General features: G+C 58.8%; 53 protein-coding genes and 2 riboswitches (2 of these 55 cut by a window edge). Of the genes, 28 read left to right on the top strand and 25 right to left on the bottom strand.

Going from position 1 to position 57,671, the window contains the following annotated elements; genetic code table 11:
• From JMN36_RS09155 to JMN36_RS09165, 3 genes are all read left to right on the top strand, one after another.
• Positions 1-312: the 3' portion of an ATP-binding cassette domain-containing protein gene (locus tag JMN36_RS09155; RefSeq protein WP_221924288.1), read on the top strand. It extends 852 nt beyond the left edge of the window; the window shows 312 of its 1,164 coding nt (coding positions 853-1,164); its start codon lies off the left edge, out of view; it ends in the stop codon at positions 310-312.
• Positions 313-317: 5 nt separating this feature from the next.
• On the top strand, positions 318-1,577 hold the full coding sequence (purT, locus tag JMN36_RS09160) for a formate-dependent phosphoribosylglycinamide formyltransferase (protein WP_221924289.1): 1,260 nt from the start codon (positions 318-320) through the stop codon (positions 1,575-1,577).
• 190 nt (positions 1,578-1,767) lie between these two features.
• A complete protein-coding gene (locus JMN36_RS09165) occupies positions 1,768-1,983 on the top strand; it encodes a hypothetical protein (RefSeq protein ID WP_221924290.1) in 216 nt (71 codons plus the stop codon).
• Between the two features lie 6 nt (positions 1,984-1,989).
• Here JMN36_RS09165 and JMN36_RS09170 read toward each other — a convergent pair whose 3' ends face one another.
• The gene (locus tag JMN36_RS09170) at positions 1,990-2,514 is read right to left on the bottom strand and encodes a hypothetical protein (protein WP_221924291.1); all 525 of its coding nucleotides are present in this window, start codon (positions 2,512-2,514) and stop codon (positions 1,990-1,992) included.
• Positions 2,515-2,859: 345 nt separating this feature from the next.
• Positions 2,860-2,967, top strand: a riboswitch (TPP riboswitch).
• Here JMN36_RS09170 and thiO point away from each other — a divergent pair.
• The 7 genes from thiO (at position 2,959) to JMN36_RS09205 (ending at position 10,837) form a co-directional block, all read left to right on the top strand.
• A complete protein-coding gene (gene thiO, locus JMN36_RS09175) occupies positions 2,959-4,203 on the top strand; it encodes a glycine oxidase ThiO (protein ID WP_221924292.1) in 1,245 nt (414 codons plus the stop codon). (Overlaps the previous riboswitch by 9 nt.)
• A gap of 121 nt (positions 4,204-4,324) precedes the next feature.
• The gene (thiS, locus tag JMN36_RS09180; protein ID WP_221924293.1) at positions 4,325-4,630 is read left to right on the top strand and encodes a sulfur carrier protein ThiS; all 306 of its coding nucleotides are present in this window, start codon (positions 4,325-4,327) and stop codon (positions 4,628-4,630) included.
• Positions 4,631-4,633: 3 nt separating this feature from the next.
• Entirely contained in the window at positions 4,634-5,506 is an 873-nt protein-coding gene (locus JMN36_RS09185) for a thiazole synthase (RefSeq protein ID WP_269091335.1), read from the top strand.
• Positions 5,493-6,767 (top strand): ThiF family adenylyltransferase, encoded by a 1,275-nt coding sequence (locus tag JMN36_RS09190; RefSeq protein ID WP_221924294.1) that lies wholly within the window; start codon positions 5,493-5,495, stop codon positions 6,765-6,767. Before JMN36_RS09185 ends, JMN36_RS09190 begins: the two co-directional genes overlap by 14 nt.
• Before the next feature lie 189 nt (positions 6,768-6,956).
• Positions 6,957-8,336, top strand: coding sequence for an alpha-amylase family protein (locus tag JMN36_RS09195; protein WP_236881885.1), 1,380 nt, complete (start codon positions 6,957-6,959; stop codon positions 8,334-8,336).
• Positions 8,337-8,444: 108 nt separating this feature from the next.
• Positions 8,445-9,146, top strand: coding sequence for an ATP-binding cassette domain-containing protein (locus JMN36_RS09200; protein WP_204087485.1), 702 nt, complete (start codon positions 8,445-8,447; stop codon positions 9,144-9,146).
• 1,112 nt (positions 9,147-10,258) lie between these two features.
• Positions 10,259-10,837 (top strand): hypothetical protein, encoded by a 579-nt coding sequence (locus JMN36_RS09205; RefSeq protein WP_204087484.1) that lies wholly within the window; start codon positions 10,259-10,261, stop codon positions 10,835-10,837.
• Positions 10,838-10,909: 72 nt separating this feature from the next.
• Here the strand turns inward: JMN36_RS09205 and JMN36_RS09210 are convergent, their stop codons facing one another.
• The 6 genes from JMN36_RS09210 to JMN36_RS09235 all read right to left on the bottom strand — a co-directional run bounded on the left by JMN36_RS09210 (position 10,910) and on the right by JMN36_RS09235 (position 17,519).
• Positions 10,910-11,575, bottom strand: a complete 666-nt coding sequence (locus tag JMN36_RS09210) for a thiamine phosphate synthase (protein WP_204087483.1) — start codon at positions 11,573-11,575, stop codon at positions 10,910-10,912.
• A gap of 115 nt (positions 11,576-11,690) precedes the next feature.
• Positions 11,691-13,589 carry a phosphomethylpyrimidine synthase ThiC gene (gene thiC, locus JMN36_RS09215; protein WP_204087482.1) on the bottom strand — a complete coding sequence of 633 codons (1,899 nt, stop codon included), beginning with the start codon at positions 13,587-13,589 and terminating at the stop codon, positions 11,691-11,693.
• Positions 13,588-13,696: riboswitch (TPP riboswitch) on the bottom strand. Its footprint overlaps the gene before it by 2 nt.
• Positions 13,697-13,784: 88 nt before the next feature.
• Complete coding sequence (locus tag JMN36_RS09220) at positions 13,785-14,414, bottom strand: response regulator transcription factor (protein WP_221924295.1); 630 nt, start codon at positions 14,412-14,414, stop codon at positions 13,785-13,787.
• Complete coding sequence (locus JMN36_RS09225; protein WP_204087480.1) at positions 14,411-15,604, bottom strand: sensor histidine kinase; 1,194 nt, start codon at positions 15,602-15,604, stop codon at positions 14,411-14,413. Before JMN36_RS09225 ends, JMN36_RS09220 begins: the two co-directional genes overlap by 4 nt.
• Before the next feature lie 54 nt (positions 15,605-15,658).
• Positions 15,659-16,495, bottom strand: coding sequence for an ABC transporter permease (locus JMN36_RS09230; RefSeq protein ID WP_204087479.1), 837 nt, complete (start codon positions 16,493-16,495; stop codon positions 15,659-15,661).
• Positions 16,496-16,535: 40 nt separating this feature from the next.
• On the bottom strand, positions 16,536-17,519 hold the full coding sequence (locus JMN36_RS09235; protein ID WP_204087478.1) for an ABC transporter ATP-binding protein: 984 nt from the start codon (positions 17,517-17,519) through the stop codon (positions 16,536-16,538).
• A gap of 147 nt (positions 17,520-17,666) precedes the next feature.
• On the opposite strand from JMN36_RS09235, the gene thiD reads away from it, so the two are divergent.
• Positions 17,667-18,809, top strand: a complete 1,143-nt coding sequence (thiD, locus tag JMN36_RS09240) for a bifunctional hydroxymethylpyrimidine kinase/phosphomethylpyrimidine kinase (protein ID WP_204087477.1) — start codon at positions 17,667-17,669, stop codon at positions 18,807-18,809.
• Positions 18,810-18,863: 54 nt separating this feature from the next.
• Here thiD and JMN36_RS09245 read toward each other — a convergent pair whose 3' ends face one another.
• The 4 genes from JMN36_RS09245 to JMN36_RS09260 form a co-directional block, all read right to left on the bottom strand.
• Positions 18,864-19,358 carry a DinB family protein gene (locus tag JMN36_RS09245; RefSeq protein WP_204087476.1) on the bottom strand — a complete coding sequence of 165 codons (495 nt, stop codon included), beginning with the start codon at positions 19,356-19,358 and terminating at the stop codon, positions 18,864-18,866.
• Positions 19,359-19,496: 138 nt separating this feature from the next.
• Complete coding sequence (locus JMN36_RS09250) at positions 19,497-19,973, bottom strand: GNAT family N-acetyltransferase (RefSeq protein ID WP_236881884.1); 477 nt, start codon at positions 19,971-19,973, stop codon at positions 19,497-19,499.
• Positions 19,973-20,944, bottom strand: coding sequence for a lactate/malate family dehydrogenase (locus JMN36_RS09255; protein ID WP_221924296.1), 972 nt, complete (start codon positions 20,942-20,944; stop codon positions 19,973-19,975). The genes JMN36_RS09250 and JMN36_RS09255 overlap by 1 nt, the downstream gene beginning before the upstream one ends.
• A 141-nt stretch (positions 20,945-21,085) precedes the next feature.
• A complete protein-coding gene (locus JMN36_RS09260; protein ID WP_221924297.1) occupies positions 21,086-22,888 on the bottom strand; it encodes an APC family permease in 1,803 nt (600 codons plus the stop codon).
• Between the two features lie 523 nt (positions 22,889-23,411).
• On the opposite strand from JMN36_RS09260, the gene JMN36_RS09265 reads away from it, so the two are divergent.
• From JMN36_RS09265 to JMN36_RS09295, 7 genes are all read left to right on the top strand, one after another.
• Positions 23,412-24,452, top strand: coding sequence for a sulfite exporter TauE/SafE family protein (locus JMN36_RS09265; protein WP_221924298.1), 1,041 nt, complete (start codon positions 23,412-23,414; stop codon positions 24,450-24,452).
• A 476-nt stretch (positions 24,453-24,928) separates the two neighbouring features.
• The gene (locus tag JMN36_RS09270) at positions 24,929-26,722 is read left to right on the top strand and encodes a nitrite/sulfite reductase (RefSeq protein WP_236881883.1); all 1,794 of its coding nucleotides are present in this window, start codon (positions 24,929-24,931) and stop codon (positions 26,720-26,722) included.
• Positions 26,719-27,027, top strand: coding sequence for a hypothetical protein (locus JMN36_RS09275; RefSeq protein WP_236881882.1), 309 nt, complete (start codon positions 26,719-26,721; stop codon positions 27,025-27,027). Before JMN36_RS09270 ends, JMN36_RS09275 begins: the two co-directional genes overlap by 4 nt.
• 104 nt (positions 27,028-27,131) lie before the next feature.
• Positions 27,132-28,025 carry a phosphoadenylyl-sulfate reductase gene (locus tag JMN36_RS09280; RefSeq protein WP_221924299.1) on the top strand — a complete coding sequence of 298 codons (894 nt, stop codon included), beginning with the start codon at positions 27,132-27,134 and terminating at the stop codon, positions 28,023-28,025.
• Positions 28,026-28,132: 107 nt separating this feature from the next.
• Positions 28,133-29,059 carry a sulfate adenylyltransferase subunit CysD gene (gene cysD / locus JMN36_RS09285; RefSeq protein WP_221924300.1) on the top strand — a complete coding sequence of 309 codons (927 nt, stop codon included), beginning with the start codon at positions 28,133-28,135 and terminating at the stop codon, positions 29,057-29,059.
• On the top strand, positions 29,059-30,474 hold the full coding sequence (locus JMN36_RS09290) for a sulfate adenylyltransferase subunit 1 (protein WP_221924301.1): 1,416 nt from the start codon (positions 29,059-29,061) through the stop codon (positions 30,472-30,474). Before cysD ends, JMN36_RS09290 begins: the two co-directional genes overlap by 1 nt.
• An 80-nt stretch (positions 30,475-30,554) precedes the next feature.
• On the top strand, positions 30,555-31,562 hold the full coding sequence (locus tag JMN36_RS09295; RefSeq protein WP_221924302.1) for a sirohydrochlorin chelatase: 1,008 nt from the start codon (positions 30,555-30,557) through the stop codon (positions 31,560-31,562).
• 356 nt (positions 31,563-31,918) lie between these two features.
• On the opposite strand, the gene JMN36_RS09300 is transcribed toward JMN36_RS09295, so the two are convergent.
• Positions 31,919-33,289 (bottom strand): FAD-dependent oxidoreductase, encoded by a 1,371-nt coding sequence (locus tag JMN36_RS09300; protein WP_221924303.1) that lies wholly within the window; start codon positions 33,287-33,289, stop codon positions 31,919-31,921.
• Positions 33,290-33,337: 48 nt separating this feature from the next.
• Here JMN36_RS09300 and JMN36_RS09305 point away from each other — a divergent pair, with 48 nt between their 5' ends.
• The 3 genes from JMN36_RS09305 (at position 33,338) to JMN36_RS09315 (ending at position 36,627) form a co-directional block, all read left to right on the top strand.
• Positions 33,338-33,487 (top strand): hypothetical protein, encoded by a 150-nt coding sequence (locus JMN36_RS09305; protein ID WP_221924304.1) that lies wholly within the window; start codon positions 33,338-33,340, stop codon positions 33,485-33,487.
• 299 nt (positions 33,488-33,786) lie between these two features.
• A complete protein-coding gene (gene pta / locus JMN36_RS09310) occupies positions 33,787-35,322 on the top strand; it encodes a phosphate acetyltransferase (RefSeq protein ID WP_221924305.1) in 1,536 nt (511 codons plus the stop codon).
• 21 nt (positions 35,323-35,343) lie between these two features.
• Positions 35,344-36,627, top strand: a complete 1,284-nt coding sequence (locus JMN36_RS09315; RefSeq protein WP_236881881.1) for an acetate kinase — start codon at positions 35,344-35,346, stop codon at positions 36,625-36,627.
• A 100-nt stretch (positions 36,628-36,727) separates the two neighbouring features.
• On the opposite strand, the gene JMN36_RS09320 is transcribed toward JMN36_RS09315, so the two are convergent.
• The 5 genes from JMN36_RS09320 to JMN36_RS09340 form a co-directional block, all read right to left on the bottom strand.
• Positions 36,728-36,943: a hypothetical protein gene (locus JMN36_RS09320; RefSeq protein ID WP_221924306.1), complete on the bottom strand. Its 216-nt coding sequence runs from the start codon at positions 36,941-36,943 to the stop codon at positions 36,728-36,730.
• A 196-nt stretch (positions 36,944-37,139) separates the two neighbouring features.
• Complete coding sequence (locus JMN36_RS09325; RefSeq protein WP_221924307.1) at positions 37,140-37,958, bottom strand: L,D-transpeptidase; 819 nt, start codon at positions 37,956-37,958, stop codon at positions 37,140-37,142.
• Between the two features lie 149 nt (positions 37,959-38,107).
• On the bottom strand, positions 38,108-40,627 hold the full coding sequence (locus JMN36_RS09330) for a serine/threonine protein kinase (RefSeq protein ID WP_221924308.1): 2,520 nt from the start codon (positions 40,625-40,627) through the stop codon (positions 38,108-38,110).
• Positions 40,624-41,736 (bottom strand): glutamate ABC transporter substrate-binding protein, encoded by a 1,113-nt coding sequence (locus JMN36_RS09335; protein WP_221924309.1) that lies wholly within the window; start codon positions 41,734-41,736, stop codon positions 40,624-40,626. The genes JMN36_RS09330 and JMN36_RS09335 overlap by 4 nt, the downstream gene beginning before the upstream one ends.
• Positions 41,733-43,205, bottom strand: a complete 1,473-nt coding sequence (locus JMN36_RS09340) for a Ycf66 family protein (protein WP_221924310.1) — start codon at positions 43,203-43,205, stop codon at positions 41,733-41,735. The genes JMN36_RS09335 and JMN36_RS09340 overlap by 4 nt, the downstream gene beginning before the upstream one ends.
• Before the next feature lie 231 nt (positions 43,206-43,436).
• On the opposite strand from JMN36_RS09340, the gene JMN36_RS09345 reads away from it, so the two are divergent.
• Positions 43,437-44,372, top strand: a complete 936-nt coding sequence (locus JMN36_RS09345) for an ABC transporter ATP-binding protein (RefSeq protein WP_221924311.1) — start codon at positions 43,437-43,439, stop codon at positions 44,370-44,372.
• A complete protein-coding gene (locus JMN36_RS09350; RefSeq protein ID WP_221924312.1) occupies positions 44,372-45,151 on the top strand; it encodes an ABC transporter permease in 780 nt (259 codons plus the stop codon). The genes JMN36_RS09345 and JMN36_RS09350 overlap by 1 nt, the downstream gene beginning before the upstream one ends.
• Positions 45,152-45,156: 5 nt before the next feature.
• Here the strand turns inward: JMN36_RS09350 and JMN36_RS09355 are convergent, their stop codons facing one another.
• The 4 genes from JMN36_RS09355 to JMN36_RS09370 all read right to left on the bottom strand — a co-directional run bounded on the left by JMN36_RS09355 (position 45,157) and on the right by JMN36_RS09370 (position 48,467).
• The gene (locus tag JMN36_RS09355; RefSeq protein ID WP_236881879.1) at positions 45,157-45,768 is read right to left on the bottom strand and encodes a MarR family winged helix-turn-helix transcriptional regulator; all 612 of its coding nucleotides are present in this window, start codon (positions 45,766-45,768) and stop codon (positions 45,157-45,159) included.
• A gap of 78 nt (positions 45,769-45,846) precedes the next feature.
• Positions 45,847-46,635: an exodeoxyribonuclease III gene (locus JMN36_RS09360; RefSeq protein WP_221924313.1), complete on the bottom strand. Its 789-nt coding sequence runs from the start codon at positions 46,633-46,635 to the stop codon at positions 45,847-45,849.
• Positions 46,636-46,645: 10 nt separating this feature from the next.
• Positions 46,646-47,803, bottom strand: a complete 1,158-nt coding sequence (locus tag JMN36_RS09365; protein WP_221924314.1) for an N-acetylglutamate synthase, CG3035 family — start codon at positions 47,801-47,803, stop codon at positions 46,646-46,648.
• A gap of 31 nt (positions 47,804-47,834) precedes the next feature.
• A complete protein-coding gene (locus JMN36_RS09370; protein ID WP_221924315.1) occupies positions 47,835-48,467 on the bottom strand; it encodes a peptide deformylase in 633 nt (210 codons plus the stop codon).
• Between the two features lie 114 nt (positions 48,468-48,581).
• Between JMN36_RS09370 and JMN36_RS10930 the strand changes: the two genes are divergently transcribed.
• The 3 genes from JMN36_RS10930 to JMN36_RS09385 all read left to right on the top strand — a co-directional run bounded on the left by JMN36_RS10930 (position 48,582) and on the right by JMN36_RS09385 (position 51,749).
• On the top strand, positions 48,582-49,004 hold the full coding sequence (locus JMN36_RS10930; RefSeq protein WP_236883100.1) for a DUF3263 domain-containing protein: 423 nt from the start codon (positions 48,582-48,584) through the stop codon (positions 49,002-49,004).
• Between the two features lie 157 nt (positions 49,005-49,161).
• Positions 49,162-50,430 carry a LytR C-terminal domain-containing protein gene (locus JMN36_RS11030; RefSeq protein ID WP_221924316.1) on the top strand — a complete coding sequence of 423 codons (1,269 nt, stop codon included), beginning with the start codon at positions 49,162-49,164 and terminating at the stop codon, positions 50,428-50,430.
• A 98-nt stretch (positions 50,431-50,528) separates the two neighbouring features.
• Entirely contained in the window at positions 50,529-51,749 is a 1,221-nt protein-coding gene (locus tag JMN36_RS09385; RefSeq protein ID WP_221924317.1) for a glutamate--cysteine ligase, read from the top strand.
• A 49-nt stretch (positions 51,750-51,798) separates the two neighbouring features.
• Here the strand turns inward: JMN36_RS09385 and JMN36_RS09390 are convergent, their stop codons facing one another.
• The 3 genes from JMN36_RS09390 to JMN36_RS09400 all read right to left on the bottom strand — a co-directional run bounded on the left by JMN36_RS09390 (position 51,799) and on the right by JMN36_RS09400 (position 54,498).
• Complete coding sequence (locus JMN36_RS09390) at positions 51,799-52,506, bottom strand: 2-isopropylmalate synthase (protein WP_221924318.1); 708 nt, start codon at positions 52,504-52,506, stop codon at positions 51,799-51,801.
• A 178-nt stretch (positions 52,507-52,684) separates the two neighbouring features.
• On the bottom strand, positions 52,685-52,837 hold the full coding sequence (locus JMN36_RS09395) for a hypothetical protein (RefSeq protein WP_221924319.1): 153 nt from the start codon (positions 52,835-52,837) through the stop codon (positions 52,685-52,687).
• Positions 52,838-53,055: 218 nt separating this feature from the next.
• A complete protein-coding gene (locus JMN36_RS09400) occupies positions 53,056-54,498 on the bottom strand; it encodes a dipeptidase (RefSeq protein WP_236881876.1) in 1,443 nt (480 codons plus the stop codon).
• Between the two features lie 258 nt (positions 54,499-54,756).
• On the opposite strand from JMN36_RS09400, the gene groL reads away from it, so the two are divergent.
• Both groL and ppk2 read left to right on the top strand, forming a co-directional pair.
• Complete coding sequence (gene groL / locus JMN36_RS09405; protein WP_204087449.1) at positions 54,757-56,400, top strand: chaperonin GroEL; 1,644 nt, start codon at positions 54,757-54,759, stop codon at positions 56,398-56,400.
• A 274-nt stretch (positions 56,401-56,674) separates the two neighbouring features.
• Complete coding sequence (ppk2, locus tag JMN36_RS09410) at positions 56,675-57,634, top strand: polyphosphate kinase 2 (protein ID WP_012732278.1); 960 nt, start codon at positions 56,675-56,677, stop codon at positions 57,632-57,634.
• Between the two features lie 24 nt (positions 57,635-57,658).
• Here the strand turns inward: ppk2 and JMN36_RS09415 are convergent, their stop codons facing one another.
• Positions 57,659-57,671: the 3' end of an AMP-binding protein gene (locus JMN36_RS09415; protein WP_204087448.1), read on the bottom strand. The gene runs 1,865 nt beyond the window's last position; the window shows 13 of its 1,878 coding nt (coding positions 1,866-1,878); the start codon falls outside the window, past its right edge — the gene reads right to left on this strand; it ends in the stop codon at positions 57,659-57,661.

Consider the following 57,671-nt stretch of genomic DNA (forward strand, 5'->3'; position numbering starts at 1 on the left):
GAGTATTGCGGGCTGGACGATGTCGCGGGCGTCCACCCGCTGGACGTAGCGTCGTCGGCAAGAAGAATTGTGTCGGTGGCCTGCGCGCTGGCCCGCGGCCCGGAGTTCCTTTTCCTGGACGAGCCCACGGTTGGCCTGGACGTTTACGGGTATCGCACGTTGGAGCGCATCATGCGCGGATTCGTCGCCGGTGAGATCCATGATGTGCTGCGTGCCCACGGCGGCAGCACATTAGGCGAACCTAAATCCGTGGTGTGGACGTGCCACAACGGGCCATATTCCCAGCTTTCTGACTATCGGCTGGTACTCTGACCAGCGTGTACACACCAGATGCAATCGGAACGCCCTTATCCCCCAGCGCGACCAAGGTCATGTTGCTTGGTTCGGGGGAGTTGGGCAAAGAGGTCGCAATAGCTTTCCAGCGTTTGGGGGTGGAAGTTCACGCGGTCGATCGGTATGACGGTGCGCCTGCTCATCACGTGGCGCAGTTCCATTATGTCATTGATATGACTGACCCGGACGCCATTAAAAACCTTGTCGACGACGTTCGCCCGGATTTTATTGTGCCGGAGATTGAAGCGATCGCGACGGATGCGTTGCGCGATTTGGAGGCGGATTACACGGTAATTCCTACGGCTGAGGCAACGCGTGTAACGATGAATCGCGAGGAAGTTCGCCGTGTGGCGGGGGAAGATCTTGGCTTGCCGACGAGCGGTTATGCATTTGCGTCGACGCGCGATGAGTTCGATGATGCCGTAGATGCGATGGGTTTCCCCTGTGTGGTGAAGCCGGTGATGAGTTCGTCCGGCAAGGGGCAGAGCGTGCTCAACGGGCCGGAGGACCTGGACGAGGCGTGGGATTACGCGATGAGCGGCGCCCGCGTAAACCAGGCGCGCGTGATCGTCGAGCAGTTTGTTGATTTCGATTATGAGATCACGCTGTTGACGGTGCGTGCGGTGGACCCGTCGACGGGGAAGGTGGCCACGTGGTTCTGCGAGCCGGTGGGGCATCGTCAGCATTCCGGCGATTATGTGGAGTCCTGGCAGCCTGCGCCGATGAGCGACGCGGCCGCGGAGAATGCGCGGTCCATCGCGGCGCGCGTGACGAACGCCCTGGGCGGGCGTGGCGTTTTCGGCGTCGAGTTGTTCGTCAAGGGCGATGATGTGTACTTCTCCGAGGTCAGCCCGCGCCCGCATGATACGGGCATGGTGACGATGGGGACTCAGCGCCTGTCGGAGTTTGAGCTGCATGCTCGGGCGATTTTGGGATTGCCTGTCGACGTCACGCTGGTGTCGCCGGGTGCGTCGGCCGTGATTTACGGTGGCGTGAGGGGCGACGGCGTGGCCTTCTCGGGTGTTAAGGAGGCCCTGGCTGTGCCGGAGACTGATCTGCGCCTGTTCGGCAAGCCGGAGGCTTTTCCTCACCGACGGATGGGCGTTGTGACCGCAACTGCCGAGGATATTGAGACGGCGCGGTCGCGGGCGACGCAAGCGGCATCCACGGTGCATCCTTTCGTGCCTGAGGCCGAGGATGGCTGGGGCGATAGCCCGCGCGGAGCTGAGGACCGTGGGGAATAAGCTAGCGAAAACTGAGCTGCAGCCGGCCATGAGCGAGTGGCTTAGTAAGCGGCTGGCCTAGCTTTTGACGAGCCCGCCGTCGGCACATTCCTCCGGGTTGTTACATCTTTGTTACGGTCCCAAAGTTTATTGTCGCGACAAATCTATATCTATAGAGTGGACCTAACGTAAATAACAAGGAGGGATTCCGGTGGGCGAGAAGCTTCGGCAGTTCTTTGGTGTCCCCAGTTTGAGTGCGTTTTTTACCATCGTCATCGGTTTCGTGATTGTGGCATTCCTCATGGCGACGGTCTTGGAAGGCAAAAGTGCGATTTTTAAAGTCATAGTTTTTGTAGCTCTTATCCTGGTGATTCGTGGTGTGGGGGCGCTAGTCCGGTATTTCCAGAAAAATCGAGAGCAAGGGTAACGATTGCTACTCCACCAGAATCTTGCACCCCTGGGATCCTCCATTTTCGTGTTTAATTGTTACGTCGATATAGCTGATATTGGCATTGAGAACGCCGGTGTTAAAAATTGGTCCCTCACCTGTTGTTCCTGCTGAGAAGCCGCTGCCCGTCTGTTTTATATTATTTCCATTAGTGTCGTAAAACTTCATCGCCACCTGATCACCGGGGAGGCCGTGGTAGTGCGTCTCCGCTGTGTTCTTCTCGTGATTGATATCGATGACTTCGGGGTTGCATGTCCCATCACTATTAACAAAATGCCCGCTGGAAGGCTGTGTCGAATTTGAGGGTGTAGGGCTCGAACTATCGGAGTGTGACTCTTCGCTTGGGGATTGCCCTGCGTCTGCCGTTGAAATAGCGCTTTCCGCATTCTCTGTATTCGATGAATCTGACGACGAAGAGCATCCGCTGAGCATAGTTGCAGCGGTAACAGCGATGAATAAAGAAATTAATGAACCACGTTGATACGAAGAAAGTTTCTTTATGTACATCATTTCATCACCATTCTCACGTTGACTGATATTGCGACGTGTTTTCTTCAGTCCCTCCGAAAAGCCCCACCATCAACCCGGAGCGTTATCGAAAGATAAGAAATGAGGAGGTTCGGCTACCACCAAGACTACCCAGATTTGTTTCACTATTCTGATAAGCATTGTGCAGGTTATGTCCTACCGGCAGCGTATGCACCGATCAGGATATGATCGCCACCCCCCGAACCGTTGAGTCTCATCTACAAACTCGCGACCTTCCACCGGGGAATATAATCGGGTGACGTGGATACACACGCGGTATCCGCCGAAGACACATAAGCAGCAACCATAGAAAACTGAACATCGACACCGTCGACCTACGGGAGCCCAGTGATGTGGGCTGAGAGGGCGGGCATCGCCGCCGACCGTAAACCTGATGCGGATAATGCCGCCGGAGGGAAGGAGCCTATGTCCCGGCACATCACTATTATCGGCGCTGGTCTTGTGGGGCTGGCCACCGCGTTTGAACTGACTGAACTCGATCCGGAGTGCTCGGTATCGATTCTCGATCCTGCTCCGCTGTCGGGGGCGAGCCACCACGCCGCAGGCATGTTAGCCCCGGCCGCAGAGATGCAATATCAGCAGGATGCGTTGGTCCCCCTCATGCGTCAATCCGCGCTGTGGTACCCGAGTCTGGTCCGGCGAGTCGCCCTCGCCGCTCATTCCGACCCCGACGACCCCTACGTGACCGGTTTCCGTCGGGACGGAACCTACGTCGTCGCCGCTGATTCGGCCGATCGGGTGCACCTTGCCGAGACGCGAGATTTCCAGGAATCGTTCGGCATGAAGGCCACCCAGGTGACGGTTCGTCAGCTGAGGAAAGCGGAGCCGGCGCTCAGCCCGAATCTGTCCGGTGCCGTGCATATCCCGGGTGATCACCAGATCGATCCGCGCGTGTTCGGTGACCTCATTATCGGTGCGCTGAAGAATCGTGGCGTGGAGATCGTGAAGAGATCGGCCACTCCTTTCGACGTGAATCCCGACGACGTCACCATCGTCGCTAATGGTCTTGGCGCGCCCGAGTTCTTCCCGTACCTGCAGCTGCGCCCGGTGTGGGGCGACGTCCTCCGCCTGCGCGTGCCGGCGGAACTCGACCCGCTGGTCACGTCGGTAATTCGAGGATTTGTTCGGGATCGGCCGGTGTACGTGGTGCCGCGCATCGATGGCGGTTTGGTGCTGGGGGCCACGAGCCGGGAGGACGGCCGCGGTCGGCCGCTGGTGGGTGGTGCGCTGGACCTCATGCGCGACGCCGACACGATTTGCCCGGGGATTCGCGAGTGCACGATCGATGAGATCACGGCGGGTGCTCGGCCGGGGACGCCGGATGACCTGCCTTATATCGGTATCGACGATGGTACCGGCGCTGTTGTTTCTACGGGCTATTTCCGCCACGGCATTTTGCTGACTGCGCTGGGTGCACGGGTGGGGGCGGCGCTTGCGACTGCTGGCAGGGAAGCTACTGCCGATGAGTCCGGTTCCGTGGACGCTCAAACCCGCGCAACCGACTCGGATTCTCTGGCCGACGAACACGGCTCCTTAGAAAAGCGGTTAGTTAAAGGTAACGAGCTCCTCGCTAGGGCGGATGATGACGATGCTCCGGAACTGACCTTGGACGACATTCTCGCTTCTACGGATATTCACCGTGATGTGTAGGAACGATGTGTTGGATCTACGCGCGTCCGTCACGCAGCGTTCAGCTCGGCGACCCCAAGATTCTCAGACGTCACAAGTAATCAACTAAGTCGAACAAATCAAAGGAAACCCAGAGGAAACAATGACAGATACCTCCAACACAACGATCACCATTGAACTGAACGGTGAATCGCACCGGGCGACCAGCGGTCTTACCGTCCGAGCACTCGTCAAAGCTGTGTCAGTGGACGGCGATAACGCCGACCTCACCGCTCTCGCCAACACCGCGAATAACCCGCCCACCAGCAATGACACCACCGTCGATGATGATTTCGACGGTTACGCCGTCGCCATTAATGACGAGATCGTCCCGAAATCCACATGGCAGACCGCCACCATTAGCGACGGCGATCGCATCGAACTTCTCACCGCTGTTCAAGGAGGCTAGGCAATGACTCACAACGCAACCAGGGACGACGATCCTACGACCATCACACCGACGGACGCGGACGACGCGGCATCTCCCGACACCCACGTAGGCGACCCCGACCACTGGGCACTGGCCGACCGTGACCTCACCTCGCGCCTTTTCCTTGGCACGGGCGGGATGACGTCCTTAGATATCATGGAAAAAGCGCTGGTGGCGTCGGAAAGCAATGTGGCGACGGTCGCGATGCGTCGGCACCAAGCGGGGAAAGCTGACGTTTTCGGGATGCTTCGCCGGCACAATGTCCACATCCTGCCCAACACGGCCGGCTGCAAAACGGCGCGCGACGCCGTGCTGACTGCGAAAATGGCGCGGGAAGCGCTGGATACGGACTGGATCAAGCTCGAGGTTGTCGCCGATGACGACACTCTTCTGCCTGATGCGGTCGAACTTGTCGACGCCGCGGAACAGCTGGTTAACGACGGATTCCACGTGTTGTCGTACACGAACGACGACCCCATTGTTGCGCGCCGGCTGGTCAACGCGGGAGTGGACGCCGTGATGCCCGGTGGGTCGCCGATCGGCACGGGCCTGGGGATCCTCAACCCGCACAACATTGAAATGATTGTGAAAGAAGCCGGTGATATCCCTGTGGTGTTGGACGCTGGGGTAGGGACGGCGTCGGAGGCGGCGCTGGCGATGGAGCTGGGATGCTCTGCGGTGTTGGTGGCCAGTTCCGTCACGCGTAGCCACGATCCGGAAGCGATGGCGAAGGCGATGGCCAGCGGTGTTCGCGCTGGTTATTGGGCACATCAGGCGGGAAGGATTCCGAAGCGGCATCATGCTGTGGCGTCCTCGCCGCTGGAGGGGAGGGCATGGGCCGATGCCGTCATCTAGCACAGGTTCCACGTTGCCCCTACTGATTCCCGACGCACGGCTCACGCCTCTCCCACATGACGAACGTGTCCGTACCGCCCGTCACCTGGCGCTTTTCGATAAAGCCGTCCAGCAGCGCTTCGCCGCCGCGCGCGTGTGCGTGATCGGTGCAGGCGGACTGGGGTCACCGCTCCTATATGCGCTGGCCGCGGCGGGTGTCGGCACGAATGGGTATATCACGGTCTGCGATGATGACGTCGTTGACCTCACTAACCTTCAGCGGCAGACACTTTTCGGTGTCGACGACGTTGGACGTCCGAAGGCCGACGTCGCCCGGGAACGCATGCATGCGCTCAACCCCTCGATGACCATTCGCACGGAGGGGCGGTTCGGTCCCGATAATGCGGAGCAGCTGTGCCGCGAACACGACCTCCTGATCGACGGCAGCGACAACTTTGCCACCCGGTTCGTGGCGGCCGACGCGGCGGAAATGACGGAAACGCCGCTGGTCTGGGGTGCTGTTTTGCGCTATGAGGGGCAGGTCTCGGTGTTTTGGTGTCCTCACGGCCCTGGGCTTCGCGATCTTTTCGACGGGCCGCCGACGAAACCGGTGCTGACCTGCGCGGAAGCAGGCGTTCTGGGAGTGACGACGGCCGTGATCGGTAATCTCATGGCCACCGAGGCGCTGAAGGTTCTGGGCGGTATCGGTGAGCCCCTCGTAGGGAAGGTTCTGACGTATAGCGCCACGTCGGCGACGACGCGCACGCTGCGGTTGCGTCGTGATCCATCACGTGAACCTGCGACGACGATTCGTGGCTCGGCGCCCTCCCACCCGGAAGCGGCATGCAAAGCATCAACCGGAAACACCGCGTCAGCAGGGGAGTTCCAGGCTCGTCGTGATCAATCCCATAAACAAACTCATGGTCCTGGAGACATCGCACCGTCAGACCTTCCGGGTTTTCTTGCCGACGGCACCCACGTGCTCCTTGACGTCCGTGAAGACCATGAACGTTTGATCGAGCGCATCACACTGGACGGTGGTGTCGAATCGGGTGGCACGGCGCTCGCGGACGCGGACTCGCGCGATATTCATGTCCCCTTGGGCGTGGTGAAAGCCGATGCGGCGTCGGTACGCATTCCTGAATCAGCGACGGCGGTGGCCGTGTACTGTGCCCGTGGAGCCCGAAGTGAACAAGCGGCTGATATTCTGCGGGAAACGCTGAGCATTCCGGTGTATTCACTGGCCGGAGGCATCACGGCGGTGAAAGCCGTCGCGCAATAAGCCGCAACCCCGGCCTTAATCGTCGTCAAAGCTTGCCTCAAACGTGGTCAGTGGGATGACAAGTAAGGAATAAGCGCCGGAGTATGTCCCGTATCTGACGTAAGCTCGAAGGGGTAGTGGGACGTGGGGGGCGTCACCCCGCGGTCGTACCCGTTGGTTAATGCAGTCGGATAGGCAGGCAAGGGCTCAATGAACACGCTTGATTACGCGCTATGGTGGCAGATTTACCCCCTCGGAGCGTGCGGAACAGACATGTTCAGCCCCCAATCCGACGAACCATCCGACGGGGAAACGCCGGACGCCGAACCATCCGCCGAACCAACGCCCGACGGCGCATCATCCGAGCCAACCTCCGAGCGTGGCGTCGATAAGCCTGGAAAATTGCGAAAACTAGAAGCCTGGCTGGATTATGCCATTGAGCTGGGCTGTTCGGGGATTTTGCTCGGGCCCATTTTCGAGTCGACGGCACACGGATATGACACCACGAATCACCTGCAGATCGATCCACGGTTAGGTTCGCTGGAGGATTTTGACCACCTGATGGGGGAGTGCTCCAAGCGCGGTCTCAAGGTGATGCTGGACGGTGTGTTTAACCACGTGGGGACGCAGCATCCCCTGGTGGCCGAGTCGGTTGAGCGTGCGCGCGCAGGGGCTGAGCAGACACCGGTGAAAACGCACACGCACGACGGGGAGATCGTGTCGGTTCCTTGGGAGGGGAACCTCGATTTGGCTGAGCTGGACCACTCTGACCCGCACGTGGCCGACATGGTGGTGGACATCATGGAGTATTGGCTGGATCGCGGGATCACCGGCTGGCGGCTCGATGCCGCGTATTCGGTGCCCACCGAGTTTTGGCGGACCGTTATCGACCGCGTGCGCGCTCACTATCCCGATGCGGTGTACCTCGGTGAGATCATCCACGGCGAGGAACAGGGCGGGTACATCGAGTTCGCCGCTCAGTCTCACATGGACTCGATCACACAATACGAGGTGTGGCAGGCCATCTGGAGCAGCATTAAAAACGCGAACATGTGGGAGCTGGACCACGCACTCGGCCGGCACCAGACGTTTGTGGAGCAGGGTGCGGCCGTCGCTAATAATCAGCCCGACAAGCGGCCGATCCTTCCGTTGACGTTCATTGGTAATCACGATGTGTCGCGCATTGCTTCGGTGGTGGGGGATAACGGCGCAGTGCTCGCTGCCGTCGCGCAGTTGATGCTTCCCGGTATGCCGAGCATTTATTACGGCGATGAGCAGGGATTTCGAGGTGAAAAGCAGGATGGCTTGTATGCCGACGCCGACATTCGGCCGCCCCTGCCGGATTCCCCAGCAGTTTTATTGCCGACGGGGGAATGGCTGCATGAGATTTATCAACGTCTGATCGGGATTCGTAGGAACCATCCGTGGATCGCGCGTGGCGACCTTGTGGTGGAAAACGTTGAAGATCACATGATCACGTTTGCAGTGACGGGGCAGAACCAGACGTTGCGGACGATGATTAGCCGGGACCCGGACCGTGCCGTGGTGACCGTCGATGACGAGCAAGTTTTCTATTGGGAGCAGCAGTAGGAATCGCGCTTTGAGGTTAGACTTCCGAAGCGAAGTAAAAAGCTCTACGCTAAATGTCACTGACTTTTGTAGGGTAGCCTGGCTAAAATAGCTGAGGAGGAAATCTGGTTGAAACTTACAACCGACCAATTAACTGTGAAATACGGCTCGCATATCGCGGTTGATCACATCAGCTTAAATGTCGATACCGGATTTCATGCATTACTCGGCCCCAATGGTGCAGGGAAATCATCTCTGCTCAGGACAATCGCCGGGCTTACTCAGCCGAGCAGCGGCAGTGTGTATATAGATGGCCGGGTTAGTGACCCGCGTAGTGGCTTGGTGGGCTACCTCCCTCAGGAAAATCTCGAAAAATCACGCTTTACCGTGCGGGAACACCTTGCGTACATGTGTTGGCTGAGGAAAGTCCCACAGCACAAGGTCCGCCACGAGGTCGACAGACTGATAGAGCTCGCTGGTCTTTCGGATAAAGCTGATTCACTCATCAAGCATTTGTCTGGCGGTATGCGACGAAGGGTTGGAATATCATCTGCTCTTGTTTCGTCACCACCGGTTATTTTGCTCGACGAACCAACTGCAGGGCTGGACTTATCACAACGGTCAGCATGTAAGAGAATACTTCATCATGCCTCACAGTCCTCCACAGTTATTATTTCGACACACATAGTCGAAGATGTCATAGAAAATGCAGACACCCTCACGATTATGAAAAACGGAGTAAAAGAATACTCGGGGCCATGGGAAAAATTTGGAGCAGGAAGAGACATCAACAAACTCAACACGATGTATCTAGATCTGCTGGAATCATGAACTCCGGAACAGCCCTGTGAGTGCGTCATAATAGAGTTCATTATTTCTTTCTGACGTCCCTTATACTTTCGCTTCTTGTAAAATCTGCCACGTGGATATTACTAGAGCAGAACGGAAATTCTGTCGACATCGACACTGTATGGGTTTCTGCTCTGATATCGATTCCACTCCTTTTTATATTCACTCATGAGGATGACTTTGATCGTGTCTCCCCACGGTCCATTAAAAGTAGACGGCTAATACTCCTCGCTCTGGTAACCGTATGGGCTGCTCTAGTAGGGTTGCTGTGTTTTTGGGGAGATTTCTCAGACTATGGTTCTCTTACGGTCATAAGGAACGACATCGGCCTTATTGGCCTGGGGTTAGTATCAACCTACGTCCTGAAAAAGACGTTTATCTGGGTACTTCCAGTGTTCGCGGTTCTTGGGTCTCTCACGTTTAGTTGGCCATTAGAGCCGTCTATCGGGCATAGTCTCTGGGGTGCTCTGCGTGCGCCGTGCAGCTTCGTTATGCCTGGTGGGCAGCCGAACCTCAGCGCGCTCCTTATTATCGTGATGTGGGCCGTGGGAGCCGTGATATATGTTCAAGGATGGTCGAAGAGGCGAAAAGATAAGGGCTCTCGTTCCCTAACGGGTTTCCGCCCCGGCAAGAGCTACTCCTCACTAGTATCAAAAGGAAAACTGAGAGCGTCATATGCAATTCCGATTGCGCTGATTCTTATCATCTTTTCGGTGGTGGCTTCTCTGTCGAGTGCGTCGTCATGGCTGGGTAGTCCACAACTCTTGATGATGCAGGGACTAACCGTCTTAATACTCTTCTTCTCTCCGGCGACTCTATGCGCCAGTGTGATATCTAGTCAGGCGCGGTGGCGAAGTGGAACGGCCGACTGGGAGGATACGTCCCCCAGAAGTCGTAAAGAGAGGTTAGTTAGCGCTTTTCGCATATCCGCGTTAAGCACGTTTATCCCCCTCGTCATTCTGGCATTAGTGTTAATAGCGATTTCTTTTGTCAGAGCCGTTCTATCCGGGGTTTCTTATCGCGTTACTATCAGGCAACTCTGGGCGGGGACCCCGACCTTCTTGATGATTGTTGGGCTCTTACTGGTGTCGTGCGTGATTGGCACCGTTCTAGGCTCTCTGTTCAGAGGCGTGTGGATAGCACCACTGTGTTTATTCCTTGGTGTGGTGTTCTTTATATCAGTTCCTGTGGGCTCGTCCACAAGCGTCGATCGTGCTTGGGATGAAGAATATGGTTTTTCATCATGTACAACATCCGAAAAATTCTCGATTGAAGTGTGCAGTTCGGCACCAAATTCCGGCTACCTCAAGCCCATGGCAGCAACTTTGGACGATATATACCAAGAAACGTCATACCGGGACGACCTTCCTCGTAAATTCGTCCTGGTGAACTCGGTGTTCGATGTCAAACACGATGATGTTTTGTCTGTAGGGTTACAGGACCAGCGTCATGTCGTAGCACCTAGGTCACTCGACAAGGAAACAATATTCAGGGATATCAATCAGTCGCTGTCATACATTTATTTGGGCAGTGCTTCCCATAGTGGGCAGCAAGCGAATTTTGACACTGATCAGGTGCTTTCTGCTTTCCGCCCGAATACCGTCCCCACCGATAATCAAGTCATTTCACAAATAGATGTGATGAAACAGCGCCTGGATAATGACGGCCAATGACCAGGTCCGACGAAGGGCGCAACTAGGGACCTAAAACACCCCGGTAGCAGCTAAATCGTCCCATTTCCGCGCTCACTCGCTACGGAACCTGTCCAACGCACGTCGGGCTAGCTCTCCGGGGTTATCAGCGTGCATCAGTGCTCGCACCATTGCGCACCCGGCGATACCGGTAGCGCTCAGAGCCGCAACGTCGTCGGGTGTCACGTCCCCGATGGCGACAATGGGCAAGGATGTTGCCGCTACGAGTGGCCGATAACCCTCAACGCCAATGGGCGCCCGGCCCGAATCCTTCGTCGGCGTCGGACGGAAAGGCCCCGCACCGATGTAGTCAATAACCCCTGGGTGCGATCGGTGGAACTGTTCCGCGGCCTCGACAAGTGGCAGCGTCCCGGTCGTCAGCCCGATGAGGGCATCCGGACCGAGCATGTCGCGGGCCGCATCTGGGGGAAGATCATCTTGCCCCAGGTGAACACCATCGACGGGGGCCCCGGCGCGTCGCGCAGCGTAGGCCACATCGGCGCGGTCATCGACGACGACTCTCGTGTGGGGATTTGCCCGGTGAACAGCTGTGGCACATTCCGTCACAAGGCTGAGCAGGTCCCGCGTGGCGAGGTCCTTCGCGCGCACCTGGACGACGCCGGCCCCAGCCGCCGCGACCTCCGCCGCGGTGTCAACGGTATGCCGGTCCGTCCCCGACGTGACCAGGTAGAGGCGGAAATCCGTGTCGGTGGGGGCCATTCGTGTCCTATCGTCCTATTCGTCGTGTATTAGTACCGCGAGCTCGGGGAGGTGCCAACGCTCCGGCACAGGTTTTACTCCGCGGCTGTTACCCCGCAGTTGTTACTCCGCGACGCTAATGGCGGTGCGCACCCATCTTCGCGAGGTCGTGGTCGATGTCCTCAGCGGTGTCTTTCGCTTTGGATTCTTGCATGTAGAGCTCGGATCCGTGAGCGCGGAACTCTTCAGCCATCTTCGCCATGCCCGCTTCCACATCCGCCGGATCACCTACCGGGTTAGTTATCGGATCACCGTTGCCGACCTCCGTCCGGTCACCCATCGGGTCGCCGACTTCAGGCATGCCGAGCATCGTCTCGCCATAAGCGTCGCGAATATCTTGGCTAATCCGCATGGAACAGAACTTCGGCCCGCACATGGAACAGAAATGTGCGGTTTTCGCTGGTTCGGCGGGCAACGTTTCGTCGTGGTAGGCCTGCGCGGTGTCGGGGTCGAGCGAGAGCGCGAACTGATCGTTCCACCGGAACTCAAACCGCGCCTTACTCATCGCATCGTCCCAGGCCTGCGCACCCGGATGCCCCTTGGCCACATCCGCCGAGTGGGCAGCGATCTTATACGTAATCACGCCCGTTTTGACGTCGTCACGGTTGGGCAAGCCCAGGTGCTCTTTCGGTGTGACATAACACAGCATGGCCGTCCCGCCCATCGCAATAGTGGCCGCACCGATAGCGGACGTAATGTGATCGTAACCAGGGGCAATGTCGGTCACGAGTGGCCCCAGCGTATAGAACGGTGCACCGTGGCACCAGTCCTGCTCGACACGGATGTTCTGCTCGACGAGGTTCAGCGGAATGTGCCCCGGACCTTCGACCATGACCTGGACGTCGTAGTCCCAGGCACGCTGGGTCAATTCGGCGAGTGTGCGCAGCTCAGCGAATTGCGCCTTGTCGTTGGCGTCGGCGATGGACCCCGGACGCAGCCCGTCGCCAAGAGAAAACGCCACATCGTAGTGGGAGAAAATCTCGCAAAGCTCGTCGTAGTGCTCGTACAGAAAGCTTTCCTTGTGATGTGCCAGGCACCACCCAGCCATGATGGATCCACCGCGGGACACAATACCGGTCACACGATCCGCCGTGAGTGGCACATACGGCAGCAGCACCCCGGCGTGAATGGTCATGTAGTCGACACCCTGTTCGGCCTGCTCAATCACCGTATCGCGGAAAATCTCCCAGGTCAGAGCGTTTGCTTCACCATTGACCTTTTCGAGCGCCTGGTAGATAGGCACTGTGCCGATGGGCACAGGCGAGTTCCGGATAATCCATTCGCGCGTGGTGTGGATATCGTCGCCGGTCGAGAGGTCCATAACGGTATCGGCTCCCCACTTCGTCGCCCACCGCAGTTTCTCGACTTCTTCGTTGATTGACGACGTCACTGCCGAGTTCCCGATATTGGCGTTGACCTTGGTGAGGAACCGACGCCCGATGATCATCGGCTCGGACTCGGGGTGGTTGACATTGGCGGGGATGATCGCGCGCCCGGCGGCGACCTCATCGCGAACGAGCTCAGGGGAGCAGTTTTCCCGCAGCGCGACGTACTTCATTTCTGGTGTAATGATGCCGCGCCGGGCGTAGTGCATTTGTGTGACACGGTGGCCGCTTTTCGCTCGGACGGGTCGGCGCGTGGTGCCGTGCCATTCCTGCGACGACGCCCCGCGCTTGACGGCGGAACGCCCGTCGTCTTCGAGTTTCTTGCCGCGTGCTTCGTAGGCGGTGGTGTCGTCGCGGTCGGTTATCCAGGGTGTTCGCAGTCCGGGGAGGCCGCGAGTCGGGTCGACGTCGGGTCCCATCGTGCGGTAGATGCGGGCCGGTTCGTTGGGTCCAGTGGGTGAATCGTCGAGAGTGACTTCGGTGTACGGGACGCGAAGCCCGTCCTTTTCGACGAATCTCTCGTGGTGCTTGGGGTGGTTTTCGCCGTGGACGGTGTGTGGGCACGGTGATGAATCGGTGGGTGCAGACATGCCTAAGGTCCTCTCTTCCTTCGCCGGCATGATCCGGACAGGTTCGGACGGTCGGAGCGGCGTCAGCTCCCTCTCAGCCCGTGCCATGGGCTCCCGTGGGGTCGTGGCTTAGTGTATGTCAGGCGGCGGGTGTAGTCAGAACGTTCGCGACAAAATGTTGCAACCGGGGGTAAGTGGGCGTGCCAACGGCGTGGGTCACAGCCAGCCAGCATCGCGCGCGACGGTAGCTGCTTCGGCGCGAGTCGTGGTGTTAGTTTTCGCGATGGCGCGAGATATGTGATTGCGAACGGTGCCAGGGGAGAGGAACAGCGTCGACGCTATGCTCGCGATCGTCGCTCCCGTGAGCGCTTCGCGGAGCACATCGCGTTCGCGGGCGGTGAGCGGATTGTCCCCGGTGGCGCGCACTTTGTCATGAAGCTGCAGGGGAATGATGGTTTTGCCTGCATAGACGTCCCGGATCGCGCTGGTCAGCGTTTCTACGGGTGAGTCCTTGACGACGAAACCACGCGCGCCCGCGTCGAGTGCCCGTTGCAGGTATCCGGGCCGGCCGAAGGTAGTGACGATAATGACTCGGCACTGGTTGTGCTCGGCGAGATCTGCGGTGGCCTGAATGCCGTCGATACCAGGCATTTCGATGTCGATGAGCGCCACATCGGCGTGGCTGTCAGCAATACGATGTGTGAGGTTATGCGCGTCCGTTGCAGTCCCGACGACGTCAATATCGCGCTCCAGAGTGAGAAGCGACTCGAGAGCACTCAGGATGAGTGATTGATCGTCGACGATGAAGACGCGGATGACGTCTTCATTGGGTTGGTGGGGGCTCATGGCTCTCCCTTCTGCGTCTGTGCCGACGGAGTCTTCGTCCTTTTTGGCATGGTCTCGACGGTGAGTATCGTCCCCTTACCCGGCGCTGAGTGGATCGAGAACGACGCGCCGATATTGTGGGCGCGACGTTTCATGCCCTCCAGCCCGTGTTGTTTCACATTGGCGAGCCCATGGTGCCGGCCGCCGTCCTCCGCGTTGGGTAACCCATTGGCATTGCTGCGTTTCTTCTGGTCAAAGCCGCGTCCGTCGTCGGCAATAATGAGTTTGGCGGGCGTCGCGGTGATGGATGCGGATTGTGCCTCGGCGTGACAAAGAATATTGGTGGTCGCTTCTTTCACTATTGCTGCGTAAAGCGAAGCTGTGGCGGGTGGAAGATCGTCGTCCACCTGTGCGGTGAGAGAAATCCCCGCGGAGGTACACACTGCCTGCGCTTCTTCGATAGTTTCCGTTAACGACGGGGGAGCTAGCTCGTCAAGCGCGGATCGCATGTCGTTGAGGGCGGAATGGGACAGCTCGTAGATTTCGTCGATTTCGCCGCGAGCTTTGTCCTTGTCGGCATCGACGAGGCGCGACGCGAGCTGCGCTTTGACTGCAATGACGGTGAGGCTGTGGCTCAGCACATCATGCATGGCGGTGGCATAGGCCTCGCGTTGGTGCGCGCGGTCCAGCTGGCGCTCGAGTTCCCGGCGTCGTTCTTCGTCGGCGTGGGCGACTCCTACTCCAATGACGATCGCGACACCCACTCCGACGGCAAGGACGATGGGCAATGTCTGACCGTGGAGCTGCGGTGATGCGAAGAGAACGCAGACGACGAGAACCGTCGATACGAAAATCCCCGTTATGATCCCTTGCCGACCGGATCGGATAAAGACCCACAGCGCACAGATGTATGGAATGAAACACACGGAAGATAGGCCAGTGACGGGGTAAGTCACCGCCCCTATGGCAATAAGGACCCCCGTGACACCCCATAGTTTGAGCGCCTTGTTGTCCTCGAATTTGTGTACATACCGGTAGACGCTGAGATATACGACGCCGAAGGCTATGACCAGTATCGACGCGATGATCCGAGCGAAGATGCCGGCGTCGGCGGTGAAACATGTCCCAAGAGGGAAGGTCAGATAGATGAGCCACACGGCCGGATACAGGAGCTCAGTATTCCTCCAGGTGCGGGGGTGTGGTCGGGCCATGATTGCTGTCTCCGTGTGGACGTGGTGATGCTTGTGGTGCCGAGTTTTCGGCGCTTATTTCTTGATGGCTCTTCGTACCCCTACGACGCACAGGAGGGCGAAAATTGCGGTCCACATGAGTGTAACGGAGAGCGCGAAAACCGGGGATTCAGTCATAATGAGGTTCCCGTTGTTGCCGAATTGATCGCCTGCCATTTGCGGCCAGTGCGCGATGGTGATGGGACCGTAGAACGGTGTGAAACGCGAAATATCGAAGAGTGTTCCGTGTAATGGCATGAATACTCCGCCGAAAAAAGCCAGAATGACCAGTGATCCCGAGGAGATGCCCGTCGCTGTTTCGGTGCGCAGCCAGAGTGCAGCGGCGAGCCCATAAACAGCGAAAGGGAGGGTAACGAGCCAGCTCAGAACACCTGTTGCTATCCACTGCCATACATGGTCGAACTGGGAACCTGTTGCGACCGCGGTGGCGAACGTCACCAGGATGGGGAGAGCAGCGAACGCGACCATAGCGACAATCGTCCCCGCCACGGACTGCGTCGTGGTGAGCCCCGCGAGGTGGAGTTGGCGGTTCCATCCCTCCTGCCGAGCCTGCGTCGCGCTACCAGAGATCGAGGTCATGGCGATGGCGGATCCGTAGAGCCCCATCCCGGTCATGATGAAGGCCGCGACGTTGCCCTCCCTGAGCACGGAGTCCGAGTTCTCCGTGGCCGTCCCGAACATTAGGTACAAAGCTGCGGGCAGAATTAGGCAGAAAACAAGGGTTTCTGGCCGACGAAGCAGCTCCGTGAAATAGTGCCAGCTGTACAACATTGTCGACGTCAACCCTGAGCGAGAACGGGGCGTTGCCGTGTTCTGCAAGGGCGCGGTTGATATTGGTCGTGTGGAAATCATCTGTAACTCCTGGTTTGGGGGTGGTGTGGGGGCCGTGCCTTCACCGCGTAAGTTCAGTGAACGCATCGTCGAGCGCAGCGCGATTCACGGTGGGATGAATAAGCAACTTTTGCTGCAGAGTGTGGAGTAAAACCTGGTCAGGGTTTGTGGTGTGAATGATGACCTCCTCGCCGTGCCGCTCATACGTGTCGTCTGCGGAGAGACACGCTTTAATACGAGCGTCGACGCGTGAAGCAGCGCTGGGCCGCGCCGCGCTGGGCAAATACCCTTCGTCCGCGCTGACTGCAGATCCGGGTGCTGAACTATTCCGCGCACCCTCGTCGTCGGCAATGGCCAACGAAGCTCGGATAATTGTGGGATAACGCGAGGTCAGTTGCTCGGGTGTCCCGTCGGCAACAATTTTTCCAGCGTTCAGGACGATAACCCGGTCGGCATATCGCTCCGCCTCCGGGAGGTAATGCGTGGCGAAGAGCACGGTGATGCCGTCGTCGGCCATGGATTGGATGCCGCTCCACAGCTCAGAGCGTGTTGTGACATCTAGCCCGGAGCTGGGTTCGTCGAGGATGAGAACCTGCGGGTCCGACATGGTGGCTAGAGCCAGCCGCAGCCGTTGGCGCTGACCGCCGGAAAGCTTTCCGATTTTGCGTTTCCTCAGCCGGTTGAGGATCGGGTCGCGCAGGACCGCGCTGGGGCTCAGGCGTTGCGGGTGAACGGAGGTGAGGGTTCGCACCATTCTCTCGACGGTCATGGTGCTGGGTAGGCCGCCGTCTTGAAGCGCGGCACCGACAATCCCGGCGCGCACTGCGCTCGCCGGGGTGCGGCCGTACACGGAGATCGTGCCGGTGTCGGGCTGGGAAAGTCCGAGAATGAGGTCAAGAAGTGTGGATTTACCTGCGCCATTGGGCCCGAGTATGGCAACGACTTCGCCGGCATCAACCGATAGCGAGACGCCGTCGACCGCGGTGGTTGCCCCGAACTTGCGAGTGACTTCCCGAACAGTGATGGCGGTGCGTGAACTGGTCATAAACCAAGTACAGCCGACGATGGCGGCGTGGAACAGTGCCATTTGTCATGGTTTTCGCGGCGGTCCGCGCAGGCTTGTATGTGTGAGTATGTGTGAGTTTATTTGTGAAACCTGTTATCGGGTAACCCGCGCGCTTAGTGTGGAAACATGACCTCTTCCTCGTCCTCGCCCGACCGTGCTCAATCTGCCCGCTCCCAATCCGGCCGCCCCTCGCCGATTCCCGTCGTCCTGACCATCGCCGGCTCCGATTCCTCCGGCGGCGCGGGAATCCAAGCCGATCTCAAAACCATTTCCGCACTGGGCGGCTACGGGTGCGTCGCCATCACCGCCGTGACCGCGCAAAACACACGAGGCGTCGACGCCGCCGAATACATGAGCCCCGGCTTCGTCGCCCAGCAAATTCGATCAGTGGCCGACGATTACCCGATCGACGCGATCAAAATCGGAATGGTGGGCAGTTCTTCCATTGCCGACGCCATCGTCGCGGAGCTCACCGCGCTATCGTTTGCTGGACCGGTGGTGTGGGATCCAGTGATGGTGGCCTCCAGTGGCAGCTCGCTTGTCGACGACGAAACGACGGCGACCAGCGGTTTTGTGGACCTCGCCCGACGTGCGGACGCGTTGACTCCTAACGGGCGCGAGCTCGTCGGGCTCTGCGACATGGCGGGGGTAGCGGTGCCCGCAACGCTGCGGAAGCATCTTGACGCTATTGATTCTCAAGGCTTGGATAGCGGTAGCCCGAGCGTGTCCGCTGCGGGTGGAAGCCATAGCGAAGAAAATGTCGACCCCGGCGAAGAGCATGCCAGCAAAAGCGAAAACAACGTCGGCAATGAGGAAACCACGGTAGAAGGCGAATCCCTGACGTCGGCAATTGCGGAGGCGGCGTCGGCGTTGTCGGAAGCTTTGGCTACGGTCATTGTTGTCACCGGTGGTCCTGATAATGGTTTCGGCGATGATGGCCCGAAGGTCACCGAGGTTGTTGCCGATCGTGAGCAGACGGCGTTGCTGAGCCACGACAGGGTGGCGACGACGAATACGCACGGGACAGGCTGCACGTTTAGTTCGGCTCTGGCCACGTACGCCGGCCTTTCCACGCACCCTGACGTATCCGCCTGCGATTGGCGAGCTGCAGTTCACGATGCAGCCACTTGGACGCGCCGGGCATTAGTGGCGGCGGACCCCCTTGACTTCGCGATCGGGCTCCACCGGAACAGGGATAGCAGCGGTACGCCCGAGCCGGCTCACGTGAACGGGAATGCGCCGTTGGACCACTTTTGGGAGCATCGATAATCAGCCCCACACCCGGTCGCGGCACACCCCGCACAACTCCTCCGACCAGTGCTTTTACAGCTCCGGCATCCCCGCGATGTACGCCGCCTGCCCGACGTGCTGGGCAGCGTCGTCGACAATCGAAACCATGCGCACACCGCGCGTGACCTCGGGCGTCCAATCGCGGTCGATCACCTCGTCCCAATCAACGTCCGACTTCGCGTACGCGATGAGCGCGTTCAAAGTCTCAATGACATAGGACACGAGCAGTTCTTGATCATTAACGACGATGGACCGCGCTTCCTCGGCCGAGTGCCCGTAGCCGAGCGAATCGCCGTTGTCGAGGGCGAAACGCTCCTTGAAACCATGGGTGGTCCAAACCTGCTCGGAGCCGTTGAGCTGCGATAATTGCATATCAACCTCCCGGCCCGCGTGCCAGAGGAGCCACGCGATGGAATTGTCGTGGCCACCGGGGTGAGCGTTGAGCTGGGTCGGGGCGAGGTTGGGGAGGCCCTTCGCGGCGTCGATGGGTCGTGAGGCGAAATCAACGAAAATGTCGGTAGCGTTCATATTTCCGTTGTACACGGGACGCTGTGTGGCTGCAGATCAGTGGCGTGTGGCGGTGTGCGCGTGGCGTCGGCTTTATCGCAGCGTGCGCCGTCGTCGTCGGGCGCCGAAAACCGTCGGCAAGCGTCGAAAATCGATGACCTAGATCCGCATACTCATGTGCTTGTGCGGCCGCCCAGCTTCCTCGAATTCCTCCCCATCAACCACGAAGCCGAAGCGCTCGTACCAATCGACGAGGTGGGACTGGGCGTCGACCTCGATCAACGCGCCCTTGTTGGGGTCGATCCCCGCCGCTCGCTCGGTACACACCTCGAGGGCCTTTTTCACCAGCTGCGTCGCGATCCCGTGCCCGCGCGCATCGTTGGCCACACACACGCGGCCGATGTGCTGCCCCTCGTCGGGTTTCCCGAAAACTCGGGCTGTTCCGACCAGATGCACGCCACCTTCGGTCTCGTAAGCCAGAAGGTGCTGAGTCCCGGGGTGAATGTCGATATCGTCGATCTCTTTGTAGGGGCTTTCCTGTTCGTGGACAAAAACATCGACGCGGAGTTTGTACAGCTCATGGACCTGGGCGGCGGTCATGTCCATGAGGCGCTTGCCGGTGAGATAGACGCTCACTAGGCCTCCTCGCTGGTCGCCTCGGCGTACACGGCGCGGATGGAATCAGCCGACTCCTCTAATTTCTCCTGTTCCCAGGCGTCGACAATCGGTGGGAGGCGACGAATCAGGCCCTCGGATCCCAACACCGCGGGCACCGACATGGAGATGTCGCCCAAGCCGTACTCGCCATCAAGGCGTGAGCAGACCGGGTGGACGGAGCGCTCGTTCAGCAGAACGGACTTGGCCAACACGTTGGCGGAGCGAGCCACACCCGCGTCGGTCCATCCTTTCGCGAAGAAAACGTCGTAGGCCGAGTCAACGACGCGCTGTTTAATGTCCTCGCGGGACGGTAGATCCTTGCCATTCCAACGTTCGAGCTCAGACCAGGAAACGCCCTGCACATTGAGATTAGACAGAATCGGCACTGCGGTCGTGCCATGCTCACCCATCATGTAGCCGGTCACCGACTTAGGGTCAATATTGAGCTCTTGCGCAATAGCCCAGCGCAGACGAGCTGAATCGAGCATGGTTCCGGTGCCCAGCACTTTCGAGGCCGGGTAATCGAATTCTGTCGAGGCGATCTGAACGACAGCATCCAGAGGATTCGTGATGAAAATGATGACTGGTTCCTTCGTGCGCTCAGACACATTCTTCATGACGTCACGAGCGGCTTGTGCTCCCACCTTAGCCAGTAGAGAACGGGGAGGAACGTAATCCGGGCGATCCGGATCAGGCACAATTGACGCGCCCGCTGCGCAAATGATCACGTCAGCGTCACGGGTGTCGTCGTACGTGCCCTCATGGATATACGTGTTTGTCGTTCCGGGTACACCGGTTGATTGAGAATGGTCGAGCCCCTCGCCGAGAGCTAGCCCCTCTTTCGTGTCTATGACCGCAATTTCGGAGTACAGGCCTGACGCCATCGCAAATGTGACCACCGACGAGCCGACGTGGCCTAGGCCTACCACCACAAGTTTCGTTGAATGCATACTTATTACAGTAGAGCGTCTAGGTTTGTTGGTCACGCAGACCTCGGTGTTTGAGTGGCCATAGTGTGTCGGTGTTTAGCTGCCGCACACTCTGCAAAACTCGGAGACGTGGCCACTTGGAGACGTGGCCACATAGGTGGACTATGCCTTTACCGGAGCAAGAACGGCGTCCCCTTCAGGCTTCTCAGGGTCTATCGTCGTATCCGTCGCGTCCTTGTTCGTTGTTTCGCCGCGAGCTTCGCGCGTAATCGCATCGGCAAGGAATTCGACCCGCTCGGCCGGGAAAGAAAAGTGGATTGCCATCCAATAAATTGCCAGCGAGAACACGATGATGACGGGGACGGCAGTGTCGAAGTGGAGCAGGCCGATTCCGCCGTCGTAGTCTCCCAGATAGGAGATGATGGCAAGTCCGGCAAGCCATGGGATGTACCAAAAGCCCGCGCGGAAAGCCATGTTGTAGCGGTTCATTGCCTCGTGGCGGCTGAAGGCTTTATTGACAGCAAGGAGAACTAACCCCAGCTCCATAGCGATGAAGAGTTTAAGGTCGGTGGTCCAGCCGGTCCAGTACACCAGCAGGTTCGAGGAGATGAACCCCAGCATGGGCAGAAGATGCCCGAACGGTGCTTTGAAGGTGCGTTGATGGTGAGGCAGCCGGTTGCGCAATGCCGCCATCGTTAGTGGACCTGAGGCAAAGGATAGGACTGTGGCCGACGAAATAAACCCGGCCATTTGTTGCCACGAGGGGAAGGGGAGGAAGAGCACGAGTCCGACGACAAAAGCGACGATCATGGAGATAACGGGGGCTCCGTGGCGGTTCGTTGTGGCCAGTTTAGCTGGGGCGTTGCCGTTTCGGGCCATGCCATGCGAGATTCGGGCGGTGGTCGTGACGTAGATGAGTCCGGTATCTGCGGGTGAGACGATGGCGTCGATGTAGAGGAGAACGGCTAACCAGCCTGCTCCTAGCATCGTCGAGATTGCCGCGAGTGGGCCGAATGAGTCGTTGAAGTTGAGGTTGGACCAATGTCCGCCCATATTGGCGATAACGCTATGTGGAAGAACACCAAGGAAAGCTGTCTGAAGTCCAACGTAAATCAAAATACAAATAAGAACGGATCCGACGACGGCAAGGGGAACATTTCGACGTGGATTACTCGTTTCGCCGGCCAATTCGATGCCTTGGCGAAAACCTAGGAAAGAAAAAACGATTCCGGAGGTTGCAATGGCGGTGAAGACGCCGTGCCAACCGTGGGAGAAAAAGCCTTCCCCTGCGGTGAAGTTGCTGCCGTGGAAACCTAAGGCGACAAAGGAAACGATGACCAGGCTAATAATCCCTAGTTTCCACCACACTAGGACGTTATTGATACGGCTGAACCAACGGATTCCGAAGTAATTGATGACGACGAACACCGCCATGAGCAGTACTGCCACCGCAATTCCCAACGGCGTAAGTGTGTGGACGGTTTGACCGCTGACCACATGTTCATGCGTGAACGGGCCGTATTTCGTGGCATAGGTGAGGGCTCCCATGACTTCGATTGGAGGAAGTGCGAGAGCCGCAATCCAGTTGATCCATCCGGTCATATATGAGGCGAAACCGCCGAACACGACGTGAGGGTAGCGCACCACCCCGCCCGAGAGAGGGAACATGGTACCGAGCTCTGCGTAGCACAGGGCTATAAACAGGATCATGACCCCGCCTAGTGCCCATGAGATTATTGCTGATGGACCTGCCGCTTGAGCAGCCACCATTGACCCGAACAGCCATCCGGAGCCGATGATAGATCCGACGCTAGCGAACAACAGACCAATACTCCCGACGCCGCGGTGTAAGGAATGGTCCGCTCGAGCGGTGGTGGAGATTGTGTTAGCGGTGCCCGCTGTTTTTGTGGCGGTTCGCCCGCGAACGAATCCCGACATTTTTGGTGTGACCTCAGGCGATGCCATCTCGGTCTCCCTTCCTGTGAACAATCAATTGTTCGTTACGCTAGACCTCTCCCGAATAATTCTTAGTATCGGAAACAATAATTTAATATTTCTTTGCATTTTTGCTGTTCAGGTGCGCGTTAGTAACACGACGGAAATAAAACACGATGGTGTTGTGAATCTGTCGGTATCTCAGCCGGAATTGTGGACACGCCTCACGGTTGCGATGTGACGCCTAAGAATTTTCGGCCACTTTCGGTATATGCCGTCGCTTTTTCGTAGGGACAATGTATGCCCCACACTTTTAGCATGTCGGAGGTCTCGGCAGCGGTGGTGACATGGACAACGTTGAGATTAATGGCTGATGTGTGGGGTACGCACCGGCTTCGGCGCATCCACGTAGTAATCCTGGAGGAGGGGAGACACTATGTCGCAGAAATGTTGACGTTGTGACCGGGGAGGGGTAGGTTCGCTTTCAATACATAGACCGCTCGGTCTATTCCGGACGAGCGGTACTTAGACAACGTAGTACGAAGGCGAACCCATGGAAGCAATAATTATTTTTCTTCTGATCGGCGTTGGTGCGCAGCTGGTCAAGGGAAGCATGGGGATGGCCTACGGGGTTACCTCAACAACACTGCTGGTGTTTACCGGCGTGCAGGCAGCAACAGCGTCAGCAATCGTCCATCTCGTTGAGGTGGGCACGACCCTTGCACTGGGCCTTAGCCACTGGAAAATGGGAAACGTCGACTGGAAACTGGCTTTATCGTTAGGTGCTCCAGGCGCGCTCGGAGCATTTGTTGGCGCACGTGTTCTCGGTCAAGCGAGCTCCTCGGCAGCGCGACCGGTGACCGCTGCGATCCTTGTGGCCTTGGGGACGCTTATTGTGTTGCGATTTGTCGGACTCATCACCATTCAAACGAAGACAGTGTGGGGGCCGAAGCGCCTCGGTGCCCTCGGTGTGGTGGTCGGCGGTTTGGATGCCACGGGTGGCGGTGGCTGGGGAACAATGACTACATCAACGCTGATGGCCGCCGGAAAACGGGAGCCGAGACGAATAGTCGGTACAGTCTTGGCCGCGCAATTCTTCGTCGCCACCGCAGCGACGCTGGGCTTCATTCCCGTACTGGCTAGAGAAGTTGAACACCATGCGGCGCCAGCATTAGGCCTATTCATAGGTGGGATTATTACCGCTCCGTTTGCTGCGTGGCTTGCCGGGAAAGTTAATGCGTCAGTACTCGGCGGAGCGGTTGGCGTGTTGCTTGTAGGGCTGAATGTCAAGGTTTTACTCGACGCCCTTGGTGTTAGCCATGCATCTCACTGGGAAGCAGTCGTCTTTGCTGCCGGTTTTGGAATGATTGCAGGCAATTGGGCCCGGCAATACGCTCAGTCCCGGGAGGGAAAGAACAGTTCAGGCCGATATTTGACGCATAACGACGCTGGCTCACGTCGAGGAACTATCTCGCGTTATCCCGGGTCCGACGAGCATACGGATGTGCGTGGCGCAGAAGCGATCAAGACAAGCACTGCCGGTCTCGCACCTGAGCAGACATCTAGTCCAGTTTCAGGGGCACGATGTCCCTAAATTCGAAGTAATAGACAGAGCGGTCTAGAATTTGGGCACAATTAAAAACAGCTTGGTCTGCCACTAGGGGGTCGACTGGGACTCTGAGGTTAGGCAGTGCGCTGGTTGCATACAACCCCGTTTATCGAGTGAAAGAGCTTCAATGAGGCACGTCATAAGTGTTTCGTAAACGACGAGTTGTGGTGATCCTTCCGGGCGGGGTCAGAGCAATCACCGTGCGAGCGATCGTGGAGTACCCAATGCACTATCCCCACCGGCGAGGAACCGACGCCCCACGCCACGTCGTCGCCGTCGACGTCTCCAACCATTGTTGCCGTATGAAAGCCAGATATTGCTGGTCAGATGGTGAGAACGCTGTCTAACCAGGATGACAGGCCGCGGCGTTTGATCCGACAGCCCCGCGATGTGACATTCCGAGTTCTCAACGCAACCCAATTAATCCGGCTTCTCGCCACACCCCAACGAAGGACAAAACAATGACAACCCCCACCCGTAACGAAACAACTCAGAACGATTCTTCCACCACCGGTGTTACTGATTCACCCCGTGCCCAGGCAACCGGTGAGCGGACTGTCCGAGGGCAGAGGGCCGGCGGACGCACCGCGGGCGGACGTTCTCGCCCCCGCCGGAAGCCGAAACCTCAAGGGCAGTGGGCTGTCGATGGCCACGAAGCCCTCAATGACGACGAAAAGATCAAAGCCGAGGACGCCGGTGTTGCTGTTGCCCAGCGTGTTCGAGATATTTATGCTCTCCAGGGATTTGATTCTATTCCTGCGGATGACCTCGCCCCACGTTTTAAATGGATCGGTCTTTATACTCAACGCCGCCAGGATATGGATGGAGAGCAAACAAGCATCAAAAGCAATGCTGAACTCCAGGACCATTACTTCATGATGAGGATCCGTTTAGACGGCGGCGTCGTTAATTCGGAGCAGCTAACGGTCATCGGTGAAATTTCCCGCGACTTTGCCCGCGGAACCGCGGATTTCACGGATCGACAGAATGTGCAGCTCCACTGGATCCGAATCGAGGATGTTCCGGAGATTTGGGATCGCCTAAACAGTGTGGGCTTGTCCACGAATTTTGGTTGCGGCGATGTTCCGCGCGTCATTCTGGGATCGCCGGTGGCCGGCGTCGCTGCTGATGAAATTATTGATGCAACACCGGCGATCGAGGAGATTAAAAACAATCGACTTCCTAAGCCGGAGTATTCAAATCTCCCTAGGAAGTTTAAGACTGCAATTTCGGGAAACTCTCGTCAAGATGTCACACACGAAATTCAGGACCTTTCGTTTATCGGTGTTAGGCATCCTGAGCACGGGCCCGGCTTCGATGTATGGGTAGGCGGCGGCTTATCGACGAATCCCATGCTCGCCCAGCGTCTCGGCGTTTTCGTTTCTCTCGACGAGGTTCCTGATGTGTGGGAGGGAATCGTCTCTATTTTCCGGGATTACGGTTATCGCCGGTTACGCAATCGCGCGCGCTTGAAGTTCCTGGTGGCTGATTGGGGCGTCGAAAAGCTACGTTCGGTTCTGGAAAATGATTACCTAGGTCGTCCGCTCCGTGACGGTGTGGAGCCGCCGGTTGCCCCAGGTTATCGGGATCATATCGGTGTTCACGACCAGCAGGATGGGCTGAAGTATGTGGGTGTGAAACCTACGGTTGGGCATACTGAGGGACGCCAGCTGATTCGCTTGGCTGAGCTAGCCGATAAATTTGGATCGGGTCGAATTCGAACGACGCCGAATAAAGAACTCCTATTTCTCGACGTCAAACCGGGTCGTGTGCCGCATCTGCTTCATGCCCTTGATAATGAGGGACTATCGGCGAAGCCTTCGAGTTTCCGACGTGACATTATTTCATGCACGGGTTTGGAATTCTGCAAACTTGCCCTCGTTGTGACAAAACAACGCGCAATTCGGTTGGCCGATGAACTCGAAGAACGTTTAGGCGATCTCGATGTTCCCTTAAAGATCAGCCTTAATGGTTGCCCCAACTCTTGTGCCCGAACGCAATTGGCGGATATCGGCCTCAAAGGGCAAATCGTCACCGATCAAGATGGCAACCGCGTTGAAGGATTCCAAGTGCACCTAGGAGGGGCCCTCGGATTCCATCCCGATTTTGGACGAAAACTTCGTGGTCACAAAGTCACGAGTGCAGGACTCGCTGATTACGTCGAAAGGCTTGTCACAAAATATAAAGCCGATCGAAACAAAGGTGAACAGTTTCGCGAATGGGTCCTTCGCGCCCCAGACGAGGATTTGCAATGAGCGCAGCAGCAATCGAAAACCACGTCGGCAATCATTCTGATATGAACTCGCCTACGAATTCTTACACCGCCAACGCAGATATTCCGGAGGAGGATAAGGCGCCGAAACTTCATCGCGATGTTCCCGGAAAGAGAGGCCATTCGAATCCGAATCGGGCCGTCGTTAATAACTGTCCCTATTGTGGTTCGGAATTGCTTTTCCCTGATACGCAAACCGAATACGCCTGGGAATGTCGGGAATGTTGCCATGTTTTCAGCGTGAAATTCCATGGATACCTGCCCAGAAACGTAAGCAAACAAAACTAGCAGTAACCGCCCCACACCGGCAGCGTTCACAAGGTTCATTAGGAAGCTAATCGAGATGAGCCCTGTCGCGGTGGATACCGGTGAATACTAAGGAGTGACTCTCCATGCCCACCCCGACAACGGATCACGGCGAACATTTATCGACGACGGATGCGCCTGATTTCCGCGGCGCGGAGCACAACGCGCCCAACCCCCGGAGGCCAGAGAAGGCCGCGCAGACCTCGATCGTCCGGCATACCCGTGGCATCGAAGACCCCATCGTCGAGGCGCGGGACGGAAATATGTCAGACGGAAACGCACCTGACGTCGATAATGATTATCAGGCAAAGATGCTGGACTTGGCTCTCGAGCACTCCGCGGACCTGGAACAAGCCAGTGCGGAAGAGATTATGCAGTGGGCGCATGACCATATCCCGAAGCTGGCGGTCACGTTGTCGATGCAGGACACCGTCTTGGCCGATCTCGCGGAGAAATACGCTCCCGCTGCCGACCTTGTCTTTTTGGACACCGGCTACCACTTTGCCGAGACGCTTGATGTCGCAGATGCCGTCGAGAAGCGGTATTCGAACCGCCTTCTTCGCATCGTCCCACACCTCACCCGCCGTGAGCAGGACCAACAATATGGCAAGGATCTCTACGCAACCGATCCCACCCTCTGCTGCCACATGCGGAAAGTCGTGCCGCTCCAAGAAACGCTGGCGGGCTACCCCGCGTGGGTGACGGGGCTTAAGCGTGTCGACGCTCCGTCCCGCGCGCACACTCCCGTCCTGGAAATCGACAAGGGCGGGCGGCTGAAAATCAATCCCATCATTAGCTGGACTGACGACGACGTCGAGAACTACATCGTTGATCACGACTTGATCCGACACCCCTTAACGACGCAGGGGTATCCGTCCATCGGATGTGAGACGTGCACGGCCCGGGTGCAAGCGGGGGAGGATCCGCGGTCCGGGCGTTGGCAAGGGAAGGAGAAAACCGAGTGTGGCCTGCATGTGTAGGCCACGCCGGCATGTCACTCCCGACGGTGAGCGCCGCCATCCGCCTGACACCCTCGCCACCTACCTCACACCACCTCGCACCCCCACACCACAGTTAGGAAAACCTCATGACAACAGCCGCCCCGACGCGCGTCGCGTCCTCTTTACCTGCACACCTAGCGTTACTCGAAGCGGAAGGCATCGACATCATCCGGCAAGCCGCCGGCCAGGCAGACCGCGGCGCCATTTTGTTCTCCGGCGGCAAAGACTCCGTCGTCGTCCTGGAACTCGCCCGCCGCGCATTCGCCCCCGCGTCGATCCCCTTCGAACTCCTCCACGTCGACACCGGCCACAACTTTCCCGAAGTCCTCGCGTTCCGCGACTCGATCGCCGCCCGCCCCGGCGTCACCCTTCGCGTCGCTAAGGTTCAAGATTGGATCGACCGCGGCGAACTCCATGAGCGTCCCGACGGCACACGTAACCCGTTACAGACCGTCCCTCTCGTCGAGACGATTGAAAACCAGGGTTACGACGTCGTTCTCGGCGGGGCACGTCGCGACGAGGAAAAAGCTCGCGCGAAGGAACGCGTGTTTTCCGTCCGTGATTCGTTCGGCGGGTGGGACCCGCGCCGGCAGCGCCCCGAACTGTGGGGCATTTACAACGCAAGAGTCCAGCCGGGCGAGAATGTCCGCGTTTTCCCCATCTCCAACTGGACGGAGGCCGACGTCTGGGACTACATCGACGCGCGCCACCTCGAACTCGCCCCCATTTACTACGCCCACCAGCGCAAAGTGTTCAACCGCAACGGGATGTGGCTCTCACCCGGCGAGTGGGGCGGTCCGCGCGATGGCGAAGAAATCGTCACGAAGACCGTCCGCTACCGCACCGTCGGTGACATGTCATGTACGGGAGCGGTCGAGTCGGAAGCCCGCACCAACGCCGACATTATCGACGAAATCCGCCGCTCAACCACGACCGAACGCGGCGCAACCCGCGCAGATGACAAATTGTCCGAATCCTCCATGGAGGACAGGAAGAAAGATGGGTACTTCTGATGTCTCACAGCACAACCGCCACGCTCGACACCGCCGCCGACGACACTCACGCGACGACCACCACGTCCGACGACATCCGCACCGCCCCCACCCCAACCAACAACGAGCTCCCCACCGTCCGGCTCTGCACCGCAGGTTCCGTCGACGATGGCAAATCCACATTCGTCGGCCGCCTGCTTCACGACACGAAATCGATCCTCAGCGACCAGTACGAAGCAGTTCAGCGCTCGTCGGAGGCTCGGGGGCTGGCGGAGGCGGACCTCTCGCTCCTGGTCGATGGCCTCCGTGCCGAGCGCGAGCAAGGCATCACCATCGACGTCGCTTACCGCTATTTCGCCACTGACCAGCGCAAATTCATCCTGGCGGACTGCCCCGGCCACGAGCAGTACACACGCAACACCGTCACCGGGATGTCCACCGCGGATGTCGTCATTTTGCTTATCGACGTGCGCAACGGGGTAGTCCGCCAAACTAACCGACATGCGACGGTCGCGGGCCTCCTCGGCGTCCCGCACGTCGTCGTCGCTGTCAACAAAATCGACCTGGTGGATTACGACGAAGCCACCTTTCGCACCATCGAGGACCAAGTTGCGGCATTGGCGGATCGCGCGCACCTCAACGACGTCCGCGTCGTCCCGATCTCCTCGCTCAAGGGGGACAATGTGGTCGAAAGGTCCGCCCGAACGCCGTGGTACACCGGCCCCAGTATCGTCGAAATCTTAGAAAACATTGACGACGCCGCTACAGTCGAGGACGCCGCTGACCAGGCTCTTCGCCTGCCGGTGGACTACGTGATCCGCGACCACGACTCCGAATACCGAGGCTTCGCCGGCCGAATCGCGGCAGGTTCCGTCGGCGTCGGTGACGAAGTGACGGTCACCGACGGCCGCACCGCCCGAATCACAACGCTCAGTATTGCTGGCGACCCGGTCGAGGCGCCGGCCCGCGCAGTCGCCGGCAGCTCCGTGAGTGTCGAACTGGACACGGACATCGACTTGTCGCGCGGCGCGCTGATCGCCGGAACACCGCACCCCCACACCGCCAACACCGTCCAGGCCACCATCGTCCACACCAGCCAACGCCCGCTCGTCGTCCGTCGTCGGTTATTGCTGCGCTACGGCGCGCACACCACGAAAGCCCAATTGTCAGATATCCAAGGCATTATCGACGTCGATTCCGGCACATTGCTCCCCACGCGCCCCAGCGAATTCAATGACGAACCCGTGACGACGCTGGAATCCAACGAACTGGCCCGCGTCACCATCAAAACGCGGGATGCCATCCCATTCGAGCCCTATCAACCGGGCGGCAAGATCGGATCTTTCTTGCTTATCGACGATCAGACGGGCGATACCGTGGCCGCCGGCTTGGTCCTTCCGCGGGAAGCTGAGCAAGCGAATCGCGCGACGGCGTGAGAGAGACATGAAAGTCATGTGAGTTATGAACGTGCTGGTAGAGGCGCTTATCAGCCACGATCGTTAGGAAAGGAGGCACAGTGAACCACTCCGCATTGATTTTGTTAGCCCACGGCAGCCGGCATAACCATGTGACGCACGTGCTTCGCGACATTACCGACGCCGTGGCCCGCGAATCCCGCATCGCCGGCCGCTTCGGGGTTTACGTGGCGTTTTTGGACCACGCCGAGCCCGACCTCGTGCAGGTGAGCGCCCGATTGGCCGAACTCGGATACGATCGCGCTGTTGTCGTGCCACTTCTGTTTACCGACGCTTTCCACTCGCGTGTCGACGTTCCGGCGCAGGTGAAGGAAGCGCAGGACGCCTCCGGGCTGACGATGTCTATCGCGCGTGGTTTGGGAACGGGCGACGATCTTGCTGCAGTGTTGGAGCAGCGTTTCAGTCGATTGGTCCCTGAGGCGTTTAGCTCGGGGAGTGGCCTCACGGCTGGTAGTGAGACTAACGGTGAGGCTTCTGCGCTGGTCGATGGCTCCTCAGCTTGGGCGTCCGAGACCACGCTTGGTCCAGGGAACACACCTGCGCCGGTGATCCGCGTTCTTTATTCTGTGGGCAGTTCTGATCCTGCGGCCAATGACGCTGTCAGCCGTCTGGCTGCGAGTATCGGTGCAACGTCCGTTGCAGCAACGGGTGAGCATCCGAAGGGTGTCGCAGCCATTGACCACATCGTTGCCCACCACGGAGAGGCCAATCACGGTGACCTAGACCAGGGAAAACGAAAGAAAGATCGGGTCGTCACGGGATCGGGCGAGCCGTCCGTCGATCCTCTGGTCGTTATCCAGCCCTTGTTCGTGGCGCCTGGGAAGTTGTGGGCTATGGCAACCAAGGAACTAGCCCACAGACAGAGTCAACCCCAGTCGGTCGAAACACAAACCTTGCGCGAGCGCCTCACCTGCAGACGAGGTGGTATTCCTCAGACGCTTGGCTATTCAAATGAGGCACCCGACGTTCCCGATGTCAGGTTCCGATGCGGATCCCCACTTGGAGTCGATTTAGCGCCCATGATCGCAGATCGGGCGTGCTCAGCGTAATAGATTCCCCGAAACCCCGGGTAATACGACAGAAGGCGGTGCGGACAGAATCCTGGGGTGCGAAGCACCGACGCGCGGATGAAGGAGCCGGTAGACGGAAAACTGCAGGGAAACTACACCTAGAGCCCAAAACTGCGGGCGAATATGCGCCCAAAAATAAAAGTGTGGGGGTATATGGTCCATTTTCGGCCATTTTTCGCCCATATTCCCCGGCAGTTTTCACAACGGACCCCTATATACCCCCACAGTTTTCCGGCACGCGGACACGTTTTGGCGTATAAACCGGAACTCCCAAACCCCCGAAACGCAACTTGCCCCCCGGCGCCTCATCATCTACGAGGTCCGGGGGCTCACCATCACTCCTCGCTCACGCGCGAATGAATGACCATGTCGTCCCACTCGACAACCTTCTTCCGCTCGCGGTCTTCCTTTTCGCCGAGCTTATGCTCGTACGCTTCGAGCGCGTGGTAGCCCTCCCAGGAGGTCACCTCGACACCCTTATCGCGGAGCAACCCCAGCACGGCGTCGGGATCCGTCGTCTCTGGTTCGGTCAGCACGCCATTTTCAAGGTCTTCCAGCAGGCAGTCGACGGTTTCGTTCGCGTCGCCTTTCGTGTTTCCGATCAAGCCGACCGGCCCGCGCTTAACCCAGCCCGTGGTGTACAACCCGTCGAGGGTTTCCTCCGATCCGGGCTCACGCACAATGCGTCCAGCGATGTTGGGAATCACGTGGTGCTTGTCGTCGAAGGGGATTTCCTCGGCGGGATCAGACCGGTACCCGACGGCGTGATAGACAGCCCCCAACTCCCAGTCCTTGTATTTCCCGGTACCGCGGATTCCACCGTTGCCGTCAAGCTCGGTGCGCTCCGTGCGCAACCCGGTGACCTTGCCGTCCTTCGTCAAAATCTCAACCGGCGACTCGAAGAAATGGATATACAACTTGTGGGGGCGGTCCTCGATCTCACGGATCGCGTACTGCTCCAGAATGCTGCAGACCATGTCCTGGATCTTGGAACTCCGACGAGTCGCTTCAGAGGCCTCGTCGTATTGAATATCCTCGGGGTCCACAATCACCTGGATAGTGGGGGACTTATCCAGTTCCTTGAGCTCCATCGGTGTGAATTTCGCCTGCGCAGGCCCACGACGCCCAAACATGTGGACTTCCGTCGCCTTATTCTTCTTCAGTGCCTCGTACACATTGTCGGGAATTTCAGTAACGTGCAGTTCGTCGGCCGTTTTGGCTAACACGCGCGCGATATCGACCGCGACGTTACCGACGCCAACAACTCCGACTTTCTCGGCGTGTAAATCCCAATCGCGCTGGAAAAGGGGGTTGCCGTCATAAAAACCGACGAATTCTCCGGCGCCCCAGGAACCGTCGGCACCCTCACCAGGAACGTTGAGCGCGCGATCCCCGGTGGCCCCCGTCGCGAAGATCACGGCGTCGTAAAGAGACTGGAGCTCGGACAGGGTGATGTCCTTGCCGTACTCCACATTCCCGATCAACCGGAGCTCAGGTTTGTTCATCACCTTGTGGAGAGACTTAATAATTCCCTTGATGCGCGGGTGGTCGGGCGCAACGCCATAACGGATAAGGCCAAAGGGGGCTGGCATTTTTTCAAAAAGATCAATGGCGACGTCGCCGTCGTATTTCTTCATGAGAGCATCTGAAGCGTAAATACCAGCTGGTCCGGAGCCAATGACGGCCACACGTAGAGGTCGATCCATGGACTGAGGTTCTCCTTTTATTGCGGTGTAATTGAGATTCGTAATGCGATGCGCTTGTATCCGGATTCTTTCCGACGACGAGCCGGGGAGCATCAACGTTGCGTTTATCTAATTCGCGGAATCGTGATCCGCCGCTCGACGAACACGATTACCGACGACGATTTCCCGCGGGTAACCGACGCAATCGACGGCGACTGAACTCCACGAATCCGAAACTATACCACTCTGTCTACTTTCGTTGTGCGGTCGGGTGCCCCACCTGCTGCCCGTTGGTACGTTACTGCAAATTCATGGCGCGTCAATCCCCGCGAAAGTGGCAAATAGTCGCGAAAGGCACACACAAACGGAATAATGAAGGGCATATCCGCATATGTGCCAAACCCCACAAAGGTGAATCATCGGTGGTTCAGCACACGTGCGCCGGAACAGCGAGTAAGCCGAGTAACCAGACTGCGTCATCATCACGTAACGCTGAGTAATTGTGGAGGTTTAATCACATGCCGTGTGCCCTATACATCGACGTCGGAGGAGCTTTCGGAACGTCGGCAGGCGACGCCCTACCAGCATCCCTTCAGGGAAATGTCACCCGAATTATTTCCGGAGAGCCGGGATCACCCACTGACCCTTCAGCGCTTGTTGCCGAGGCAGTGGAGAAGGCCTCCGAACAGAAGGCCTCCGACGAACAGCAGGGCGCACTCGTTGCCACCGGGGACATCACCGTTGATTCGCGCATCGCGGCCAGCATCGGCGTCCCCGTCGTCCTCCTCTTCATTGCCGGCGCCGCCCCCGACCCGCTTCGCGTCTCACTCAGCATCTCCACAGCCGAGGGCGAGGGGGCCACGGTCGCGGCCATCGTTACCCAGGACGGGAACCCTATCGACGGCGTCCCGTCCAGCATCCCCGTCATTGCAGCGTCCGACGAGGCCGCACTCGACTACGCGGTGTCGTCGGCAGTAGGGGAGAGTGGCCACCTCGAACCCGTCATCGGCCCGGAAGTATTCCAACACAACCTCATTGACCAGGCACGCGCCTCCGGGGCGCGCATTGTCCTCCCCGAGGGCGACGACGACCGTATCCTCCGCGCCGCCGACTGGTTGTTAGAGCACCACGTCTGCGACCTCACCATCCTCGGCAACCCCGACGACATCGCGGCACGGTCCACCGAACTGGGACTCAACCTCAGCGACGCCACCATCGCCGACCCCCAAGGCACCGACGACGAATCCGTCGAACAGGCCGAAAAATTCGCCGCCACCTTCGCTGAACTGCGGAAAAAGAAGGGCATCACCCTCGACGACGCCCGGGAGACAATGAAGGACATCTCCTACTACGCCACCATGATGATCTACGACGGCCAAGCCGACGGCATGGTATCCGGCGCCGCGCACACCACCGCCCACACCATCAGGCCAGCGCTACAGATCATCAGAACCGCGCCGGGTTCCTCCGTCGTCTCCTCCATCTTCCTCATGGTCATGCGCGGGAAACTCTGGGCGTTCGGGGATTGCGCCGTCAACCCCAACCCCACCTCCGAACAGTTGGCAGAAATAGCCGTCACTTCCGCCGACACCGCCGCCAGCTTCGGGATCGACTCCCGCGTTGCCCTCTTGTCCTACTCGACGGGATCCTCCGGAGCAGGCGATGACGTCGACAAAGTCACTCGCGCGGTAGAACTAGCGCAGGCCAAAGCCACCGACACGTCGCGGAACGGCAGCTCCATCGCCATCGACGGGCCGATCCAGTTCGATGCCGCCGTCGAGCCATCCGTCGGCAAGAAGAAAATGCCCGACTCCGACGTCGCTGGGCAGGCCACGGTCTTCGTCTTCCCCACTCTCGACGCAGGGAACATCGCGTACAAGGCGGTTCAGCGCACCGCGAACGCGCTGGCTGTGGGGCCGGTACTCCAGGGCCTGAACAAGCCAGTCAATGATCTCTCCCGCGGGGCCACCGTGCCAGACATCATCAACACTGTGGCCGTCACAGCAGTGCAAGTGGCCGCACAGACCAGCACCCGCGATTCCGCACAGTCCTGACCCGCCACAGAGAGAAGCGACATGATGAAGACAAGCGACACACCGACCCCGGCAGACACCTCCGCGGCCGCCGCGCCGAATGCCCCCGAAACTTCTGGACACGAGAATGACGAACTCGTCCTGGTGCTCAACTCGGGTTCGTCGTCGATCAAATTTCAGCTGGTCAACCCGGCTAATCACGCCACCGATGACCCCTTCGTCTCCGGGCTCGTAGAGCAGATCGGGGAGGAAACTGGGCACATCACCATCAAATACGCGGGGGAGAAGCACACCCGCGAGCTGCCCATTCTCAACCACACAGAGGGACTTGATGAAGCGCTGAACTTCCTGGACTCACTCGGTGTCGGGCTCTCTACGCTGAACCTGGTGGCGTGCGGGCACCGTGTTGTCCACGGCGGGCGCCTGTTTAACAGCCCCGTCCTTATCGACGACGAGGTCGTCGGCCTGATTAGGGACCTTATTCCGCTGGCCCCGCTGCACAACCCGGCCAACCTGGACGGCATCACGGTTGCGCGGAAAATCCTGCCCGACATCCCCCATGTCGCGATCTTCGATACCGCCTTTTTCCACTCGCTCCCGCCCGCTGCCGCTCTGTACCCCATCGATGCCGAAACGGCCATGAATTACGCCATCCGGCGATACGGGTTCCACGGCACGAGCCACGAGTATGTCTCCCAACACGTGCCCGATCTTCTGGGCAAGGCACCCCACCAGGTGAATCAAATTACGCTGCACCTGGGGAACGGTGCCTCCGTCGCAGCCATCCGTGGCGGCCACGCCGTCGACACCTCAATGGGAATGACACCACTGGCGGGCATCATGATGGGCACCCGCTCCGGCGACATCGACCCCGGCATTGTCTTTCACCTCGCACGCAACGGCATGACCATCGACGAGATCGATGACCTACTCAACCGACGGTCCGGCCTCAAAGGCATGAGCGGCGTGAATGATTTCCGCGCCCTTCAGGAGAAGATTGACCGCGAGGATCAGGACGCCTGGAGCGCCTACAACATGTATGTGCACTCCATCCGGCGTTTCGTGGGCGCGTACATGCTCATCCTCGGGCGCCTCGATGCCATCACGTTCACGGCAGGAGTTGGTGAGAACCACGCCGGGATTCGCCGTGATACCATGGCTGACCTGGAGAATTTCGGCATCCTCATCGATGACGAGCGGAACAACTCGCCGTCCCGGGAAGCGCGGCTCATTTCTTCCGACGATTCTCGCGTGAAAGTATTTGTTATTCCGACGAATGAGGAATTAGCCATCGCGCGGTATGCCGCGGGCTTCGCCCATCACTAGCGACGACGGGCTGGTGCAACGTGCAACGGCGTGTGGTGGGGCACTGCGCGCGGGCGAGGGACAATCTGCTCTATCGCACTCCTGCGCCTGAGAACTCCTTCTACGCCTGTGGTGGCGTCTCCGCTGTCGTGTCGGGCCGAGCAGTCCGTCGATTAAGCGTCCAGCGGATAAATTGGAAAACGGACGCTGCGATGATGAGCGCCGCGAAAAGGCGGTTAGTCCACGACTCGTCGATGTAACCCAGTGCGCGAACGATCAGTAACAGAGCACCAGCGAAGAACATTACGGCTGCGAAGACTTTGTCGTTATACCGCATGGTCACATCTCACCGTCCAGTTATCGTCGTCTGGGGTTATCAAAAAGTCCCCGCCGTAACGGGGACTACATGGTGCTACACCAACCGACCGGGTGTCCAATGGAACACTTCAGGGGTGACTAGGTCGGCTGCGCTCATCGTCGATGCACAAGCCGACACCAAAGCACTAACACCAAGGCACTAACAACGACGCTGTTTAGAAGATGTAGACGTCGTCGCCAACCTGCAGGGTGTTGAAGTAGTGCTCAGCATCCTGGTGGGAAAGGTGGATGCAGCCTGCAGACTCGCGGTTCAGGGATCCCTCGTGGAAGGCCATGCCGGAGTTCGTGAAGTACACGGAATAAGGCATCGGAGCATTGTTGAACTCGTGGCTCACCTCGTCCTTCACCTTACGAAGAACCTTGTGCCAGCCAGGGGTGGTTTCCTGACCCGGAGCACCGGAAGTGATCGGAACAGGACCGTAGGTGATGTTCTTGTGGCCATCGGTTAACCAGGAACGACGAGCGCCCAGGTTAACGCAAGCCTCTGCGCCATCCTCACAGGGTGCAGTCACTGCATTTTGTTCAGCAGCACGCTGAGCAGCTTCTGCTTCAGCGGCCTGGCGTGCCTGCTCCTCAGCAGCGCGGGCAGCGGCATCGCGTGCAGCAGCCTGCTGAGCTTCCTGATCTGCGATTGCGTTCGGCCACATGGCGTTGATCCAGCCGTCGACGGTCGTGCGGATCCAGTTAGCAGCGTTCGGGTCTAGCTGCTCAGTGTTCTGGTAGACGCTGTTGCGCCAATCCAGGGCGATGGTCCTGCCGCGGTCCGACGCAGTGCGGGCGAACTCATTGAACTGATCCCGCGCCTGGTTGAGGAAATCCTGCGGGTTCGTCGACGAGATAGCCGGCAAGTCGTCCGCACGAGCGGGAGCAGGGTTAGCAACTGTGGCGCCGCCCGCGAGAGCTGCGATGGCGGTAAGCGACGCGGCTGCGGAGACGCCGATACGGGTGGAAATTCGGCGATGAGCTTTAGACATAGTGCCTTACTTTAAACTGTTTGACAGGGTTTTCCTACTTGAAACGCATTTTCTAGCGTACTCTCTACCAAAATTACACCTGAAAAACCACCCATTGTCGACGTCGATCGGTTCCCGGGAAACACAAAATGTGACGCACAGCCCACGCCTTACCACCACGTACGTGGCCGAATCGCATTCGCCATATCGACCAGGTGATACCTGTGGCTCGGGTATTGCACACTTCGCGCCATTCGACGCAAATCCGCCTCCACACCGAGCCTCAAACCGCGCACCTCAAAGGGCTGGCCGAACAACGTCGGCACAGTAGCGTGAGTCCGATTCGTCTCCCGCAGCCAATTGAGCCCGGCGGACATGACGGCCACACGTACTTGCGCCATCCGCGGCTCATTCGTCGGGATCTCATCCAGGCGCTGTGCAGCGTCGATAATTCGCTCCTCAGTCAGGTCCTTCGGCGGACCAGAAATGAGGTGGAGAACCGTCGTCAAGCGGGCCAATCGGTGGTGCCGGGACGCCTGCGGAACCTGGTCCAACGCCTCAACAGCGCGGGCAACATCACCCTCCGCAATGAACTGGCGGGACAAACCGAACGCCGACGACACCGTGGTGGGGTTGGTCGCCCACACCAAGCCGTACAGCCGCGTGGCGTGAAAGCGCAGGGCAACAGGGTTGTCGCCGACAGGATCCCATCGATCGCCCATGGCTTCAAGAGCACTATCCGACGGTAAGGCGGACGCGTGCCCCAGAGTGGCCGCGGCCACGGCGGTCTGCCTGTCCAGCACCGAGGTCATGGCCAACCCCTTGGCCTGGAGCCACAATTCCGATGTCGCCGCGATAGCGAGCTTGGCCGCGGGCTCCCCGGGAAGAATGAAGATGACTTTCTCAAAATGCCGTTGCGCCTGTTCGTAATCATTGAGCAGCAAAGCGGTGATTCCGGAATACCATTCGTATCGCCAATCCCGGGTAAAAGACGATTCGAATGTCGATAGATAATTATGAGCTTCGTCAACAAGCCCGAGATCAAGCATTGCCCTCACAATGGAAAGCGGAATTTCCACACTCTCCGCATACTCAGGCATTTTCATCTTCGCGTACAACGAATCAATAGCCTCAGAGGGCTCGGCATAACTGATCGTCGAGAGAATATAAGCACCCGGATCCGTGGCGTCCACCATAGGAATTGGCAGTGCGGCCACCACCTCCGGAGCCGTAATCTCAATGGACCGTTCAATGCCATCCACTAATTGATCAGTACGGAACACCAAGTGCTTCGTTCCATACGTTGTCCTTTGAGGAGCGAACTGCGAATGCAAATGCGGGAAATGCACCTGGTCACGCACCGCACGAATTTCACGCAGCACACCAGTCAACTGATTCGCCATCGACGACGCCGACGCAAACCGCTTCTCCGGATCCGGATCAGTCGCCCGCAGCAGCAAACGATACAGCGACAGGTAGCGACGAAACACCGGCTCGTTAGTCGGAGTAGGCAAACCGTCCTTATACCGCCCGTCAATCGTCGGCAAATGAACAATAAGTGACGCTAACGTACGGCCAACCGTATAAATATCACTGCGCACCGTCGGCCCGGTCTCCGTGATCTCGGGAGCCTGGAAACCCGGCGTCCCGTAAATGTGCCCGAACGCGCCGATCCCCGTGACCGCACCCAAATCGATGAGCTTGACCTGCTCCTCCGTAATGATGATGTTGTCCGGCTTGAGATCGTTATAAACGACGCCGCGCGAGTGCAGATAATCCAGCGCCTCCAGAACCTCAAGCATGTAACCAATGGCGACATCGACCGCGAAAAGGCTGTCCCGCTGCTTCTTCCGCTGCGAGCGTAACGACGGCCCACCGACGTACTCCATCACAATGAACCCGCCGGGGGAGCGATCATCATCGACGAAGTTGTAAATCTTGACAATGCCCGTGTGCGTAATGTCCGCCAGGAACGCGCGCTCGGCACCCGCCACCGCACGATCCTGCTCATTGGCCGTCGCCTTCATCCCCTTGAGGACAACCCACCGGTCCGAAACATTGTGGTCAATGGCCAGATAAATCCACCCGACGCCACCATTGGCCAGCGCCCCCACCACCTCATACTGGCCCGCCACCATGTCCCCCTTGTGGAGCGACGGCGCCTTGGCATCCGTTTCCTTAATCGTGTCGGAATCCATAACGGATTCCCGCGGATCCGTGGGCACGATGAACGGCAACGACACCATGCCATCGGCAACCACTTTTCCGCGCCGGGAAGCCGCCCTGCGCTCCCGGAACGTGGAGAGGGCACGCTCCCGGGAGGCCTGGCTGGGGTCATGGCTGGCACCATCGGCCCCACGTGGGCGGGCCACGGTTTTGGCACTGCCGGGGCTTGTGCCCGTTACTTCATCATCCGACGACGGTGTATTCGCAGGATTGTCGGACCGTAAGAGGGAACCAATGTCGTTGATGTCGATATCAATTTCGTCGTCGTCATCGTCAGCGAACGGGTCAAAGGGGACAGCCCGTGTTCCCATGACCGTGGCAGCTTCGGTGGGATGGCCATTGTCATTGGGATGGCCATTGTCGGCGTCCCGGGCATTGTTGTCTGAATCCTGCCTCGCGTCGGAGTCCACTCTGTCCTCGGAATCGTGCCGTCCGTCGCGGGGGGTCGGTTCGGAATCGCTCATTGTGGTTCCTCCTGGACGTAGGTGGGTTCGGGGGGAACGCCGGAATTCCCTAGATAATTGCCTAGCCACTTGTCATAGAGACGTTGCCATGTCCCGTCGGATCGGATGCGCATCAGGGTCGAATTGACCTGCCGGACTAGCCCATCGGTGTTCTTCCCCGGCGTGGATTTCGCGATTCCCACGGCATAGTCGCTGGACCCGTGCGGCTGACCAACCAGGTGTGTGTTGGAGTCTTGCGCCGCTAGCCCGGAGAGGATGGAATCGTCGGAAATGATGGCTTGAACTTGGTGCTGCTGCATAGCCACCAGACAGTCGGACCAGTCATTCGTAATGAGGAACCGCGAGTGCGGTGCAATGGCTTGTGCATTGTGCTGGAAGGTGGAGTCTTTGGTCACACAGACGGTGGCATCCCGAAGATCATCGGCGGATTGAATAGGTGAGCTTGTCGACGCCAAAATCCGCGCTTGGGCGTGCAGATATGGCGCGGAGAAGGCCACTTTAGACCGGCGTTCGCGATCAATGGTCATAGTGCGGACGACGATGTCAACATTACCGTGTTGAAGTGCATCAACGCGTTCGGCGGAGGAAAGAAAGCGGAAGTCGATTCGCTCGGGATCACCGAAAATATCGCGTGCGATTTCACGGGCGAGGGAGACGTCGAAGCCCTCCAGATTGCCGCTACTGGGGTCCTGAAAGCCGAGGAAATTGAGTGACGACGACACCCCGACGATGATGCGTCCGCGTCGGACGATATCCGGTATGCGCTCCTCGGGGGTGGCGTTGTCGGGAGCGAGAGTCGCGTACGTGTCAGCATCGGTTGTGGTATCTGGTGGGGGGGTTTGGCTTGCCGACGATTCGTCCGGCGGATCAGCATATGTTGCACCATCGGGAATAGGTGTGAACGGTGCGACGGAGATATCGATGCCGTTGTGCCCGCGCTGCGAATCCCTGATTCCGGAACACGCCGCGAGCGGGAGGATCGCGAGGGGAATGACGGCGGCCGCGATCCAGGGACGGTGGGTGCGTCGTGCGTGGAGTGGGAGTCGGGGGCGGGCTAGGGTGTGCGCTTGGTGTCGGACGTGGAGTGGGGTGCGTGGCAGGCGGATCATGTGTACTCCTGCATTCGGGGGCGAACGCCAATAAGGACACCAACGACAGAAAGGACGGACAAGATGAGCACCGCGCGGGTAATATTTTGCGAGGTGTCCTGGCTGTTTTCCAGGTAGGTCCGCAGGTTGCTGCGGGTGTCTTGGATGAGTGTCCGCAACGACTGGTCGAGCTGAATGAATTGTCGCTCCGAGTTCAAGGTGGATTCATCGTGACCGACGGCGATGTTGACGGCCCCGGTGTAGTCCCCACGGCTGATACGGTTCGCAAGTTCCTGATGCGACACTTTCCACGAATTTGCGGCGACAATTGCGTCGTCGAGGGCATCTGCTGGTTTCGTTGTTGACGAGTTCTCGTTGTCGTCCACGTCGTCGAGCGTGCCGTTATCTTTCAGTTGTGTCAGTGTCTTTTGGACGTCGCTCACCGTGGTGGAGAAATCCGCCGACGATTGATCCGCGCTCCGTCGTACCAGCATGAGAGCTTCGTCGGTTCGTGCTTTTTGTGCACTGATGCGGGATGCGGTCAGCTCATGGAGGGGATCGGAGGCCCGGTTAAAATCTGCATTACCCACCGCGACGATGACGATCGACGATATCGCCAGCCAGAACAGCGCGATAGTCATGGCGGCGGTGGCGAAGAGCAGACCGCCGTTGAGGCGTCGGTTGGTGAGTGCAGCGAGCCACAATTGTCCGATAACCAGGAGGATGATCGCAGCTAGGAGTCCAGACGCGGGGAACCACATCGGTCGCGTCAGTGATTTGGCTTGGTGGCGGACGCGGTCGGAGGTGATGGTGTACAAGCGCGACGCTGCGGGAATGATGGAATTCTGCATGATGGCGCTGGCTTCGGTGAGGTAGGACGCGCCAATGGGGTTGCCTTCCCGATTGTTTGTGCGGGCCTGAGCGATGAGCCCCGTGTAGATAGGGAGCCGCTGGTTGACCACTGCGAGGAGTTGGAGGACTTCGTGGTCATCGGAGTTCGCGCCGGCACCTGCCTCGACGAGTGCGGTCGACGCAGTTTGGATGGCGGTGGTGTAGCGTTCGTCCTCCGATTGAGATCCGACGCCGCCCTCAAGGAATCCGATAGTGGCGGTGGAGTCTGCCACGGAGAGTGATCCGTACAGCCGTTGCGCAGCATTAGAGAGTGGCTCGGTGTTCTTGACCAAGTTGTTTAGCCGGTCTTGTCGGTTTGATGAGGTGTATGTCAGTGCGCCACCGGCGGCAATAATGGCTATGACCAGGACGGTTGTCATTATCGCTAGCCGGCCAGGGGATGTGCGTACATAGGCCCACATCCGGCCTGGGATTTTCAATGCAGGGGTGACGGCTTCGTGAAGGATGTGCCAGCGGCTTGGCCGTGCATCGGCATCGTCTGGCTCGAGGGAATCATCCATAGCGCTGAGCCGAATATGGCTGGCAACGGAGGAGTGTGAGGTAACGCGGTTGCGCCCTGTTCCTCGTTCTCGTGCCATGCGGGCCCCCTACGTGTTGCGCCGTCGCCAGTTTCTATGGTGCTGTGCTCGGTATTGTCGCTGCGGTGCGTCTGTGTTGTTACGGTGCGCGCGATCGTTGTGGTTAGTGGGGAGGCCGGTCACGCGCCGGTAGCACAATTGTCACATCTGTCTCTCTAGTCTAAGCGTTACATGGGCGTGAGTGTGATTGAAGTCTGTCTTCGCCGCTGAAAATATGCCAAACTGGTTTCTATGATCGAAATACATGGCCTCACAAAGAGGTATGAGGACAAGGTAGCGGTAGATTCGCTCGATTTCACGGTGAAGCCAGGTGTTGTTACTGGTTTTCTTGGCCCAAATGGGGCTGGTAAATCGACCACGATGCGGATGATAACCGGGCTGGATCGCCCAACAAAGGGCACCGCAACGGTGAACGGGAAGAATTATCAGTCCTTTCCGGCGCCTGCCAAGGAAGTGGGGGCGCTGTTAGAGACCAAATGGGTCCATCCGAACCGGTCCGCCCGCACTCATTTGAAGTGGATGGCACAAGCCAGTGGCATTTCTACTGATCGTGTCGACGAAGTTCTTCGCTTGGTCGGACTAACCGATGTGGCGTCCAAAAAGGCGGGGGGATTCTCCCTGGGTATGAGCCAGCGTCTGGGGCTGGCCGGAGCGCTTTTAGGCGATCCCGAGACGTTGATCCTGGACGAGCCGGTCAACGGTTTGGACCCGGAGGGTATCCGTTGGGTGCGCACCTTCCTCAAGAACCTCGCCGCCGAGGGACGCACAGTGTTTGTGAGCTCTCACATGCTCTCTGAGATGGCGCTGACGGCGGATAACTTGGTTGTCATCGGTCGGGGCAAACTCGTCGCCGATACGACGGTGGAGGAGTTCACGTCGTCACGGGGTGGCAGCTCGACGCGCTTGCGTGTGGGCGATCACGACCACATGGCGCAGGCCCTCAAGCAGGAGAACATCACCTTCACGATGGACCGCGATAACGTCGGCCGTGAGGTCTTCGTCGTCACTGGGGTCTCCACTGACGACGTCGGCAAGGTGGCTTACTCCTACGGAATCCCCGTCCTTCAGCTAGAAGAACACCACGGATCTTTGGAAGACGCATTCTTGCAACTCACAGGTGATGACGTCGAATATCAGGGCGCGGCAGCTCAGGGAGGACAGAACTGATGATGGTTAACTCGATTCGTGCTGAGTGGACGAAGCTAGCGTCGACAAAATCGTTTGCGTGGACGTCGATCTTAATTGTCGTCCTGAGTTGGGCGTTCGCCGCTCTGATGGGGTGGGGTTCGAAAAGCGCCCTGGATTCGATGGATCCGGAAGACATGACGGACGTGCCGGCAATAAGTGCTGTCACCGCTGTTCAGGGGTTCGAGCTATTCGGTGTCATGGTGATCATCATCATGGCGACTCTTCTGGTGACCACGGAGTACCGTTTCAAGACCATCAATGAGACGATCATGATGACCCCGAAGCGGCCGATCATTGTGGTATCGAAAACGATCGTTTACGGCCTGGTCGCAGTGGTGTTGTCCTTCTTTTCGACGATCACCAGCGTGCTGGTCTTTAAGTGGTTGGCGGGCGACTATGGCTCCGCGATGAAAATGTTCTCGGGTTCGTCGGCCCGGGTATATGTGTCGACGGCAGTGGAAGCGCTGCTGGTTGTCGTGATGGCTGTTGGTGTGGCGTTCATTGTCCGACAGACTGCGGGGGCTATTGCCATCATGCTGCTGTGGAAGCTCGTCCTCGAGGACTTGATCACCCTGATCCCGAAGGTGGGGACTCACATTAAGGGCTACCGGCCTTTCGCTAACCTCAATGCGTGGGTGGGTGATGGGAAACTCGATGGCGCGCCGTGGGGGACGACGGGCGGCGTCATTTACTTCGCCGTGTGGGCACTTGTGCTCTTCGCTATTGGAGTGGCCGTGTTCGTGAAGCGGGACGCGTAGCGCGGCTACGGTTTCGTTATAGACCCCGACTGGCTCTGCATCGCGTCGATCACATGCTCGGTGGCGAACGCTGTTTCGTTCAGCCGCTCCGATGCTTCGTGAAGGATGCGGACGCTGTCGGGGTTCATTTCGTCGGTAATTTTGTTGATTAACGCAGCCCATCGCTCGGCAATGTCGTCGAGGACCCGGGTTCCCGCGTCGGTCACTTGGAGCATTTGTGCACGTTTATCGTCGGGATTAGATGCCCGATTAAGCAACCCGTTGGCGATGAGCGCGCGGACCGTCGTTGAGACATTAGATACTCGTAGGAACCTCATGCGCGCGATGTCGGATACGCCGACACCGGGGTGGTTGTGCACAAAGTAGAGGACTTCGATTTCCGATTGGTTGACCTCCATGGAGTGGAGGGGCTGTTCCACGAGCCGCCGCGTGGCTGAGAGGAAGTTGTACATCGCGGCAGAAAGCACATGCGTTTCTTCCGTGGTGAGGGGTGGAAGGTACCCGCCGGCGACGTTCACGTCTTGGTCGGGGCGTGTTTCAGTATCGAGGCCGTCGTGGTGGACGGCATGGGATCGGGGCGCGCTCGGGGCGGCTGCAGTCATGCTGTCGGAAGTCACAAGTTTTATTTTAGAAAATTAATGGAAATAGTTAACCATTAGCCGTCTCGATTTGAGGGTTATAGTCGTCACATCTGGTTAAACCCCGTCATAATCGACGATGAGCGGCGCATGGTCGCTGCTGCCTTTCGCGGCGCGCTCATCCTTATCGACGCTGACCGCCCCGGCGTTATCCGCGAGCGCAGGGGATGCCCACTGCATGTCGATGCGCATGCCTTGGTTACGTCCGAACCGCCCCGCTGTGTAGTCCCAGTACGTGTAGCCCGAGTCGTGGGTGGCGTCGGTAAATCCTTCATCCTCGAGTGCGGTGAGAGCGTTGCGCTCACGTGGTGTGACGTGCGTGTGCCCAATGAAGAATTGGGGATCCCATACGTCGGTGTCGCGGGGCGCGATATTCCAATCGCCGACGAGGGCCAGGCGTAATTCGGGATCATTATCGACGGCTGTGGCGGCGTAGTTGCGGACCGCGTCGAGAAACCGGAGCTTGTAGGTGAAGTGAATATTGCTGATCTCACGGCCATTGGGGACGTAGAGGCTCATGACCGTGATCCCACCGCAGGTCGCGGCGATCGACCGGGGCTCGACAGGTTGTTCCGCGGTGAGGTCTTTAGAGAATCCGGGTTGATGGGGGAGTGTGTGGGCGTCTGTGAGGCCAACGCGGGAGGCGATGGCGACCCCATTCCACTGGTTTGTTCCGCTGACGGCTACCTCATACCCGGCGTCGGTGAAGGCATCGCGGGGAAACTGGTCCTCGCTGCATTTTGTTTCTTGCATGGCGAGGACGTCGATGTCGTGTCGGTTGAGCACATCGATGATTCGTGGGAGTCGGGTGCGGACGGAGTTGACATTCCAGGTGGCCAATCGCATATGGGTGAGCCTACTTCGTGTGTGACGTATCCGGGTGGGTGGTGGTGCGCGCGGTGGACGCATCTGACAGGTAGCGGTGGCGGTGGTGTTCGCCGAAACCCAGCTTGTGGTACAGGTTGCGTCCAGGTGTATTCGATTCGATGACGTGCAGGTATGCGGTGTTCGCGCCGTGCCGTCGGCCCCAATCCATCATGATGGCACCCATGAGTGTGCCCAATCCTTGCCGACGATAACGTTCGGCTACCTCCACGGCGGAGTATCCCAACCAGGCACGGCCGTCGGGCGAGTGGGTGATGGTTCCCCTGGTGATAGCCACGGTCTCTCCATCGATAACGATGCGCCCGAAGCCGAGGAGTCCGTCGATTTCGTGCGATAGTTGCCGCAGGGCTGATTCTGGTAAGGGTTGGCCGCGGAAGTGGTAGAGCGACAGCCAGTCGTCATTCGGTTGTTGGGCAACCTCCCAGGTGATGTTTCGCGAGAGGAGCTCCTCGGACACGGTGTGCGCGGCGATATTCCTGATCGCTGAGTCGTCTTTCGCGGAGTCTCCTCCCGTGACGGCGGCCCCCGTCGCCGCACCCTCCGACGCCGGCTCGGTCTCCAGGTCCTTAGTCATCGTGATGATTTCGGGCCCACGGGTCCACGCGCCGGGCATGCGGAAAGCGGGCCGCGCGATGCGATCCGGCGCGGCAATCAGCGTCGGCAACCCATACTTCCTATATATGTCGTGGATCGCGTCCACGGGCACGTCGTCAAAGGCAGTGTGAGGTTCCAGGGGGACAGCGCTGTTTGATCTCTCGGTTACTCCGTCGCCGACGCGAACCAGCCACCCGTTGACCCACTCGTGGTGGATTACGCCGGGGAACGCGAGCGCGTAGGCGTATTCCACCGCCCGGATATCGCTGTTGCGGACGGGTTTCGCGGGCAGGGGTTTAATGACGTCGATAAGTTGTGGGTCGATGGTGATCTCTTCGCCGGGGATCCCGGTATTTTGCCGACGAACCACCAGCGGGTCCAGTGACACGAGCGTTCCGATGACGTCGGTGAAATGGTTCCCGTGGGGGCTGGCGTCCGTCAGCCGTCGTCGGATGACAACGCGCGCTCCGACGACGAGTGAGGCAGGGTCAGACCAGCGGGAGATCGGGAGGCGTGCCGGTGTGGAGTCAGCCATGGGCGGTCACTCTTTACTCGTCTTAATCGCTTTACTCGTCGTCTTCGCCGAAGGGATCGGGATCGACCCCCGGTGTCCAGGTATTTCCGGGCACGGTCCACCCGTTGCGTTTAATCTTCTTCTTCGCCATGCGGGCCCAGCGGCCGATGAGCATGTCGGTGTAGAGGTAGCCGTCCAGGTGGCCGACCTCGTGCTGCAGGCACCGCGCGAAAAATCCGTAGCCTTCGACGCTCACTGGTTCCCCGTGTTCGTCGGTTCCGGTGACGCGGGCCCAGTGTGCGCGTCCAGTGGGGAAGTCTAAGCCGGGTACGGAGAGGCAGCCCTCGGCGTCGGATCCGTCGGTGGCCGGCATTGTTTCGGGGATCTCGGAGGTTTCCAGAACCGGATTGACCACGCATCCCTTCCGCCGTGGTCCGCCTTGAGCTTTCAGTTCTTCCTCCGACTTGGAGTCGCCGTCGGGACCTTCGATATCGGGGCAGTCGTAAACGAAGAGCCGCTTGGCAACTCCGATTTGGTTGGCGGCGAGGCCGACCCCGTGAGAGAGCTCGAGGGTTTCGTACATATCGGCAACGAGCTCCGCGATTTCCTCGGGCGACTCGGTAACAGGCTCGGTGGGGTTATGGAGGACAGGATCACCAGCGATAACAATTGCGCGCACAGTCATGGGGTATAGAGTAGTGGCAGTTCCTGACATGGTCAGATACGGACGGTCAGATAGGGACGGTGTGCACCCTATCTGCCGTGCTCAGTGCGGGTGATCTGCGGGTATTGTTTCCGGGTGCCGACGGAAGTAGCGGATGAGAAGAATGATTGCGGGGTGAATAATAGGGTGACGACGAATGACGCGGGATCTGCGCATGACGAGGAGGGCGCTTCCGGCACCGCGCATGATTCGGGCACCGCGCATGATTCGGACGACACCACTAGCGATTCCCGCAATGACTCCCACAATGATTCCCGCAATGAGGACAAGACACGACGTGGACTCACTGACGACGAGCGACGCATGTTGGAGTTCGAGCGGCGTGTGTGGAGGAGAGATTCCGCGAAAGACGAGTTGATTCGTCGTCGGTTCAATCTGAGTCCGATCCGCTACTATCAGCGTCTTTTCCGGTTAATTCAGCGCAGGGAAGCTCTTGAGGAATTCCCGACCACGGTGTCCCGGTTGCTGCGGATTGCCAATTCCGATCGCCCGTACTGATCGCCTGTAACGGCGGACCGTCCGTAGCGGCAGATCGTTCTGATCGCCCCCATCGGCCGCCGGTAATAACCAATGCGATGCAGCGAATGTGCGTCTATATTGCCGACACGGGGAATGAAATAAAAGTGACTAATGAGAAATAAGTTATTATTGTTTTGTGAATTTCGAAAACGAACCTGGACAATCGCCGCGTAACCATCGCGACCGCTCTCATAGTCGCGCCGATAATCATCGCGATAACGATGATTTATTCGACGAGGATGTGCACACCGACGGTGCACGCGATGGCGCCTATGAGGATGAGGCGTTTAACGAACGATCCTTCGCTGACCAGGGGAAATCCGGATATTCCTCCACAGAGTCGGGCGATTATTCCGCAGGTGAAAGTGCTGCTCAGGGTGGGTACACCGGTTTCGCCGGCTACGGTTCGTACGACGAGACCCCACATCATCATGAAAGCTCTAGCCCAGAGGCCGCATCTGTGGCAGGCGCCCACGATGGCCACGCCACCCCGCACGACGGTTCCGTCAGGGACTCGGCATCAGCGTCGCGTGCGGCCGCGTCGGAACCCGTCGAACCCAATGAGCCCGCCGAGCCATTCGACTATGACGACCGCGCGGAATACGACGAATACGACGAAAGCACTAACTATGACGAGGCAGCCGCGCCCCTAGCGTCGGAACTTGGCGCATCAGAGCCTGCACGTGCAGCGTCGGCAGAGGGCCAGCCACAAAAGACTCAGAAGTCCAAAGTTCCGCTGCGCACTATCGGCGTGATCCTGTTAATCGTGGCCGTCGCACTGATCGCGTTCGGCATCTACCACCTGGTGAGCGGCGACAAAGACGATGACAACTCATCGGCAAGTTCGACGTCGTCGTCGGCACCCGTGAACCCGGGGAATACCGGTGCGCCAGGGGCTGGAGCTGCCACAGATCAGCAACAGCCGGGCGATAATGCCAATAATCCGGGCAGCACCGCCGACCAGGGGCAGAACACGGCCGGCAACCAAGGAACACAGAACACCACTGATAATGGCGCGGCTGCACAGGACGGAAACACGGGAAGCAACGGCACTAGTACCGATAAAAAGGTGGATAAGAGTAAAGTTCAGGTCACCGTTCTGAACAACTCGAGAGTTCAAGGTTTGGCAGAGAAGGTTTCCAAAAACCTCAACGCCGATAGTTGGACGAACACCTCTTTCGGTAACTTGCCTGCCGACGGAGCTGCGGCTTTCCCCGGTTCGGTCGTTCTCTATGACGACAACGCAGATAGCAAAGCTGCTGCAACTGAGGTAGCCACGGCGTTGGGACTCAAAGCCCAGCCGAAAACTGACCAAACCAACGAACAACTGGCCAACGCGGAAATGGTGTCCGGCCAGCACCCGGGCTCCGTGGTTGTTGTGACGACGGCTGATATGAATCAGTAGCGGGCTGACCGATTGGTTCTACCGCACGACTTATGAACATTACGACGCTTGGCCGAAAGGCCCGGCGTCGTCGTCTTACGCCCGGAAGGTAGACCATAGTGACATCGGAAACACCTCCCACTGTCGCATTCAACGCGTCCCCCGCGCCGACATTGGGCGTGGAGTGGGAACTGGCCTTGGTGGACCCCACGACCCTGGACCTCACGCCGCGTGCAGGGGAATTGCTGAACGTGATGTCCACGATGGATCCGCATCACCGCGTTGTTCGCGAATTCCTCTCGAACACGATTGAATTCGTCACGGCCGTGTGCAACACGGTGGCCGATGTTGAAGACGACCTGCGAGAATCGCTCGACCTCGCCCTTCGCGCCGCGGATGATATTGGTGTCGAATTGCTCTCCGTCGGCACCCACCCCTTCGCCCACTGGGGTGACCAGGAACTCTCGGATAAGACGAACTATCAGCAAATCATCGAGCGCACTCAGTGGTGGGGCCGCCAGATGCTGATCTGGGGAATCCATGTGCACGTGGGGATCCGCTCGAAGGATCGGGTATGGCCGATCATCAACGCAATGCTGACCTTATATCCGCACATTTTGGCCATGTCCGCCTCCTCGCCCGCGTGGGAAGGGATGGACACCGGGTACGCCAGCAATAGGACGCTCCTGTACCAACAATTGCCGACGGCGGGACTCCCGTACCCCATGACAACCTGGCGCGAATGGGAGGAATTCACCCGCGACCAGTTGCGCAGCGGGGTGATTGACAAGCCCGACGCCATGCATTTGGATATCCGCCCGGCAGGCAAATGGGGAACGATTGAGGTCCGCTTTGCTGACGCGACAACGAACATCCGTGATCTCAGCGCGATTGTTGCTTTTGTTCATTGCGCGGTGGTGTATTTCGATCGCGCCTACGACCGCGGGGAGGACTTGCCGAGTCTGCAGCAGTGGCACATCGTCGAAAATAAGTGGCGTGCGGCGCGGTATGGCCTGGATGCGATCGTCATTGTGGATCGAGACACCAATGAGAAGGATGTGCGCGACGACATTCGCGAGTGGGTTGAGCGGCTCCGGCCGGTTGCCGACGATTTATCGTGCCGACGCGAGTTGGAGGATGTCCTGACGATTGTGAAAGAAGGGGCGTCCTATGAGCGTCAGCGGCGGATAGCCCGCGCAGCAGGTGCCGCCCGCGAACCCGGCGTTCGTCTAGCTGGCGAAGCCGGGGCACTAGATGGATTTGCGACGCCGGACGCGTGGAAGGCTGCTGTGCGTGCGTCGATTAAAGAGTTGAAAGAGAACTTCCCCGACGAGCGGTAACCCCTAGCTGACGATTCCCGGCCGATGGGCGGCTCACTGAGCGGCCGGCTTATTGAACGGTCGGGTACAGGCGATTAGCCGCATTGACCAGGGAATTAGCGGCAGAAGTGTCGGGATTAGAACCGAAACCGACGGTCCAGACTTTCCGACGATCATGGGCCGCATAGATCATGGTGACGGTTGCTTCGAAGATCGTGAACTGGTGGAATTCCAGGATCTCGACGCGACGCCCACCGTCAGCCAGGATGTGGGTCATGGCGCTGATAGCCCCCATCGATGTGATGGTGTGGGTGGAGGCGCGCTGGGAGGACGGCTGCGTACTGTCAGCCAGAGTGATGGTGTAGCGGCGGCGTCCGGCGCGCAGCTGCTCGTGGTTCAGCGATTGTAAGCTCAGCGCACCACCGGGAGCGCAAAACGTTTCCGTGAACGTCCGCCAGGCCATGCCGTGGGCTTGTTCCCGCAATCCGCGGGGCAGTCGGTGGCCGAATCGGGCGCGGAAGGGGTCGTCGGCAAAAGTGCGGCGAGTGGGCTGCGCCTCGAAGTTCGTGCCCTGGTTGGGTGTGGAGAAAGCTCTGGTGGTGTCCCGGGTGAATGAGTGTGTGCGGCGTCGGCTGGGGGTATAGATAAACACGTGGGCGGAATCCTTATTTCTTTGGCGCTTCACCCTGGTTACAGCTTTGTCCTGTGTCGACACTGTTCTGTGTCGACGGGACCGCGATGGTGCTGTGATGATGCTGGAAAACTGTTGGCCAGTCATCGTGGTGGGCCGCTCAGTGTGATCAAGGGCCGTGTGGTTGGGTCATGAGGATCGAGCGAATCCGTCGTGATCGGGCGGTGCCATCGCCAGTTGTATCCGGGGTGATAGCGCGGGGGCCATCACGGGCGGGCGGACTGACGGGGCCTGGGGTTCTGGGCTCAATCCTGGGCGGACGAGGTCAGTCCTGCTCGCCGCCGAGGTCGCTAGCCTTAAGTACTCGTAGCGCGGGGGCCGCGATGAGGACCGACGCTGCGGTGACCTCGAGGGTGTTCGAGGTGGCCGGAGCCGAGTGCTTGAGGTTGCGAAGTCCCTTAAGGTTCGCCTTAAGCATGGTGGCAACTGTATCGACGTCATGTGACCCACGCAACATGGTCTGGATACATGGTTGTATATCGGGGGTAAAACGACGCGGCGCCTGAGCTGTGGCTGAAGAAATAGAGCATAAAAATACCCCCCTGAACATGCAGATTCTCGCAATGTGGAATATCTGCTTGAGGGGGTTATGGCGGGGGTAGTGGGCGGGGTGTGCTTAATCCTCTCCCGACACGACTAGTCCCTGCCGAACCGCGCGAGGAAGAGCAATTCAGCGATGGCGAAATGCTTGATTTCGGACGGATCAACAGACTCATTAGCGCTGTGAATGCGTGCTTCTGGTTCCTCGACGCCGAAGAGTGCGAGCTCAGCGTTGGGATTCGCCTTGAGCAGGCCCGCGCAAAGCGGAATCGATCCGCCAGAGGCGTTGTACACGACGTCCGTCTGGAACGCGTCGGTCATAGCCTGGCCAAGAGTGGCGTGAAGCGGCCCAGATGTGTCGGCGCGGAAAGGCTCGCCGATCGACTCGCGCTCGATGGTGATGTGAGTGCCCCACGGGACGTGGTTTTCCAGGTGCTTGACGAGTGTGTCTTGCGCCTCGACGGGATCCATGGTCGAGGGCACACGCAGGTTCAACACGGCCGCACAGCTTGCCGGCACGGCATTGATGACGTCCTTGGTGGGAACAGCGTCCAGAGCCGTGACCGTAATGGCGGGCTGAGCGACAGTGAGGTCAGTCACGCTGGGGCTCTCGCCACGTGTGGTGCCCGCGGCTCCATACAGCTCAACTCCCTCCAGCACCGACGCGTCCTTGCGGAAGTTCTCCGGGTCGGCTTGGTTACCATCCCAATGACCCGAGGTATCCAAACCGTCGACAGTGAGAAGCCCATTCTCATCATGCAGCGTGCCGAGAAGGTGGATCATCGCTAGAAGAGCATCGGGTGCAGCACCGCCGAATTGCCCCGAGTGAACAGGCCCTTCCAGCGTCTGCAAGGTGACTTTTACTCCTGCGCTACCGCGTAACGACGTGCACAGCGCGGGTTCGCCAACACGATCGGAACCGGAATCCGCGATCAGGATGTCGTCGGCAGAAAAAAGCTCGGGGCGCTCCTCTAATAGTGCGTCTAATCCGGCACCGCCACGCTCCTCGGAGCCTTCGACAACAACGCGGATGCCGAGCTTCGGGGCCTCTGGGTGCAGTTCCTCCCACTCCTTGAGCCCATGGAGGGCGGCGAGGTGCATCACAACATTGCCCTTGCAATCCGCGGTGCCACGCCCGTACCACCGCCCATTGCGTTCCGTGAGCGTCCACGGGTCGGAATCCCACGCGTCGGTATCCGTGGCCGGCTGGACGTCATAATGCGAGTACAGCATGACGGTCGGCATGCCGTCGCTGGGTTGGCGCAAGCCAATCACGGCAGTGGAACCGTCGGCAGTTTTGTGCTTTTCGACGGGGATGCCGGCGGCCGTAAACGCGTCGACCACCCAGTTAGCGGCGCGAGTTGTCTCCTCCTCGAGGCCGGCGAAGTCGTGAACGGAAGCGCAGCCCACGAGCTCGGTTAACCACGAGCGAACGTCGTCCATTCGTGAGGTGACATAGCGGGTGGCTTCCTCGGGGGAATAGATGCTCGCCGTAGCCGTCGAGTGTGTGTCTTTGCTGTCTGCAGCGTCGTGAGTCATGCTCCCTAGGGTAGCGCCCTCGAGGGGAGGGGCAGCGTCGGACTGCAACCATCTCAACCATCTCAACCAGAAACCTTGCACTCTAAGCCCGAGACTGCTAAACAAGAGTTAGCACTCCGGGACTGTGAGTGCCAGAGAGTTACAACAAATGTTCACCGGCCGTGGTGAGAGAAATAGAAGACACATATTTCTCGTGCCGTCGCGGGCGCCGCTGCCGGATCGTGTGTCGTCAACATAAACGGAGGATCGGAAAGCCTCATGGCCAAGATCATTGCTTTCGACGAGGAAGCTCGCCGCGGATTGGAAAAGGGACTCAACACCCTTGCTGATGCAGTCAAGGTGACGTTAGGGCCAAAGGGCCGCAACGTCGTCCTAGAAAAGAAGTGGGGCGCTCCCACGATCACCAACGACGGTGTGACTATCGCCCGCGAAATCGAACTTGAGGATCCGTACGAAAAGATCGGTGCGGAGCTCGTTAAAGAGGTTGCCAAGAAGACCGACGACGTCGCTGGTGACGGAACCACGACAGCGACCGTTCTGGCTCAGTCGCTAGTCCGTGAGGGTCTGCGCAACGTTGCCGCTGGCTCCAACCCGATGGGTATTAAGCGTGGTATCCAGGCTGCTACCAAGGCTGTGACCAAGCAGCTGCTGGATTCCGCTAAGGACATCGAAACTGAGGAAGAAATCGCCGCAACTGCTGGCATTTCTGCCGCCGACGAGACCATTGGTGAGCTGATCGCCAAGGCCATGTACAAGGTGGGCGACGGCAAGCTCAATAAAGACGGCGTTATCACCGTTGAAGAGTCCAACACCTTTGGCGTTGACCTCGAAGTCACCGAAGGTATGCGCTTCGACAAGGGCTACATCTCCGGCTACTTCGCTACCGACATGGAGCGCCAGGAAGCCGTTCTTGAGGATCCCTACATCCTGCTCGTGTCCTCCAAGATCGGGAACGTGAAAGACCTCCTCCCGCTGCTTGAAAAGGTTATGCAGTCCGGCAAGCCGTTGCTGATCGTCGCTGAAGACGTTGAGGGCGAGGCTCTGTCCACCCTTGTTGTGAACAAGATTCGTGGAACTTTCAAGTCTGTTGCTGTTAAGGCCCCGGGCTTCGGTGACCGCCGCAAGGCTCAGCTGCAGGACATCGCCATCCTGACCGGTGGCCAGGTTATCTCCGAAGAGGTTGGCCTCACCTTGGAGAACGCTGACCTCCCGATGCTGGGTCGTGCCCGCAAGGTTGTAGTCACGAAGGACGAGACCACCATCGTTGAGGGCGCGGGCTCCTCTGACCAGATCGAAGGCCGCGTCAAGCAGATCCGTGCAGAGATCGAGAACTCCGACTCGGACTACGACCGCGAGAAACTCCAGGAGCGCCTGGCCAAGCTGGCTGGTGGCGTCGCTGTCCTGAAGGTTGGTGCCGCAACCGAGGTTGAGCTCAAGGAGCGCAAGCACCGCATCGAGGACGCTGTGCGTAATGCTAAGGCCGCCGCCGAGGAAGGCATTGTTGCTGGCGGTGGATCCGCACTGTTGCAGGCATCCTCCGTCTTGGATGATGACCTCGGATTCGCTGGCGACGAAGCCATCGGTGTTCGCATTCTCCGTGCCGCCCTGGAAGCCCCGTTGAAGCAGATCGCTGTCAACGCTGGCTTCGAGCCCGGCGTTGTTGCAGACAAGGTTGCTAACCTCGACGAAGGCTTCGGCTTGAACGCAGCCACCGGCGAGTACGTCAACCTGATGGACGCTGGCATTAACGATCCGGTGAAGGTCACGCGTTCCGCACTGCAGAACGCATCTTCCATCGCATCCCTGTTCTTGACGACGGAGGCTGTCGTTGCGGACAAGCCTGAGCCTGCTGCTCCGGCTGCACCGGGTGCCGATGAGATGGCCGGCATGGGTGGCTTCTAATTAGAACCACATAGAGGCTGAGTTGTTGGACCGCGGGTTTTCTAACCGTGCGGCCAATGACCGTAAGGCCTGATAAACACTGACAGGCTGTTCCGAACCTGGAACGGTCTGTTTTTGTTATGTCGGTTGGCCCCATTCACCGTCGGGATTCCGGTCGTTTCCCCTGACGATTCGTGCCGGATCGCGGTGGTGTGGGGGAGATAACCCCCACATTAACCCCCCGACCTGCCTAGTTGATGCCCGGCTCAACGCCCGTTCGTCATAGACTTTGAATATGGCTGATGAAGACGATCGGAAAAAGGACACCACTAGCGCCGAGGACGGTGCTAAGGAGGGAAAAACCTCGAACGATGAGGAGTTCCACGTCGTCGACCTTGCTGATACCGAAGGCTATATCGTCGATGACTCCGATGAAGATGATCCAGTACTCATTACCCCCGATGGGCATCGTGTAGATACATGGCGTGAAAACTACCCCTACGACGAGCGCATGACTCGTAAGGAATACGAGCATATTAAGCGCGCCCTTCAGATCGAGCTGCTGAAATGGCAGAACTGGACGAAGGATACGGGCCAAAAGCACATCATTCTTTTCGAAGGGCGTGACGCTGCAGGTAAGGGTGGCACGATTAAGCGCTTCAACGAGCACTTGAATCCCCGTGGTGCGCGGACCGTCGCTTTGGAAAAACCATCGCCGCGTGAATCCACGTCCTGGTATTTCCAGCGCTACATTGAGCACTATCCCGCGGCTGGTGAAATCGTGTTCTTCGACCGCTCCTGGTACAACAGGTCCGGCGTCGAGCGCGTGATGGGATTCTGTACAGAGTCGCAGCATGCGGAGTTCTTGCGCGAGGTCCCCATGCTGGAAAACATGATTATGGGGTCCGGAATTAGCTTGACCAAGCTGTGGTTCTCGGTGACGCAGAAAGAGCAGCGCACCCGGTTCGCTATCCGCCAGGTTGACCCCGTGCGGCAGTGGAAGCTCTCGCCAATGGACTTGGCGTCCCTGGACAAGTGGGACGATTACACGCGGGCCAAGGAAGAGCAGTTCCGCTACACGGACACGAACGAATCGCCGTGGATCACGATTAAATCCAATGACAAGAAGCGCGCCCGCATTAACGCGATGCGCTATGTGCTCTCGAAGTTCGAGTACACGGATAAGGACTACGACATCGTCGGCCAGCCCGATCCGAAGATTGTCAAGCGCGGCCGCGACCAAATCGGTGACTAGTCCCCGGTGATGAGTTTCTGGTGATTAGTTCCCTCTG

The organism is Corynebacterium pseudokroppenstedtii, assembly GCF_019754945.1.
Classification (GTDB): domain Bacteria; phylum Actinomycetota; class Actinomycetes; order Mycobacteriales; family Mycobacteriaceae; genus Corynebacterium; species Corynebacterium pseudokroppenstedtii.

Coding starts and splice junctions, on each gene's coding strand:
- JMN36_RS09170 (WP_221924291.1), bottom strand. CDS start 2,514: ATGATGTACATAAAGAAACTTTCTTCGTATCAACGTGGTTCATTAATT.
- thiO (WP_221924292.1), top strand. CDS start 2,959: ATGTCCCGGCACATCACTATTATCGGCGCTGGTCTTGTGGGGCTGGCC.
- thiS (WP_221924293.1), top strand. CDS start 4,325: ATGACAGATACCTCCAACACAACGATCACCATTGAACTGAACGGTGAA.
- JMN36_RS09185 (WP_269091335.1), top strand. CDS start 4,634: ATGACTCACAACGCAACCAGGGACGACGATCCTACGACCATCACACCG.
- JMN36_RS09190 (WP_221924294.1), top strand. CDS start 5,493: ATGCCGTCATCTAGCACAGGTTCCACGTTGCCCCTACTGATTCCCGAC.
- JMN36_RS09195 (WP_236881885.1), top strand. CDS start 6,957: ATGAACACGCTTGATTACGCGCTATGGTGGCAGATTTACCCCCTCGGA.
- JMN36_RS09210 (WP_204087483.1), bottom strand. CDS start 11,575: ATGGCCCCCACCGACACGGATTTCCGCCTCTACCTGGTCACGTCGGGG.
- thiC (WP_204087482.1), bottom strand. CDS start 13,589: ATGTCTGCACCCACCGATTCATCACCGTGCCCACACACCGTCCACGGC.
- JMN36_RS09220 (WP_221924295.1), bottom strand. CDS start 14,414: ATGAGCCCCCACCAACCCAATGAAGACGTCATCCGCGTCTTCATCGTC.
- JMN36_RS09225 (WP_204087480.1), bottom strand. CDS start 15,604: ATGGCCCGACCACACCCCCGCACCTGGAGGAATACTGAGCTCCTGTAT.
- JMN36_RS09230 (WP_204087479.1), bottom strand. CDS start 16,495: ATGATTTCCACACGACCAATATCAACCGCGCCCTTGCAGAACACGGCA.
- JMN36_RS09235 (WP_204087478.1), bottom strand. CDS start 17,519: ATGACCAGTTCACGCACCGCCATCACTGTTCGGGAAGTCACTCGCAAG.
- thiD (WP_204087477.1), top strand. CDS start 17,667: ATGACCTCTTCCTCGTCCTCGCCCGACCGTGCTCAATCTGCCCGCTCC.
- JMN36_RS09245 (WP_204087476.1), bottom strand. CDS start 19,358: ATGAACGCTACCGACATTTTCGTTGATTTCGCCTCACGACCCATCGAC.
- JMN36_RS09255 (WP_221924296.1), bottom strand. CDS start 20,944: ATGCATTCAACGAAACTTGTGGTGGTAGGCCTAGGCCACGTCGGCTCG.
- JMN36_RS09260 (WP_221924297.1), bottom strand. CDS start 22,888: ATGGCATCGCCTGAGGTCACACCAAAAATGTCGGGATTCGTTCGCGGG.
- JMN36_RS09265 (WP_221924298.1), top strand. CDS start 23,412: ATGGAAGCAATAATTATTTTTCTTCTGATCGGCGTTGGTGCGCAGCTG.
- JMN36_RS09270 (WP_236881883.1), top strand. CDS start 24,929: ATGACAACCCCCACCCGTAACGAAACAACTCAGAACGATTCTTCCACC.
- JMN36_RS09275 (WP_236881882.1), top strand. CDS start 26,719: ATGAGCGCAGCAGCAATCGAAAACCACGTCGGCAATCATTCTGATATG.
- JMN36_RS09280 (WP_221924299.1), top strand. CDS start 27,132: ATGCCCACCCCGACAACGGATCACGGCGAACATTTATCGACGACGGAT.
- cysD (WP_221924300.1), top strand. CDS start 28,133: ATGACAACAGCCGCCCCGACGCGCGTCGCGTCCTCTTTACCTGCACAC.
- JMN36_RS09290 (WP_221924301.1), top strand. CDS start 29,059: ATGTCTCACAGCACAACCGCCACGCTCGACACCGCCGCCGACGACACT.
- JMN36_RS09300 (WP_221924303.1), bottom strand. CDS start 33,289: ATGGATCGACCTCTACGTGTGGCCGTCATTGGCTCCGGACCAGCTGGT.
- JMN36_RS09305 (WP_221924304.1), top strand. CDS start 33,338: ATGCGCTTGTATCCGGATTCTTTCCGACGACGAGCCGGGGAGCATCAA.
- pta (WP_221924305.1), top strand. CDS start 33,787: ATGCCGTGTGCCCTATACATCGACGTCGGAGGAGCTTTCGGAACGTCG.
- JMN36_RS09315 (WP_236881881.1), top strand. CDS start 35,344: ATGATGAAGACAAGCGACACACCGACCCCGGCAGACACCTCCGCGGCC.
- JMN36_RS09320 (WP_221924306.1), bottom strand. CDS start 36,943: ATGCGGTATAACGACAAAGTCTTCGCAGCCGTAATGTTCTTCGCTGGT.
- JMN36_RS09325 (WP_221924307.1), bottom strand. CDS start 37,958: ATGTCTAAAGCTCATCGCCGAATTTCCACCCGTATCGGCGTCTCCGCA.
- JMN36_RS09330 (WP_221924308.1), bottom strand. CDS start 40,627: ATGAGCGATTCCGAACCGACCCCCCGCGACGGACGGCACGATTCCGAG.
- JMN36_RS09335 (WP_221924309.1), bottom strand. CDS start 41,736: ATGATCCGCCTGCCACGCACCCCACTCCACGTCCGACACCAAGCGCAC.
- JMN36_RS09340 (WP_221924310.1), bottom strand. CDS start 43,205: ATGGCACGAGAACGAGGAACAGGGCGCAACCGCGTTACCTCACACTCC.
- JMN36_RS09345 (WP_221924311.1), top strand. CDS start 43,437: ATGATCGAAATACATGGCCTCACAAAGAGGTATGAGGACAAGGTAGCG.
- JMN36_RS09350 (WP_221924312.1), top strand. CDS start 44,372: ATGATGGTTAACTCGATTCGTGCTGAGTGGACGAAGCTAGCGTCGACA.
- JMN36_RS09360 (WP_221924313.1), bottom strand. CDS start 46,635: ATGCGATTGGCCACCTGGAATGTCAACTCCGTCCGCACCCGACTCCCA.
- JMN36_RS09365 (WP_221924314.1), bottom strand. CDS start 47,803: ATGGCTGACTCCACACCGGCACGCCTCCCGATCTCCCGCTGGTCTGAC.
- JMN36_RS09370 (WP_221924315.1), bottom strand. CDS start 48,467: ATGACTGTGCGCGCAATTGTTATCGCTGGTGATCCTGTCCTCCATAAC.
- JMN36_RS09390 (WP_221924318.1), bottom strand. CDS start 52,506: ATGACTGGCCAACAGTTTTCCAGCATCATCACAGCACCATCGCGGTCC.
- JMN36_RS09395 (WP_221924319.1), bottom strand. CDS start 52,837: ATGCTTAAGGCGAACCTTAAGGGACTTCGCAACCTCAAGCACTCGGCT.
- JMN36_RS09400 (WP_236881876.1), bottom strand. CDS start 54,498: ATGACTCACGACGCTGCAGACAGCAAAGACACACACTCGACGGCTACG.
- groL (WP_204087449.1), top strand. CDS start 54,757: ATGGCCAAGATCATTGCTTTCGACGAGGAAGCTCGCCGCGGATTGGAA.
- ppk2 (WP_012732278.1), top strand. CDS start 56,675: ATGGCTGATGAAGACGATCGGAAAAAGGACACCACTAGCGCCGAGGAC.